Annotated in this window: 47 protein-coding genes, 1 tRNA gene and 4 pseudogenes (1 of these 52 running past the window's edge); 35 read left to right on the top strand and 17 right to left on the bottom strand. The window is 64.5% G+C overall.

The window, feature by feature from the left end:
* The 6 genes from NUV99_08515 to NUV99_08490 all read left to right on the top strand — a co-directional run.
* Positions 1-386, top strand: the 3' portion of a protein-coding gene (locus NUV99_08515) for an exoribonuclease R (GenBank protein MCR4420149.1). 58 nt of this gene lie to the left of the window's left edge; only the last 386 of its 444 coding nucleotides appear in the window; the start codon falls outside the window, past its left edge; its stop codon occupies positions 384-386.
* Positions 362-592 (top strand): type II toxin-antitoxin system HicA family toxin, encoded by a 231-nt coding sequence (locus NUV99_08510; protein MCR4420148.1) that lies wholly within the window; start codon positions 362-364, stop codon positions 590-592. The genes NUV99_08515 and NUV99_08510 overlap by 25 nt, the downstream gene beginning before the upstream one ends.
* Before the next feature lie 104 nt (positions 593-696).
* The gene (locus NUV99_08505) at positions 697-948 is read left to right on the top strand and encodes an AbrB/MazE/SpoVT family DNA-binding domain-containing protein (protein MCR4420147.1); all 252 of its coding nucleotides are present in this window, start codon (positions 697-699) and stop codon (positions 946-948) included.
* Entirely contained in the window at positions 938-1,078 is a 141-nt protein-coding gene (locus NUV99_08500) for a hypothetical protein (GenBank protein MCR4420146.1), read from the top strand. Before NUV99_08505 ends, NUV99_08500 begins: the two co-directional genes overlap by 11 nt.
* 78 nt (positions 1,079-1,156) lie before the next feature.
* Positions 1,157-4,744 carry a DEAD/DEAH box helicase gene (locus NUV99_08495; GenBank protein ID MCR4420145.1) on the top strand — a complete coding sequence of 1,196 codons (3,588 nt, stop codon included), beginning with the start codon at positions 1,157-1,159 and terminating at the stop codon, positions 4,742-4,744.
* A 259-nt stretch (positions 4,745-5,003) separates the two neighbouring features.
* Positions 5,004-5,210 (top strand): hypothetical protein, encoded by a 207-nt coding sequence (locus NUV99_08490; protein MCR4420144.1) that lies wholly within the window; start codon positions 5,004-5,006, stop codon positions 5,208-5,210.
* Between the two features lie 616 nt (positions 5,211-5,826).
* Here NUV99_08490 and fliD read toward each other — a convergent pair.
* Positions 5,827-7,227, bottom strand: a complete 1,401-nt coding sequence (gene fliD, locus NUV99_08485; GenBank protein ID MCR4420143.1) for a flagellar filament capping protein FliD — start codon at positions 7,225-7,227, stop codon at positions 5,827-5,829.
* A 317-nt stretch (positions 7,228-7,544) separates the two neighbouring features.
* Here fliD and NUV99_08480 point away from each other — a divergent pair, with 317 nt between their 5' ends.
* The 5 genes and pseudogenes from NUV99_08480 (at position 7,545) to NUV99_08460 (ending at position 12,355) form a co-directional block, all read left to right on the top strand.
* Positions 7,545-8,423 (top strand): methyl-accepting chemotaxis protein, encoded by an 879-nt coding sequence (locus NUV99_08480; protein ID MCR4420142.1) that lies wholly within the window; start codon positions 7,545-7,547, stop codon positions 8,421-8,423.
* Between the two features lie 101 nt (positions 8,424-8,524).
* A pseudogene (locus NUV99_08475) lies at positions 8,525-8,840 on the top strand (hypothetical protein).
* Between the two features lie 278 nt (positions 8,841-9,118).
* On the top strand, positions 9,119-10,444 hold the full coding sequence (locus NUV99_08470; protein ID MCR4420141.1) for an efflux RND transporter periplasmic adaptor subunit: 1,326 nt from the start codon (positions 9,119-9,121) through the stop codon (positions 10,442-10,444).
* Between the two features lie 19 nt (positions 10,445-10,463).
* Positions 10,464-11,144: an ABC transporter ATP-binding protein gene (locus NUV99_08465; GenBank protein ID MCR4420140.1), complete on the top strand. Its 681-nt coding sequence runs from the start codon at positions 10,464-10,466 to the stop codon at positions 11,142-11,144.
* Positions 11,141-12,355, top strand: coding sequence for an ABC transporter permease (locus NUV99_08460; GenBank protein ID MCR4420139.1), 1,215 nt, complete (start codon positions 11,141-11,143; stop codon positions 12,353-12,355). Before NUV99_08465 ends, NUV99_08460 begins: the two co-directional genes overlap by 4 nt.
* Here the strand turns inward: NUV99_08460 and NUV99_08455 are convergent.
* The 5 genes and pseudogenes from NUV99_08455 to NUV99_08435 all read right to left on the bottom strand — a co-directional run bounded on the left by NUV99_08455 (position 12,346) and on the right by NUV99_08435 (position 15,868).
* A complete protein-coding gene (locus tag NUV99_08455) occupies positions 12,346-12,762 on the bottom strand; it encodes a nucleotidyltransferase domain-containing protein (GenBank protein MCR4420138.1) in 417 nt (138 codons plus the stop codon). The two genes, NUV99_08460 and NUV99_08455, sit on opposite strands and share 10 nt — an antisense overlap.
* Positions 12,719-13,041, bottom strand: a pseudogene (locus tag NUV99_08450) (HEPN domain-containing protein). The gene NUV99_08455 and the pseudogene NUV99_08450 overlap by 44 nt, the downstream one beginning before the upstream one ends.
* Before the next feature lie 86 nt (positions 13,042-13,127).
* A complete protein-coding gene (locus NUV99_08445) occupies positions 13,128-13,916 on the bottom strand; it encodes an ABC transporter ATP-binding protein (GenBank protein ID MCR4420137.1) in 789 nt (262 codons plus the stop codon).
* A 5-nt stretch (positions 13,917-13,921) separates the two neighbouring features.
* Complete coding sequence (locus tag NUV99_08440) at positions 13,922-14,824, bottom strand: ABC transporter permease (protein ID MCR4420136.1); 903 nt, start codon at positions 14,822-14,824, stop codon at positions 13,922-13,924.
* Between the two features lie 15 nt (positions 14,825-14,839).
* Positions 14,840-15,868 (bottom strand): ABC transporter substrate-binding protein, encoded by a 1,029-nt coding sequence (locus NUV99_08435; protein ID MCR4420135.1) that lies wholly within the window; start codon positions 15,866-15,868, stop codon positions 14,840-14,842.
* A gap of 501 nt (positions 15,869-16,369) precedes the next feature.
* Here NUV99_08435 and NUV99_08430 point away from each other — a divergent pair.
* Positions 16,370-16,882: pseudogene (locus NUV99_08430) on the top strand (hypothetical protein).
* A 1,742-nt stretch (positions 16,883-18,624) separates the two neighbouring features.
* Here NUV99_08430 and NUV99_08425 read toward each other — a convergent pair.
* Positions 18,625-23,034 carry an Ig-like domain-containing protein gene (locus NUV99_08425; protein ID MCR4420134.1) on the bottom strand — a complete coding sequence of 1,470 codons (4,410 nt, stop codon included), beginning with the start codon at positions 23,032-23,034 and terminating at the stop codon, positions 18,625-18,627.
* A gap of 221 nt (positions 23,035-23,255) precedes the next feature.
* Here NUV99_08425 and NUV99_08420 point away from each other — a divergent pair, with 221 nt between their 5' ends.
* From NUV99_08420 to NUV99_08395, 6 genes are all read left to right on the top strand, one after another.
* A complete protein-coding gene (locus NUV99_08420; protein ID MCR4420133.1) occupies positions 23,256-25,577 on the top strand; it encodes a stalk domain-containing protein in 2,322 nt (773 codons plus the stop codon).
* Between the two features lie 173 nt (positions 25,578-25,750).
* Positions 25,751-26,953 (top strand): zinc-ribbon domain-containing protein, encoded by a 1,203-nt coding sequence (locus NUV99_08415; GenBank protein MCR4420132.1) that lies wholly within the window; start codon positions 25,751-25,753, stop codon positions 26,951-26,953.
* A gap of 242 nt (positions 26,954-27,195) precedes the next feature.
* Positions 27,196-27,552 carry a DUF4870 domain-containing protein gene (locus NUV99_08410; GenBank protein ID MCR4420131.1) on the top strand — a complete coding sequence of 119 codons (357 nt, stop codon included), beginning with the start codon at positions 27,196-27,198 and terminating at the stop codon, positions 27,550-27,552.
* A gap of 25 nt (positions 27,553-27,577) precedes the next feature.
* Positions 27,578-28,690 (top strand): hypothetical protein, encoded by a 1,113-nt coding sequence (locus NUV99_08405; GenBank protein ID MCR4420130.1) that lies wholly within the window; start codon positions 27,578-27,580, stop codon positions 28,688-28,690.
* A 156-nt stretch (positions 28,691-28,846) separates the two neighbouring features.
* Positions 28,847-29,641 (top strand): hypothetical protein, encoded by a 795-nt coding sequence (locus NUV99_08400; protein ID MCR4420129.1) that lies wholly within the window; start codon positions 28,847-28,849, stop codon positions 29,639-29,641.
* A 78-nt stretch (positions 29,642-29,719) separates the two neighbouring features.
* Positions 29,720-30,355 (top strand): hypothetical protein, encoded by a 636-nt coding sequence (locus NUV99_08395; protein ID MCR4420128.1) that lies wholly within the window; start codon positions 29,720-29,722, stop codon positions 30,353-30,355.
* Positions 30,356-30,544: 189 nt separating this feature from the next.
* Here NUV99_08395 and NUV99_08390 read toward each other — a convergent pair whose 3' ends face one another.
* Positions 30,545-31,048, bottom strand: coding sequence for a ferritin-like domain-containing protein (locus NUV99_08390; GenBank protein ID MCR4420127.1), 504 nt, complete (start codon positions 31,046-31,048; stop codon positions 30,545-30,547).
* Positions 31,049-31,087: 39 nt separating this feature from the next.
* On the bottom strand, positions 31,088-31,804 hold the full coding sequence (locus NUV99_08385; protein MCR4420126.1) for a LysM peptidoglycan-binding domain-containing protein: 717 nt from the start codon (positions 31,802-31,804) through the stop codon (positions 31,088-31,090).
* A gap of 215 nt (positions 31,805-32,019) precedes the next feature.
* On the opposite strand from NUV99_08385, the gene NUV99_08380 reads away from it, so the two are divergent.
* From NUV99_08380 to NUV99_08370, 3 genes and pseudogenes are all read left to right on the top strand, one after another.
* The gene (locus NUV99_08380; protein ID MCR4420125.1) at positions 32,020-32,151 is read left to right on the top strand and encodes a hypothetical protein; all 132 of its coding nucleotides are present in this window, start codon (positions 32,020-32,022) and stop codon (positions 32,149-32,151) included.
* Positions 32,148-33,680 carry a recombinase family protein gene (locus tag NUV99_08375; protein MCR4420124.1) on the top strand — a complete coding sequence of 511 codons (1,533 nt, stop codon included), beginning with the start codon at positions 32,148-32,150 and terminating at the stop codon, positions 33,678-33,680. The genes NUV99_08380 and NUV99_08375 overlap by 4 nt, the downstream gene beginning before the upstream one ends.
* Before the next feature lie 113 nt (positions 33,681-33,793).
* Positions 33,794-34,567 (top strand): annotated as a pseudogene (locus tag NUV99_08370) (nucleotidyltransferase).
* A 995-nt stretch (positions 34,568-35,562) separates the two neighbouring features.
* On the opposite strand, the gene NUV99_08365 reads toward NUV99_08370, so the two are convergent.
* The 5 genes from NUV99_08365 to NUV99_08345 all read right to left on the bottom strand — a co-directional run bounded on the left by NUV99_08365 (position 35,563) and on the right by NUV99_08345 (position 41,078).
* Entirely contained in the window at positions 35,563-37,182 is a 1,620-nt protein-coding gene (locus NUV99_08365) for a DUF1957 domain-containing protein (GenBank protein ID MCR4420123.1), read from the bottom strand.
* Positions 37,182-37,811, bottom strand: coding sequence for a DUF4912 domain-containing protein (locus NUV99_08360; GenBank protein MCR4420122.1), 630 nt, complete (start codon positions 37,809-37,811; stop codon positions 37,182-37,184). Before NUV99_08360 ends, NUV99_08365 begins: the two co-directional genes overlap by 1 nt.
* 127 nt (positions 37,812-37,938) lie before the next feature.
* Positions 37,939-39,867: an aconitate hydratase gene (locus tag NUV99_08355; GenBank protein ID MCR4420121.1), complete on the bottom strand. Its 1,929-nt coding sequence runs from the start codon at positions 39,865-39,867 to the stop codon at positions 37,939-37,941.
* Positions 39,868-39,920: 53 nt separating this feature from the next.
* Positions 39,921-40,880 carry a TIGR00269 family protein gene (locus tag NUV99_08350; protein MCR4420120.1) on the bottom strand — a complete coding sequence of 320 codons (960 nt, stop codon included), beginning with the start codon at positions 40,878-40,880 and terminating at the stop codon, positions 39,921-39,923.
* A gap of 3 nt (positions 40,881-40,883) precedes the next feature.
* A complete protein-coding gene (locus tag NUV99_08345; GenBank protein MCR4420119.1) occupies positions 40,884-41,078 on the bottom strand; it encodes a MoaD/ThiS family protein in 195 nt (64 codons plus the stop codon).
* A 186-nt stretch (positions 41,079-41,264) separates the two neighbouring features.
* Between NUV99_08345 and NUV99_08340 the strand changes: the two genes are divergently transcribed.
* The 3 genes from NUV99_08340 to NUV99_08330 all read left to right on the top strand — a co-directional run bounded on the left by NUV99_08340 (position 41,265) and on the right by NUV99_08330 (position 42,968).
* Positions 41,265-41,540: a DUF503 domain-containing protein gene (locus tag NUV99_08340; GenBank protein MCR4420118.1), complete on the top strand. Its 276-nt coding sequence runs from the start codon at positions 41,265-41,267 to the stop codon at positions 41,538-41,540.
* A gap of 164 nt (positions 41,541-41,704) precedes the next feature.
* Positions 41,705-42,391 (top strand): hypothetical protein, encoded by a 687-nt coding sequence (locus tag NUV99_08335; GenBank protein ID MCR4420117.1) that lies wholly within the window; start codon positions 41,705-41,707, stop codon positions 42,389-42,391.
* Positions 42,392-42,416: 25 nt separating this feature from the next.
* Positions 42,417-42,968: a DUF4416 family protein gene (locus NUV99_08330; protein MCR4420116.1), complete on the top strand. Its 552-nt coding sequence runs from the start codon at positions 42,417-42,419 to the stop codon at positions 42,966-42,968.
* 24 nt (positions 42,969-42,992) lie between these two features.
* Here the strand turns inward: NUV99_08330 and NUV99_08325 are convergent, their stop codons facing one another.
* Positions 42,993-44,411, bottom strand: a complete 1,419-nt coding sequence (locus NUV99_08325; GenBank protein MCR4420115.1) for a sigma 54-interacting transcriptional regulator — start codon at positions 44,409-44,411, stop codon at positions 42,993-42,995.
* Between the two features lie 505 nt (positions 44,412-44,916).
* Here NUV99_08325 and NUV99_08320 point away from each other — a divergent pair.
* The 11 genes from NUV99_08320 (at position 44,917) to NUV99_08270 (ending at position 56,898) form a co-directional block, all read left to right on the top strand.
* Positions 44,917-45,777: a 3-hydroxyacyl-CoA dehydrogenase family protein gene (locus NUV99_08320; GenBank protein MCR4420114.1), complete on the top strand. Its 861-nt coding sequence runs from the start codon at positions 44,917-44,919 to the stop codon at positions 45,775-45,777.
* Positions 45,778-45,893: 116 nt separating this feature from the next.
* Positions 45,894-47,069 (top strand): thiolase family protein, encoded by a 1,176-nt coding sequence (locus NUV99_08315; protein ID MCR4420113.1) that lies wholly within the window; start codon positions 45,894-45,896, stop codon positions 47,067-47,069.
* A complete protein-coding gene (locus NUV99_08310; GenBank protein MCR4420112.1) occupies positions 47,066-47,545 on the top strand; it encodes a Zn-ribbon domain-containing OB-fold protein in 480 nt (159 codons plus the stop codon). The genes NUV99_08315 and NUV99_08310 overlap by 4 nt, the downstream gene beginning before the upstream one ends.
* Before the next feature lie 19 nt (positions 47,546-47,564).
* A complete protein-coding gene (locus NUV99_08305; GenBank protein MCR4420111.1) occupies positions 47,565-48,716 on the top strand; it encodes an acyl-CoA dehydrogenase family protein in 1,152 nt (383 codons plus the stop codon).
* A 90-nt stretch (positions 48,717-48,806) separates the two neighbouring features.
* Positions 48,807-50,390, top strand: coding sequence for a long-chain-fatty-acid--CoA ligase (locus NUV99_08300; protein MCR4420110.1), 1,584 nt, complete (start codon positions 48,807-48,809; stop codon positions 50,388-50,390).
* A 254-nt stretch (positions 50,391-50,644) separates the two neighbouring features.
* Complete coding sequence (locus NUV99_08295) at positions 50,645-52,147, top strand: hypothetical protein (GenBank protein MCR4420109.1); 1,503 nt, start codon at positions 50,645-50,647, stop codon at positions 52,145-52,147.
* Positions 52,148-52,643: 496 nt separating this feature from the next.
* A complete protein-coding gene (nadA, locus tag NUV99_08290; GenBank protein MCR4420108.1) occupies positions 52,644-53,546 on the top strand; it encodes a quinolinate synthase NadA in 903 nt (300 codons plus the stop codon).
* Positions 53,547-55,178 (top strand): L-aspartate oxidase, encoded by a 1,632-nt coding sequence (locus NUV99_08285; protein MCR4420107.1) that lies wholly within the window; start codon positions 53,547-53,549, stop codon positions 55,176-55,178.
* A gap of 74 nt (positions 55,179-55,252) precedes the next feature.
* Positions 55,253-56,086 carry a carboxylating nicotinate-nucleotide diphosphorylase gene (gene nadC / locus NUV99_08280; GenBank protein ID MCR4420106.1) on the top strand — a complete coding sequence of 278 codons (834 nt, stop codon included), beginning with the start codon at positions 55,253-55,255 and terminating at the stop codon, positions 56,084-56,086.
* A gap of 147 nt (positions 56,087-56,233) precedes the next feature.
* A complete protein-coding gene (locus NUV99_08275) occupies positions 56,234-56,443 on the top strand; it encodes a hypothetical protein (protein ID MCR4420105.1) in 210 nt (69 codons plus the stop codon).
* Positions 56,444-56,445: 2 nt separating this feature from the next.
* Positions 56,446-56,898 carry a PIN domain-containing protein gene (locus NUV99_08270; GenBank protein ID MCR4420104.1) on the top strand — a complete coding sequence of 151 codons (453 nt, stop codon included), beginning with the start codon at positions 56,446-56,448 and terminating at the stop codon, positions 56,896-56,898.
* A 150-nt stretch (positions 56,899-57,048) separates the two neighbouring features.
* On the opposite strand, the gene NUV99_08265 is transcribed toward NUV99_08270, so the two are convergent.
* Both NUV99_08265 and NUV99_08260 read right to left on the bottom strand, forming a co-directional pair.
* A tRNA-Pro gene (locus tag NUV99_08265) sits at positions 57,049-57,127 on the bottom strand.
* Between the two features lie 123 nt (positions 57,128-57,250).
* Positions 57,251-57,559 (bottom strand): hypothetical protein, encoded by a 309-nt coding sequence (locus NUV99_08260; GenBank protein ID MCR4420103.1) that lies wholly within the window; start codon positions 57,557-57,559, stop codon positions 57,251-57,253.
* Between the last annotated feature and the right edge of the window lie 112 nt (positions 57,560-57,671).

The following is a 57,671-nucleotide window of genomic DNA, read 5'->3' as shown; positions in this document are numbered from 1 at the left end:
GCATCTATAACGCCCTCCGGCCCGCGGTGGTTCGGCGGGGGAGGGACGAGGAAGTGTTGCTCCTGCGTAAGGATCTGTTAAGGTCGGTCCTGGAGCGATTTCCCCTTAGGGTGGAGCTATTGAGGGAGGACGATGGCTCGGTTACTTTGGCCTTAGATCAATTGGAGCTAGTGGTCAATGCCGGGTCCCGGGATGAAGCAGTGAAGGAGCTGGTGAAGGAGCTTAGGACGTATGCCCAGGACTATCTGGAGCGGGCTCCGCTGTTCCTGAACGCGCCCAATCGGCGAGCCCACCTGCCTTACGTGCTGCGCATCGCCTTGTGCCGTAGTGAGGACGAGGTCAGAGCGCTACTGGAAATGCCGTGCCTCCAAGGTTCAGAGAGCTAAAGGCTTACTGTGAGAAGAACGGCTGGGTTTTAATCCGCCAGACCGATCACTACTACTATGATGAGAAGGTGCTGGCGGACGGTACGGTATTGCGTACCCGGGTGAGCATGGCCCTTCATAAGGAGATTCCCCGTCAACTGTGGAAACGGATCCTGTCGCGCCAGCTACGCGTAACCGAAGAGGAGTTTTGGCGTGGGCTACACTAGCTTCGTGGAGTTACCCCCTAGGTCGCCCTGGCACCTTTGGACTTGGACCTAGCGGCCACGGCACTCCCTAAGGCTACTTTAAGGTAAGAAGGAGGCGGGGTAGCGTGGAAGTAACCTCCCTTTCGGTTAAGGGACAAGTGGTAATCCCTAAAGCCTTACGCGAAGCGCTAGGGCTGCGGCCGGGAGATAAGTTCGTAGTCACTTCCGAAGGCGACGCCGTGGTTCTAAGACCGGTCAGGGAGAACCTGATTGACCGCCTTTTCGGAAAGTACGCCGACCTGGACCTGGACCTCTGGGGCGACCTCAGGGAATCCCGGCGCCGGGAGCGGGAGAAGGATTTGGGCCGTGGGGTCTGACCTGGTAGTGCTTGATACCTGGGCGGTGGTAGCCTGGCTCAGGGGCGAACCGTCAGGGATAGTGGTAAGGGATTTGCTACGTTGGGCTGGGGGAGATGAGCAGGCGGGTGAGCAGGTGAGGCAGCATTAACCCCGCAGTGAACGATACCGGCGCCTGCGGCGGTGAGGAGCGGTCCGACATCACACTAAGCTTCGGGTAGGCGAGGGTATGGCGGTTCGGAGGCTCTTCGGCAAGACCCGTTGGGGTAGGGCCTGGGTGGAGGCCCTGGAACGTATCGACTACTACACCAACCGGCTTCCCCGGGGCAGAAGGTACGCCCGTGAAGGCTTGGTTCGGCACATCGAGATCGTAGAGGGAAAGGTGCAGGCCAAGGTAAAGGGGTCGCGGCCGTCTCCTTACCGGGTAAGTATAGCCCTGCGGAAGTTTACTAAGCGGCAGAAGCAGGGCATTAAGGCCGTTGTTGCGGGGCACCCCGGCTTGGCGGCCGAACTCTCCCTGGGCAGGCTCCCGGAAGCCCTGCTGAACCTGCTGGCCGACCGGGGCCTTTCCCCGCTCCCTTCCTCCTGGGAGGAATTCGACGCCACCTGCTCCTGCCCGGACTGGGCTAACCCCTGCAAGCACCTGGCGGCGGTATACTACGTCTTGGCCAACGAGATCGACAAAGATCCGTTTGTTCTTTTTACCCTACGAGGGCTCGACCCGCCGGGACTGCTGGCGGCGGCCGGGTTATCCCCCGCTCCCACCGTTCGATCTGACCCCTTCCGGCCTCTGGAGGAGGTGACCCCTTCGGGTTGGGAGGCACCCTTCTCCGTGGAGCTCGACCTAACTTTGGAGGAGGACGCCAGCCGGGCCCTTTTTGCTCTCCTGCCCGAAAACCCCCTTTTCTATCCGACAGGGGACTTCAAGAAGCTGCTGGTGCAGGCCTACCAGAACGTTTCCCGCACCGCAAATGAACTCTTGCCTGTCGAGGAACGGCCCCGTCTGGCCGGGGTGGACTTCTGGCTGCTGTACCCGGCCAAGTCCCTGGACGTTCCCGCCGAGGCGCGCTTCTTTGTTTCCCCCTACGGCCGGTTTCCGGGCTACCGCACCGGCCGGACGGTGCGAAAGGAACTGCCCCGGCCGGCAGAGGGGGCCCTGGAGTTGAAGCCCCGCACCGGGGAGATCATACCGGTGGAGGTGGGGTTGGACTTCTTCCTCTTCCTGGCCCTTGATCCCACCCTGGAGAGAAGTTCCCCTTCCGTCCGGTTCCTGAATCTCGCCGCGGCTACCGCCCAGGCTTTGGCCCGCGCGGGCGCCTACCGTCCGGAGGTGGTGACCGGACCCAAAGGGGAGTTTCGCCTGCGCTACCGGCCCCTGGTAACGTCGGAGCGGGTAACCGAAGTAGTGAGGCGGCTGGCGGAAGCCGCGCCCCCGGGCCTGGTGTTCCGGGCCAAGGACCGTACGGTGCTGACCGAAGTCGAGGTCGCGCTGGAAGTGCTTTCCCTTTTCCTCACCCGGCTGGTGGCGCGCTACTCCGGGATCCCGGCCGCCGGCCCGGTGACGGCCGCCTTCTTCCGGGGGGAGCTTTACCGGCCTTCCCGCTTCCAAGAGCAGCGCACGGCCAAAGCGGTGGCCGACTGGCTGGCCCGGCTCACCATGCAAAGCAGCGAGGTGCGGCCGGTGCTCCGGATCGAGCTTCCCGCCGGGGAAGACACTTGTGGCGAGCTGGAGCTGCGGGTAGAGGTGGAAAGCCGTCGGGACCCCCTGGCCTCGCCGGTGCCTTTGGCCAAATTGTTCGGCCGGAACCGGTCCGTGTTTGCCCGGCCCGCAGAGGAGGTGCGCTCCGAGGTGGCCAGGCAGATCGCCCTGGCTGCCGAGCACCTGCCCGAACTCCTGGAGGCGCTAAACGGGCGGGGTAAGACGCACCTGACCCTTAGTGTCGAACGCCTGGCGGAGTTTCTGGAACGGGGCCACGACGTCCTGAACCTTTTGGGGGTAAGGGTGGTGGTTCCCAAAGAGCTGGGCCGGCTGGCTCAGGCTCGAGTGATCCTGAGGGCCACGGTGAAGGAATCCGGGGTATCCTTCTTGAACCTGGACCGGGTGCTGAGCTTCTCCTGGGAAGTGGCGGTGGGCGATACCACCCTAACCCGGGAGGAGTTCCTGCGTTTAGCCCGTTCGGCCTCGGGCCTAGTGCGTATCAAAGACGGCTACCTTCTCTTGCGCCCGGAGGACGTCGGGCGCCTGCTGCAGAAGTTGGAGCGCCCCGTGCCCCGGCCCTCCTCCTTGGAGGTGCTGCGCGCCTGCCTCACCGGCGAGCTGGGGGAAGTGCCTTTTCGTCCGCCCCAGGCGCTGGAGGAGCTGGCAGCCGAGCTATCCCGAAGCCAACGTCCCGCTCTTTCCAAAGGGCTGGCAGCCGAGCTGCGGCCCTACCAAGAACGGGGCTATCAGTGGCTATATACCAACCTGACCCGCGGGTTTGGTTGCTGCCTGGCGGACGACATGGGCCTGGGCAAAACCGTGCAGGCCATCGCCCTGATCCTCAAATGGAAGGAGGAGGGCCGGCTCTCTCCCCCGGCCCTGATCGTTTGCCCTACCACTTTGCTGGGAAACTGGGAGAAGGAGTGCCGCCGCTTTGCTCCTTCCTTGGCGGTGGCCGTGTACCACGGTGCGGTCCGGGAGCTTCCCGTCTCACAGGTGGACGTGCTCATCACCACCTACGGGATATTGCGCCGGGACTTAGATCGGTTCTGCGGTCGGGAGTGGTCTCTTTTGGTGGTGGACGAAGCCCAGAACCTTAAGAACCCGGAGAGCGAGCAGACGCGGGCGGTGAAGTCGCTTCCGGCTCGGGCCCGGGTGGCCCTTAGCGGCACCCCGGTGGAGAACCGGCTGAGTGAACTTTGGAGCCTGTTCGATTTTCTTAACCCCGGATACCTGGGGAGCCTGGCCGAGTTCGGGCGCCGGTTCATCGTGCCTATCGAGAAGTACCGCGACCGGGACCGGATTGAGAAGCTGCGGCAGGCCACCGCGCCCTTTATCCTGCGGCGGCTCAAGACGGACCGGGCGGTCATCAAGGACCTGCCGGACAAGGTTATCAACAATGAGTACTGCCACCTCGCTCCCGAACAGGCGGCGCTTTACCAAGAGGTGGTGGACGAAACCCTGCGCCAAATCGAGGCCAGCGCGGGTATAACCCGGCGGGGGTTGATCTTTAAGCTGCTCACCGCTCTGCGTCAGGTCTGCAACCATCCGGTGCACTTCACCCGTAAGGGCGAGCCCGCCAAAGAACTCTCCGGCAAGGCGGAAAGGGCGGTGGAACTCATCAACGGCGTAGTGCGCTCGGGAGAGAAGGCTCTGGTTTTCACCCAGTTCCGGGAAATGGGAGAACTGTTGGTGCGGCTCCTTTCCCGGGAGCTGGAGGAGGAGATCCTGTTCTTTCACGGCGGGCTTTCTCCGGCCGCGCGCACGGCGCTGGTGGAGCGGTTCCAGGAGAGTGCAGACTGTCCGGTAATGGTGGTATCGCTTAAGGCCGGCGGGACGGGGCTAAATCTTACCGCCGCCACCAACGTGCTGCATTACGACCTGTGGTGGAACCCGGCGGTGGAGGATCAGGCTACCGACCGCGCCTACCGCATCGGGCAGACGCGCACGGTGATGGTCTACCGGCTAATCACCCTGGGCACCTTCGAGGAGAAGATCGACGAGATGCTCTCGGCCAAGAGAGAGCTGGCCGAGCTGGCGGTTTCGGCCGGCGAGCGGTGGCTTACCGAACTCTCCGACCGGGAACTGCGGGAAATTTTCGCCCTCTCCAGGGTGTAGCCCACGGTCATCCAGGCCGCCGAGCTGGCGCCGCGTTTCCAGGTGCTCCTCGGCGAGCTTCTGCAGCGCCGCCTCGGTGCGCTTTTGCGCCTGGGCCAGTTCCTCCATCCGCCGCTCGGTGCGTTTTTGGGCTTGGGCCAGCTCCTGGACCGTCGCTTGGACCAAGCGGGGCAAAGGGCAAACGAAGACGCCCGGCCCAAGGTACAGGCGCTGGACCACGGGCAGCCTTTAGGGTACAATAGTCTCCGGGGTGATTGCTGTGATCGCCAGGGAGCACGTTAAGGCCCTTATCGATCGGCTGAGCGACGAACAGGTGCAAGCTCTATGGGTGGTTCTTAATTCGATGGCCTGGCCCGAAGTCAGGGTTAGTCCCGAGGACGAGGCGGATATCGAAGAGGGTATTGCAGATCTTGAAGCGGGCCGAAAGGTAAAGGCGGACGATGTCTGGCAAGGGCTCGGCATTTAGCGTCGTCTTCTCGGCAAAAGCGCTAAGACAGCTTAGGGTGCTGGATCCGCAGGACCAAAGACGGCTCAAGGAAGCTATCAAGAAGCTAGAGGCTTTTCCGCCGGTTGCTGACATAGGAAAGGTCAAAACTAGACCAGGCGAATATAGGTTGCGCGCAGGTAACTGGCGAGTCTTCTTCCGTTACAACTTTCCTGCCAGGGAAGTAGAGATTATCGCTATAAGGCCGAGAAACCACGCTTACGATTAGCTAGGCGTGGCTAGAGCCCCGTCTTCAGGATTTCGGTGCCGCCTGGCGGGGTTCGTTCATTGGCGTGCGGACGTTTGCCTCCAGGTAATCCCCATCCCCCACTGCCACGTGAGACCGCTTCAGCCGCCCTTGCACTACGGAGAACTTGATCGACCGCCTCTTCGAGAAGTATGCCGATTTGGTGCCATGATCTCTCGGGGGTCGGGACTGGGCCTGCCTAGTCCTTGTCTGGCAGGCACACGTGGCGGCTACGACTTGGGGCCGTGTTAGCCCGCAGGTGCCGGGCGCAGTGAATTGTGGCAAGAGAGGTCTCACGAGAAGCGATGAGCCGCTTAACGCCGGCGCCGCGACAAAACTCGATTCCGAGGCTTAGCTCTGGCCGGAGCCGGACGTGAGGCTCAGGCCGGAAAGCGAGGCGACCTGCAGGGCAAGCCAGGTGGCCTGGCTCTGGAGCGTGGCCAGCACGGATTCCATGGCCGTGAACTGCGCCCGCAGCTGCTCCTCTTTGAGCTCCAGGCGCAGCTCCCAGCGCTCGATCTGCTCCTCGATGTCCTCGATGCTGTTTTCCAGCCACTTCTCCTTCACGCTGATTATGCCGTCGCCGGGGCTGCCCGATGTCCCCAGGCTGGCCTTGGTGAGGGTATCGAGGTACTCGTCCAGCCGCACGGCGATTCCCTCGGCCTCAGAGGAGGCGAACAGGTCGTAGACACCGTCGGGGTCTTCCTCCAGGGCTTGGGTAAGCTTGTCGGTGTCCAGGGTGAGCTGACCGCTGCGGTCGAAGGTGAGGGCGGTGGACACACTGCCGGTGCTGAGACCAATGCTGGCCGCGGTGGTATACTCTGTCGCGCTGAGGCTCACCGGGTCGAACACCAGCCTTCTCAACTGCTGCTGGATCCGCGCCAGGGTAGGGTCGCCGAAAAGGTCCCCTTTCTCGCCGGCGCTGTTCTTGCCCAGGGTTTCGGCGATGAGCTGCATGGCAGAGTTATACTTCTCCACGAAATCCTGGACAGCCTCTACCGGGGTATCGGTGTCGCGGGCTACCTCCAGCGTTACCTCTTCGGAGCCCTCCGTCAGCCCGACCAGGTTGAGGGTAACCCCCTCGATCAGGTCGGTCACTGTGTTGCTCGAGCGCACTATCTGTAGCCCGTCCACGGTAAAGAGCGCGTTCTGGGCGTTGGCAAGGGTAAGTGGTGCCTCAAGGCCCAGTGCCTCCAGGATGCCTTCGGAACCCCCGAGGGTTATATCCCCTTGTTCCCCTGTGGTCTTGCTGGTAAGAACCAGCCGGCTATCTATTATGGTAGCGGTGACGATGTCCCCCGCCCCGGTGTTGATCTTGTCCCGGATCTCGGCCAGGGTGTCACCGACTTCGAGGGCGATGTCCCGGTCGTTTCCGTCTACGGTGATCGATAGGGTGCCCTCTATGCTGATCTGTTCGATTTGGTGGTTCGAAGCTATCTTGTGGGCCTGGGCGAGCTGCGTCACCGTAATTTTGTAGGTGCCTTCGGCGGCGCTTGCGGTGGCAGTGCCGTAAACCACGGTCTGGTCGGAAGAGGTTACGGTGCGGGCGTTGAAGGTGGATGAAAGCCTAAGGGTCAGGAGGCTGCCGGAAAGGCTTAGCAGAGCGGTGCGGATTTCCGTCCACGCGCTCTTCTGGGCTTCCAGCTCCGTCTTGCGCGTTTCCAGCCGGGTTACCGGCGCGCGCTCTATCTCCATGAGCTGGCTGATGATTTCCTCGGTGTCCAGGCCCGAAGCCAGGCCGCTGATGGTCATGGTGGCCACGCGAAAGGCACCCCCGTTTCTGGTTCTCTATCTGCCTACATCGGCCGGCGCGGCCAGAACTGAAGGGCGGACCACGGAAAAAAGTGGGGTGGGTATCGACCCCGGACCTTTTTGGATCGGCAGGTCGTCCGGCCAGGCGGGCGGCCGGGCCGGCAGGATGTTCCTGTGCCGGTGGCGAAGGATTCCAGGGCTGCGGTACAGGAAGAGGCGCCCGTTGAGACCGCAGCCGCCTCGATGTGACCGCAGGCGGCAATGTGAGCGGCCCGCAGGATGTGCGACCAGCACTATACACGACAGGGGGGATGGCGGTGACGGCTTACGAGGAACGAGCGGCCGTTTCGGAAGCATCGACGCAGGAACATACCGTGTTGGACTGTCTCATACGGGCGGTACCGTACATTCAGGAGCTTCAGGTCCAGGAGTGCATGATTGGAGTCTGCGATCGGGAAAAGTTTCTGTACCATTTGAGCGGCCAGAGGTTGAGGATGCGCGAGGACGACCGGGAGGTCGTGGGCAAGGCGATCTCCAAACAGGGGTCCCTTTACCGGGCCATACAGTCCGGGGAAAGGGTAATGGTCAGGGTTCCGAAGGAAGCGTACGGGGTGGAGATTCGGGCGGTGGCCGTGCCGGTGAAGGATGAGGCCGGAACGGTAGTCGGAGCCATTTCCCTGGGGGTGAGTGTGGAAACCCAGACGAAAGTCATGGACATGGCGAACCGCCTTTCGGGGCTGGCCCAGGAAAGCGCGGCGTCCACCCAGCAGGTGGCTGCCGCCTCCCAGGCCCTGGCGCGCCACCAGGCCGACCTGGTCGAACTCTTCTCCGGCATCGGCGGTCTCATTGAGCGGACGGGCAAGGTCCTGGAGTTCATCAACTCCGTAGCCTCCACCTCCAACCTCCTGGGTCTCAACGCCGCCATCGAAGCCGCCCATGCGGGTCAGTACGGGCGGGGGTTTTCGGTGGTGGCGGAGTCAATTCGCAAGCTGGCCAACGACAGCGCGGCGGCGGTGGAGGACATCCGGCAGGTGCTGAAAGAGGTTCGCCAGGCAGTGCAGGCGGCAAGCCAGAAGGTCAACGAAGTTGCGGCTTTGGGACAGGAGCTTTCAGCTTCAACGCAGGAAATGGCCGCCGGCTCCCAGGCCCTTTCCGGGCTGGCCGAGGACCTCAGGAGGCTGGCGGAAACCCTGTAGGGCGAAAGCCCGGGGTGGTCCTGGTCACGCACCTTCGGCCTGCGGCTTTGAAGCGGACCGGATAAGAAAAATAACTCTGCTTATCATATAAGGAGCATATTATGAGTACTTGGCTTAATTTTGCTAGCCTCGTGTTCGGTTTAATTGCTTGGATACTTCCTGTTGTTAATCTCATGCGAGATAAAAAGCATGGACCATAGCAATTGGGCCACTCTTTCCATTATAAGCATCAGTGCTTGTGCTATTTCGCTATGGCTTCAGATTATTTATGGCTATTTTCTGGTAAAGATTGAGGACTGGTCTGCACTTATGGACACAAGGGGTGCTGTGGCGTTTGTTTCAGCAGTTCTTCTTAGCGTTACCGTCATTTTAAATACAATTACTCTGTTTGTATATCGTAACAGAACAGCAAAATAGGATAGGACCGTTTAGAGGTTCAGGGAATTGTCCCGATAGAAGATATAGCGAATCCTAAATGCTGTTCAATACTAAGTTGGTATATACGACACCACTACCTTCTAAAGGGCGGGTTCCCGGGTTCCATTAAAGCGACGGTCCCACGGGTGAGAAAGTTTGTCTTACCGCCAGGTTCTCTTCTTGCTTTTTCAGGTACTTCTCAGATTCCCGCCGTATAATTCTGCCGACCGGAGGAAGCATCCGGAATCTGTCCGGAAAAACGGAAGTGAGGCGAGACAATGCGACGCTGGCACTGGGCCTTGATTGCCGCCGTCGGGGTGGCTGCCTTGGTGGGCGGGGTGTGGTGGTACTACCACGGCCGGGAGGCCAAGACCGCCGCTGCGCAGGTGCGCACGGCCACGGTGACCCGCGGAACGCTGGCGGTTACCGTGCCGGGCAGCGGCACCTTCAGCCCGGGAAGGGAGCAGGAAATGCTGGCGCCCTGGGAGGGCATCGTGAAGAAGGTGGTGGAGCCGGGCACGGTGGTGGCCGAGGGCGATCCCCTGGCCTGGATGGACGACTCCGACCTGCGGCAGCAGGTGGAGGAGGCGGAGCAGGCTCTCGAGACCGCCCGGCTGCAGCTGGAGGAGGCCAGGCTGAGCGCCGCCTCGCAGGAGCAGAAGGCCCGGGAGGAACTGGCCCAGGCGGAGTCTTCCCTGCGCACGGCCGAACTCAACCTCGCCGCCGCGCAGAAGGAGCTGGAGCGCTCCCGGACGCTTTATGCGGCCGAGGCAGTTTCTGCCGCCGAGCTGGAGGCCGACGAAGAGGCCGCCGAGAAAGCCGAGTTGGCCTACGCGGACGCCAAGCGGACCCTCGAAGCCCTGGCCGCGGACCAGGAGGTGGCCGAGGCCCAGGCCGGGCTTACGGTGAGGAAGGCCGAACTGGCGGTGCAGAAGGCGCAGTCCGACCTCAAGGAGTTGCAGGCGGACCTGGAGAAGTCGGTGATCAAGGCGCCCTTTGCCGGGGTGGTGACGAGTGTGGCCGTGGAGGCCGGCCAGGAGGTGCAGAAGAACGCCCAGCTGCTGGTGCTGGCCGATACCGGCACCATGCTGCTCACCCTGCAGGTGGATGAGACTGACGTGCCCAAGGTAAAGGCGGGCCAGGAAGTGGAGGTGTCTCTGGAGGCCTACCCGGACGAGAGCTTCAGGGGCAGCGTGCTGCGGGTTTCGCCGCAGGCCGAGCAGCAGAACAATATTTCCATCTTTAAGATCGAGGTAGAGGTGCCCAACTCCGAGGGCAAGATCCACTCCGGCATGACCGCCGACGGGGAGATAATCGTGAGCCGCGAGGAGAACGTGCTGCTGGTGCCCCTGGCGGCGGTGCAGCGCCGGGGCGAGGAGGCCGTGGTGATGGTCATGGAGAACGGTCAGCCCCGCCCGGCCCGGGTGAAGCTGGGAGCGGACGACGGGGTTAACGCGGTGGTGACGCAGGGCCTCCAGGAAGGCGCCACGGTAGTGCTCACTACGTCGGCGGGCACCGGTGCCGCCACGACTACCTCCCAAGCCGGCTCCTCGCGGCGGCAGGGCGTCTTCCTTATGGGACCGGGCGGACCACCGCCCCGGTGACGGGAGGGTGGCCGCGGATATGACCCAGATCGAGGTGAGAGAGCTGGTCCGCACCTACCGCATGGGGGAGACCGAGGTGCGGGCGGTAGACGGCGTGTCCTTTGAGGTAGAGGCGGGGGAGTTCCTGGCCATCATGGGGCCCTCGGGCTGCGGCAAGACCACCATGATGCACGTGCTGGGGTGCCTGGATCGGGCCGACGCCGGCACCTACCGCCTGAACGGCGTGGAGGTCACGGAGCTGGGCGACGGTGAGCTGGCGCGGCTGAGGGGGAGGTACGTGGGCTTTGTGTTCCAGGCCTTCAACCTCATTCCCCGCCTGACCGCGGTGGAGAACGTGGAGCTGCCCCTGGTCTACGCCGGAGTCGGCGCGCGCGAGCGCCGCCGCCGCGCCCGGGAAGTCCTGGAGCGGGTGGGTATGGCCCACCGGGCCGACCACAGCCCGGCCGAGCTTTCCGGAGGCCAGCAGCAGCTGGTGAGCATCGCCCGGGCCCTGGTGAACGACCCGGTGCTCATCCTGGCCGACGAGCCCACCGGGAACCTGGACAGCGCCACCAGCGCCCGGATCATGGAGATCTTCTCCGAACTCAACGCCGAGGGCAAGACCATTATCCTGGTCACGCACGAGGCGGACATCGCCGCCTACGCCCGGCGGGTCCTCAGGATGCGGGACGGGAAGATAGTGGGGGATGAACGCCGATGAGCTTCTGGGACGCCCTTCTGACCGCCGTGAAGAGCCTGAGCGTGAATCGGACACGGAGTCTGCTCACCGCCCTGGGGGTGGTGATCGGGGTGGCGGCCATTATCGCCCTGGTGGGCCTGGGAGAAGGGCTTTCCGCCCGGGTGACGCAGCAGTTCACGGAAATGGGGGCCAACCTGATAACCGTCATGCCCGGGTACATTCGGGCCAGCGGCAGCGTGGTGGTGGGCGGGCAGGGCCAGCTTACCCAGGACGACTTCGAGTTGCTGAGCCAGCGGCTGGACCCCGGCCTGGTGGCGGGGATAGCGCCCGAAGCCTCGCGGATGGGGCAGGTCAAGTACCAGAACGCCAACACCATGGCCCGGATTGTGGGTACCACGCCGGAGTACATGAGCGTACGCAACAGCTACCCCGACCAGGGCAGCTTCTTCGACCAGACCCACCTCGAGGGCCGGCGGCATGTGGCGGTGCTGGGCGCCCAGGTGGCCGGCGACCTCTTCGGCGAGGCCAGCCCGGTGGGGCAGAAGGTCAAGATCGAGGGCATGAGCTTCACCGTGATCGGCGTGATGGAGGCCAAGGGGCAGGAAGGGTTCGGCTCCACCGACAGCCAGGTTCTCGTGCCCCTCAACACCTTTCAGGCGCGGCTCGGTCGGGGCGGGCTGAGCAGCATTTACATCGCCGCCCGCAGCCGGGAGGTCATGGACGCCCTGCAGGCCCAGGTTACGGCGCTGATGCGCCAGTCTCACCGGCTGGCGGAAGGCGAGGAAGACGACTTTAACGTCATGAACCAGGCCACCGTGCTTTCCTCTCTTAACCAGACGATGGGCATGATCACCCTGTTCCTGGCCGGGATAGCCGCTATCTCCCTGGTAGTGGGGGGTATAGGCATAATGAACGTGATGCTGATCGGCGTGGCCGAGCGCACGAGGGAGATCGGCATCCGTCTGGCGGTGGGAGCGCGGAGGCGGGACGTGCTCCTGCAGTTTCTGCTGGAGTCGCTGGTGCTATCCCTGGTGGGAGGCGCCGCCGGGATAGCCTTGGGGATAGCGGGCGCCTACGGCCTGGGGCAGTTCGCGGGCACCTCGGCGCTGATCAAGCCCTCATCCGTTCTGCTGGGCCTGGCCTTCGCCCTGGCGGTAGGGATCTTCTTCGGTCTTTACCCGGCGCGGCGGGCGGCGGGCCTGCAGCCGGCGGTAGCCCTGCGCTACGAGTAGCAGCCGGGTACCGTGTCCGGGCCGGTGTCAGGTTTGCGGGTAGCGGGGCGGTGAAAGAGCCACACGATCTCCCGGCGGAGGGTCCTGGCAAAGTGCGGGCTGCGTTTCCTCAGTGCCTGCCACTCCTGTTGCGTATACACCAAGAGATCGGCAGGGACGGGGAGGTTGGTAGCGTCGATTTCTGCCGCCCGGCGCTCAAAAGGAAGGGGAGAGCTGGCTACTATGACCACCAGGTCAAGGTCGCTCCCCGGCCCCCAGTCGCCGCGGGCATAGGAACCAAAATAGCCGATTTCCAGTACCTCCGGCCGGGAGCGAGCAAGCGCCATCGCCCAGCGGCGAGCCGCCGCGTCTACCTCGCGGGCATTAGGCCATTTTCGAACGTACGAACTCGATGATCTCCCCGGCAAAGCTTATCGCCTCCCCGCTTTGCAGGGGGCCATAGTGCTCGAACGGTGGCCCTGTCGGGTGACTGTTGGGGTAGCGCGCCGGTATATAAAAAAGGCCTTTACCGCTTTTTCCGCCGCCTGCTGGGCGGCGAAGCAGGCCCACTCGTGCCGGCCCGCCTTCCGGGAGTCCTCGGCCTGGGCCAGATCCCTTAGAGCCTGCTCGAGCCAGTCGCGCGCTCGATTGGCCACGTTAAAACCCCTCGTTTCGGGCCTTCGCCGTGTCTTAGCCGGCGCCGGCATTGTCCGCGCCATATCCGAGTTTGGTCATCAGCGAGCCTAAACCCTGTCTTGATTATACCATGGAAACAAGAAGGAGCGTAGCGCGGCTAGTTGGCCAGGAGTACGCGGTCGGACAGGACGCCCCGGCGCTCGAAGAGGGCGAGCAGGTCGGAAACCGTGGTGCGCCGCTTCTGTTCCCCGTTGAGGTCCAGGACTATGCGGCCCTCGTCCATCATCAGGGTGCGGTTTCCGGCTTTAAGGGCCTGGGCCAGGTTGTGGGTAACCATGAGGGTGGTGAGCCGGTGCTCGGCCACCAGCTTGAGGGTGAGGTCCAGGATTACCTCCGCCGTCTTGGGGTCCAGGGCGGCGGTGTGTTCGTCCAGCAGGAGCAGTTGGGGCTTCTTCAGCGTGGCCATGAGCAGGGTGAGGGCCTGGCGCTGGCCGCCGGAGAGCAGCCGCACCTTGTCCTGGAGGCGGTTCTCCAGGCCGAGGCCCAGTTCGGCCAGGCGCTCGCGGAAGAGAGTCCGGTCGGCAGTGGTCACCCCGCGCACCAGCCGCTTCCTCTGCCCGCGCCGCAGGGCCAGGGCCAGGTTCTCCTCCACGGTCATGCTGCCGGCGGTGCCCAGGAGCGGGTCCTGGAAGACCCGGCCCACGTACTGGGCCCGGCGGTGCTCCGGCCAGGCGGTGATGTCCTGGCCGTCCAGGCGTATGTTCCCGCTGTCGGGGGGATAGACGCCGGCAATCACGTTTAAGAGGGTGGACTTGCCCGCCCCGTTGCTGCCGATGATGGTGATGAAGTCCCCGGACGGCACCTCCAGATCGATGTCCAGCAGGGCCGGACGTTCGTTGACCGTGCCGGGGTTGAAGATCTTGTTTACCCGCCTGATTTCCAGCAACGGTTTCACCTCGCCGTGGAACTGCCGCCCTGCCGGGCCCTCAGGTACTGCCGGATCTGCGGGGAGGCCAGGGCCAGGGCCACCAGCACGGCGGTCATGAGCTTGAGGTCGGTAGGCTGCAGGCCCAGCCAGAGCACCACCGCGATGACCAGCCGGTAGAAGAAGGAGCCGCCCACCACCGCGATCAGCGCGCGCCAGATGCTGGGGGTGCCGAACAGCACCTCGCCGATTATCACCGAGGCCAGGCCGGCGATTATGGTGCCTATGCCCATTTGAATGTCGGCGAAGTGCTGGTACTGGGCCACGCAGGCTCCCGAAAGGGCCACCAGGGCGTTGGAGAGGGCCAGGCCCAGGATCTTTACCGTATCGGTGTTAACGCCCTGGCTGCGGATCATCTGCTCGTTGTCGCCGGTGGCCCGCAGGGCCATGCCCATTTCGGTCTCCAGGAACCAGTAGAGCAGGGCCACCAGCGCCGCCACCAGCACCAGCGAGACCACAAAGGGCGCCGTCTGACCCAAGCCCAGACCGGCGGCGTTATCGAAGATGGTTTCCACCCGCAGGAGGGGAATGTTGGCCCGGCCCATGATGCGGAGGTTCACGGAGTAAAGGGCGGTCATGGTGAGGATGCCGGCCAGCAGCCCCGAAATGCGCAGGTAGGTGTTCAGTATGCCGGTTGCGGCTCCGGCCAGGGCGCCCACCAGCGGCGCCAGAACCGTGCCCAGCCAGGGCGCGTGGCCCGCGGCCACCAGGCTGGCGGCGACGGCAGCCCCCAGGGTGAGGCTGCCGTCTACCGTTAGGTCGGGGAAGTTAAGTGAGCGAAAGGTAATATAAACCCCTAACGCCATGATCCCGTAGAGCAGACCTAGCTCCAGAGGGCTGACCAGGAAGTTGAACAGCTCCAGGACCATGGTCTCTTGACACCTTTACTCGTAAACCTCGGCCGCCCGGCTCAGGAGGCTCTCGGAGAGGGTAACCCCCATGTTGGCCGCCGCCTTCTTGTTCAGGATCAGCTGGTATTCCTTCTGCGCCTCTATGGGCATGTCTTGAGGCTTGGCGCCCTGCTCCAGGATGCGGATGGCCATTTCCCCGGTCTGGCGCCCCAGCTGGTAGTAGTCGATCCCCACCGTGGCCAGGCCGCCCCGCTTCACGCTGTCCCCTTCGCCCACTACCAGGGGCAGGTCCTTCTCCTCGGCTACACTGATGACCGATTCCAGGGCCGAGACCACGGTGTTGTCCGTGGGCACGTATATGCCGTCAACCTTGTCCGCCAGGGTGCGGGCCGCCTGCAGGACATCGCTGGAGTTGGTCACCACCGCCTCGACCAGCTCGTAGCCCAGCTCCGGGGCGGCCTCTTTGGCCATATCCAGCTGTACCCGGGAATTGACCTCGCTGGAGTTGTAGATGAAACCGATCTTCTTGGCTTGCGGGTCCAGGTCCTTAAACAGGGCGAGCTGCTCCTTTACCGGGTTCATGTCGGTGGTCCCGGTCACGTTGGTGTTGGGCTTTTCCAGGCTCTGGACCAGACCCGCAGCCACGGGGTCGGTCACCGCGGTAATCAGGATGGGGATTTCCTTGGTGGCGTTCGCCATGGCCTGGGCCACGGGCGTGGCTATGGCCAGGACGAGGTCCTTTTGGTCGGAAACGAACTTCTTGGCGATGGTATTGGCAGTGGTCATGTCGCCCTGAGCGTTCTGGTAGTCTACCGCCAGCTTCTCTCCGTCTTTATACCCGCGCTCCGCCAGCACGTCCAGGAAACCCTTACGCGCCTGGTCCAGCGACGGGTGCTCCACGATTTGGATGATCCCCAGCTTGACGGGTTCCTGCGGCTGGGCCGGCTCCTGCGCCGGTGGTGTTTGGCTCTGCTGTTGCGCCGGCTGAGAACCGCAGCCCCCGGCCGCGGCTATTAGCAGGACTACCAGTGCCAGAACGGCTGCCGCCTTGATTTTCCTCATCTGCCGTTCTACCTCCCCTTCTGAGCTCAAAGTTAGCCCGGTTTCTTCCGGTGGCCTCAAGAGTTCCGCCCTACCGATTCGGCCAAAACGTCAACGCGGGCCGGCGAACGTCGGGCGTCGCGCGTCGTCCCCCGGTCCCCGGCTCACCTCCCTTGATCTTCTGTTGACCATCGTTTTCACCCATTATATTACGCCGGGCCGGCGGATACAAGGTGTTTTGGTGGCACCAGAATGCACCTGAGCGGGGAGCCGCCGGAGCGCGAGGCGCACATCCTCTTGCCAGGAACTCGCTGCGGTGGGATAATGGCACCAGATCACGCATACAGAGTTTCATAATCCTCCGAAGAAGTGGGAAGCATGGTGCAGGTTACCCTGCTGGGCCGTTTTGTAATCACCGCTCCTGCCGGGGAGGTCAATCTGCCCACCGCCAAGGTGCGTCTTCTGGCCGCCTACCTTTTCTGGCAGCAGGGCCGCTGGGTGCGGCGGGAGTTGCTGCGCGGGATGCTCTGGGGCGAGCTCGACGACGAGCGGGCGGCCGGGAACCTGCGCACGGCGCTGTACTCCCTGCGCCGGGGGTTGGTCGGGGCCGGGGCGCCTCCGGACCTTCTGGAGGTCCGCCGGGATGCCCTTCGGGCTCCGGTCAGGCCGGACTGCGTGGTTGACGTGCGCCTTTTTGAGGAAAAGGCCTGGGCCGGCCTGCGCAAGGAGGTCCGGGAGGTGGAGCCGCTGGTGGGGGCGGCCTCGCTTTACCGGGGGGACTTTCTGGAGGACCTGGACGCGGACTGGTGCCAGGCCGAGCGCCGCCGCCTTAACGACCTGCACCTGGCGGTGCTGCGGGCTCTCGTGGAACGGCTCTCCGCCTCCGGCCTCTTTGAGGCCGCGCTCTCTTACGCCTCCCGCTGGCTGGAAGTAGACCCTCTGGAGGAAGCGGCCCATCAGGCCCTGATGAGGCTGTATGCTGCCCTGGGTAAGCCAGCCAAGGTGGTAGAGCAGTTCGAACAGTGTCGCCAGGTGCTCGAGAAGGAGTTGGGAGTGGGCCCGGGCGAGGCCACCTTGCGCCTTCTACGGGAACTGGTGCCTTCCTCCGGTGGGCCCGCCGCAACCTCGCAAGGCCGTACTTCCGGCCGGGGGCGGAAGGGATCGCGCCGGGCCGCCGCGGCCCGGAGTTCTCCCTCCGTCGGAGAAAGAATGTCGTCCGACCCCCTGCGAAACGCCCGCCTGCTCCTGGCCGCGGGCGAGGCCCTGGCCCTGGACGGCTCGGCGGTCGAAGGAGTTCAATCCCTGGAGAAGGCCATCACATTGTACGACCGTTTCGGCGGCCCGGCGGCCCGGGCCCGGCTGCTGCTGGGCGAGGCCCTGCTCTGGCTCTCTGTTCCCCTTTCCCCCAAGATGGACGGGGTTCTGGGGGAGAGGGGCCTGCGCTACATCGGGCAGGCCCTCGAGTACTACCGGACCAACGGGCCGCCGGCGGACCGGCAGCGGGCTCTACAGTTGGGGGCCCAGGCCCTGTGGCTGATGGGCCGCAACCAGGAAGCGGCCGTCCTGGCCAAGGAAGGACTGGACCTGGCCGTGGCCTTGGGCGAGCGCGAAGCCGAGGCTCGTATGGCAGCCGTGCTGGGCTTTGCCCTGCGGGAGCAGCACCGCCTGGGCGAGGCGCAAGCCGCTCTCGACCGGGCGGTGGAAGGCATACCGTTCATGACCGTTCCCTGGGAAGTGCTCTGGGTCCTTTTTCAGCGGGGAATCCTCTCCTACATCATCGGCGATCTTAAAGAGGCGGAACGCTTTCTCCGGGAGGCCCTGGCGCTGGTGCGGGCCATCCCTTTCCCTTCGCTGATGGTCAAGGTCGGAGAATGCATGACCCGTTCCATGATGGTGGTGGTGCTCCATTACCAGGACCGGTTCCCGGAAATAGAGGGGTTCCTCAAGCCGGAAATGGGCCGTTACAATCCGGAACCTTTCATATATTTGAACCCTCTTTTTGCCGCGGGCGAAGAGCGCCGGTCGATCCTCCCCGGAGTGCAGGGCTGGTTGCGCGCCCGCCTTACGCGGCTGCCGAGGCCCATGGCGGCCTGCACCGTCCGTTCCGTGGTGGAGGAAATGTTGGCCGCCGGTCTCCTCCCCGAGGCGAGCCGCTGGGCCGGAGTAGGGGTGCGCTTGGCCCGAGCTTACGGCTGGGGAGCCTTTCAGGCCCTTTTCTACTGCCACCGGGCGGTGGCGCTCCTGAAAATGGGCCGGCCGGCCGCGGCCGCCCGCTGCCGGAGCCGGGCGGCGCAGACCGCCGACCCGGCGGACCGATGGGTCCCCGCCTGGCTGGCCCGGGTGGACGGCCTTTTGACCCTGGCGCAAGGCGACAGGGCTGCCGCCGAAGGCTTCCTCGAGGAAAGCCGGCGGCGCTTTCTTAAGATCGGCAGCCGCTACGACGCCCGCCAGGTCGGCGGCGACCTCATCCACCGGGTGCCCGCCTGACCGCAGCCCGCTCTATTCCCGGAGTGTCCGCAGTTTCCTTTAGGCGGTACCGGTGCCCCCCTTCGTCCTGTCACCGCGCCGACCGAACTAGGGCTCGGGCCTCGCCCTCCAAGGGGCTCCCGGCGCAGGCGCCGTCCGTCTCCCATCTCGACCCGCTACCGGTTTTCCTGGTACCCGGAGCGTGCCGGCTCTACCCTTCGTTTGAAGCCCCGGCGGAACCGGAGCCAGTCTTCCCCGCCTCCCAGCTTGAGCGAATATCCGCCTGCTGCCGCCCCGCACCCCGCCGCCTCCTACCGGTAATAGTCCGGCAGGTTCATGGGTAGCGTTGCGGTGCGGAAGGAGAACCGGTATTCCCGGGCCAGAGGGGCTCCCGTCAGATCCCGCACCGCCCCGGCGGGAATGACCACGGTGTAAGTGCGCCCCGGCTGCATCCCCTTGACCGGCACCAGGGCGAGGGCCTGCCCGCTGACTATGGCTCTGAGCGATAGCCCAGAGCCGTCGGCTGCGGTTACGCTGATCCCGGCGAAGGCCTTTCCCGCCTGAATGTCGCGGTCAAACGTGACTACAATGGGCCCGGTGAGGGCAACGTTCCTCTGCCGGTCGGCAGGGGTGGTGCCCACCACCTGCGGCCCGAGGGACGCCGGCGCCGGCTCGGTAGTGAAGCTAAAGGTGACGGCCGACTCCAGCATCCGGTTCATCTGGTCCCGCACCGCGAAGTAGGGAATGCGCACGGTATAGGCGGTGCCGTAGGCCAGGGGCGCCAGGGGAGTGATCTCCAGTATGGCTCCGCTGATCTGCTTGGATATGCCCACTGCCCGGCCGTCGGGGCCTTTAAGCTCGATTCCGCCGGAGTGGGAGCCGTCGGCACCGGTAATCTCGTAGTCGAAATAGGGGCCCGGGAGCACGTTTTCGCTGAACGTAACCGAGATGGGCTTATCTACCGGCACTCCGGTGGCTCCGTCCGCGGGGGAGGTGGCCACCACCGTGGGGGCGGCCGGTGCCGCCATGGTGGTAAACTTAATGGCGGACGTTGCGGCGAGGAGGTTCCCGGCCGTATCTGCCACTGCCCCCGCGGGGATGGTGACTACGTAGGCGGTCCCCCATTCTAGGGAAGGGGCCGGCGTGATCTTAATGGTATCGCCCAGCAGCTCCACCGTTGCCGAAACCTGGGTGCCGGTTGCCTTCTTCAGAGCGATGGAGGAAAAAGCCGGGCCGTGCCGGCACATCTCGCTCAGGTTGACCCAGATCTGCTGAACCAGGTTGGGATTTACCCCGCCGGTGTTGTCGGCGGGCGTGCTTCCCACCACCGCCGGTCCCCCGTAGTCGATGACGTAGGTCGCGGTCTGGACGGCCGATTGGTTGCCCGCGGCGTCCACTGCGAGGTACTTGATGGTGGTGGTGGCGCCGATGACCAGCGGCGCCGTGTACCGGCTGCTGCTGGTCGTGGGGTTGGTCCCGTCCAGGGTGTAGTAGATGGTGGCTGGCTCGTCGGCGCCCAGACTGACGGTCTGGGGAGTGCTGTAGGTGTAGGGAGTGGGGCTGATCCACACGTGCGGGGGCGTGGTGTCCGGGGTGGCTTCGGTCTGGAAACTAAACTGGTAGCTGACCGGGGGGCTAAAGGGCGTGCCGTCGGCGGCGGCCACCACCGCCTGGGCCGGTATGGTCACCCGGTAGACGCGGCTATAGCCCAGGGGACTGGCCGGGGTCAGGCGCAAAGTGTTTCCGGAGAGATTGGTTTGGACCGGTACCGGGTTGCCAAGAGGGTCTTGGAGGACGATCTGGCCCAAGGCCGGTCCCGGAGACAAATCCTGATTGAAGGTCACGGTGATGGGGTGGTTCACCTTGGCTCCGGTGGAATTGTGGGCCGGGTGGGTGGAGACCACCTGGAGCGGATCGGCTTTGGTCCGGAAGGTAAAACTGGCGTGACCCTGGTTGGCAACGCCGCCTTGGTCCGCGACCGCTCCCATGGGGACGGACACCGTGTACCAGGTGTTTCTGGCCAACGGCGCGGCCGGGTCGATGGTTAAGGTGCTGCCGGCCAGGCTAACAGTCGCCGGCAGCGGGTGGACGGGGTCTAAGTAGTTGTCGTCCGCCAAGATCAGGGAGATTGCCCCGTAGGTACTCCCCGGCTGCACGGGCTCGCTGAAAATCACGGTGATGGTCTTATTCGGGTCTACACCGGTGGCCCCGTGGGTCGGATCGGTAGAGACTATGCGGGGAGGCTCGTTGAGGGCGGCGGTGGTAAAGGAGAAAGTGTAGGCGTTCGCGGCCTGGCCCGCGGCGCTCCTAACGGTCAAGGAGTGGCCGTCGGCGTCCCTGACGGCCTCTTGCGGTACGGTAACGGTGTAAGTGGCGTTAGGGCTAAGGTCGGCCGTGGGGTCCAGCACCAGGGTGTAAAAGCCCGGGGTTACGCTCAGCGCCGGCTTCCGGCCGCCCGAATCCGTGACGCTTATCTGGTTATAGGCAGAACCGGGCTGGATTATCTTGCTGAAGCCGATCACCAAGCTCTTGCCTGCGGGAACCTCTGTAGCTCCCCCGGCGGGGTCGGTGTACCTCACCACCAGGGCGTCCTGTGGCCCTCTTTGCGTGAGCCAGTCTACCAGCCGCGCGTACGCCTGCCGCGGGTGGGTTAGATCCCCTGCCAATTGTTCCTCTCCGCCGGGAAGGTACTGGCTAACCAGGCGATCCAGGCCCTCCCGCCAGGGCCGTCCGGTGGCGTAATTCGAGCGGCACTGGGCGATCAGTTTCTCGAGCGCCCAGAGCTGCCCGGTGGTAAGTTGGTTTTGGGCGGGTGCCCTGTAGTCCTCGGGGATGGCGGCGGCAAGCCTCTGGGCGGCCAGGTCGGCACTGCTCGCACCGTGCCAGGCTTCGCGCGCCGACGATCCCGGCAGAAAGCCGTAGTACTCCAGCAGGGCGTCCACATCACTGGTCCAGTCTGCCGTCGTGCCGTCGGAGGAGAAACCGCAGGCCTCGGTCTGGAGGCGGAACTCCCAGAGGAGGCGCTCCTTCCAGCTCAGCGCCGAAGGCGGACGCAGGGCCGCCAGAAAGCGCCACACCGCGTCGGCCAGGTTGGGGGCGCCGACCCAGTCAGTATCGGTAACTCCGGCGGCAAAGGCCACCCCGTTCAGGCCCGTCTGCCAGTGTGAGCCGGCCTCGCAGGCCCTCTCAGAGGTGCGCAGGAAATCGTCTACTGCCCTCAGCTGCGCTGCGGAAGCGGGGTAAACCCTTAACGCGCCGGGCCAGGAGGCGGGCCAGGTGTCGCGCACCCGGTTGACGGCCTCCTCTACAGAAGTTGCCTGCCACCATTGGCTTTGGGCGATGTTTGCCTCGCTCCACCCGTAGTTCCGCAGTACCCTATCACCCGCCTCTCGCAGGTTGGAACCCGCGCTCTCTACCATGCCTCGGTCTAACCGCAGGTATTGAGCCGCTTCCAGGCAGAGCCGGAACTCCCAGATGATGGCCTCCCTGGTGCTCAAGGAAAGGGGAACGCGCCCGTTCTCTCCCACCTGGAGGTAGTGCTGGCGCATGATGTAGTACGCGCCGGCCTGGTTGCGGCCGACCTTCCACCGGCCGTAGAAATCCTTGATCGAGGAGGGGTTCGAGCCCAGGATGCGCCAGATCTCGGCAAAGTCGCTAACCGCGTCCACCTCTGCCGGCCTGGTGGTGACCTGGGTGAGGTCCCAGGTGGCCACGTCGTCGTAAAGGTCCCAGAGGGTGGCCGTGACGGCGGGGATGTGGCGGGCGCTGCTAATTCCTTCTCGGAAAGTAAAGCCTTCCAGGTCCTCCCTCAGCCATTCGGGATCATAAAAGAATTTTCCCCTAAGGTTGGAGTCGTTTTCGTGGATGCGCTGCAGCAGAACCTGGGCCAGGAAGTCTGCCCACCCTTCGGTCAGGGCCACATCGTCGCGGGGGGCGGCCCCGGAGACGCCGGCCTGTTCGTCGGAGGGCGAATAGGAAGGCAGGGTACCTGCTGCGGCGTGATGCAGGGCGTGGCCGTACTCGTGCAGCACGTTTTCGGCGGTCCGGGCGGAGGGCACGATGTAGATGCGCTTAAACAGGGGCTTGTAGGCGCACTGGTCGCCCGAAGCCAGCCAGTCCACGGAAACCTGGCCGAGGGGCAGCTCCCCAACCATCTTCTTGAGCTCCCGCTGCCCGGCCAGCAGGACGTCGGCCAGGTAGAAGGCAAACCCGTGGTCGCCGGTGGCCGTGGCGGTCAGAGAAAGCGTGGGGCCGCTGACGTTATTCGCTACCCGGGTTTCGAGGGGCCAGCGGTGCCAGGACAAGGCCCCGGCGGGCCCGAAATCCTCCACCTTGGCCGCCGGGTTATCGGGGTAAACGACGATCTTCACATCGATGACGTCGTCGTAGGCGGCGAATAGACTGCCACGGTGCTTGATCCGGTCCACGGTGAAGGTTACCCGGCCGTTCTCGTCGGTCTCCCCGGTGGCCAACACCTCCTCCGTGATCTGATACAATCCCTCATCGCCTGCTCGGACCTCCACCAGCTCGGCCCGGCACTTGCGAACGGGGAGGGTGATGTCTTCATCCAGGCCGTTGACGCGGCAGGTAGCCGCGAACTGGCCGGTAACGGTTACCCTGTCGCCGTCCTGGGCCCGGGCCTCGGGGCTGAAGCCCGGCAAGATGGTAGAAGCGGCCATCAGGCCGAAAATGACCGCCAGTATGCCCGCGAGAAGCCCCACGTTGCTGTTCCCTCCCGGTGAGAAGACTCAGACTCCTTACCCTTATACCCTAGCGGTCCGCCGTCAAAAGAACGTGAAAAAGTAGACCAACCTCGGCGGCTGAAGCTTGGGCGACCACATGGAGGGCCGGAGGTTTTGACGATTTTTTAACGGTAATTTGATAACTGAGAAGGTGTATCGAAGGTTTTCTTAAACGAGGCGGAGAGGAGGAGCATGACCCCGTGTCGCTGAGGTTACGGAAAAGCGCGTATCTCTTGTTGTTGGCCCTGGTAACGGCGGTGGCCCTGGCCGTCCCGCCGGTCGGGCGGGCCCCGGCCGCGCGGGCCGAGGTATCCGGCGAGGCCTCCATTACCGTGGTTTCGCCGGCAGGGGGAGAAGTGTGGACGGCGGGCTCGACCCACACTATCCGGTGGCGGTACACGGGCGACGTAAACGACCTGGGCCCTACCGTAATCATCGAGCTTTACCAGGCCGGCAAGTCCAAGGGCCGGATCGCCGCCTCCGCGGTTCCCATCGGCGCCAACGGAGAAGGCTCCTACACCTGGCAGATTAGGCCCAGCCTGGCGGTGGGGGGAGGCTACGTAAAGCCGGGCAGCGACTACCAGGTCAAGGTGACCAGCGTACGCAACCGAAACTGCTGGGGGATGAGCGACTACTTTGGCCTGGGCGTGGAATCCATCACCGTCACCTCCCCTGCGGGCGGAGAGGTGTGGACCGCGGGTTCGACCCAGACCATCCGGTGGCTGTACACCGGCAATCCCGGCAGTTTGGTAAGAATCGAGCTTTATCAAGGTGGGTCTTCCAAAGGGCTGATTGCCGCCTCGGTGCCCATCGGGGCGGACGGCACCGGTTCTTACACCTGGGCGATCAGGAGTAGCCTGGCGGTGGGGGGCGGTTATGTAACACCGGGCAGCGGTTACCGGATCAAGGTGACGAGTACGGCTAACAGCGCCTGTTGGGGGATGAGCGACCATTTCAGCCTCGCCAGCGCAGCTCAGCAGGAGCCCGCCCCGCCTACGGCCGAGCCACCACCCCCGGGCGAGACTCAGCCCCCGCAGGCCGGCGGGCTGATTCTGATCGACGACCCATCCTTCGTCACGCTCACCGCCTATCCGCATCCGGACAGCGAAGCCTCCATCGCCTACAACCTGCAGGTGAAGGCCAACGATCCGGCCCATCCGGTGGAGGTTTCCTACCTGCTGCTCAACCCCAACGGCACGCCGCAAAGCCCGTCGACGGGTATGGAAGTGCATCCCGCCGGAGAGTTCGAGAGCACCTGGAGCAGTTCGGCGCAGTATTTCTACCACACCGAGGTCGGCGGCTGGGCGCAGCCCCAGTATAGGACCAACCCGCAGGTCTTCGGCCTGCCCCACTACCGCACCGCAGTGATGCTTTTGGCCCGCTACGAGAAGATCTACCTGGTCTTCCTGCGGGAGAACGACCGCCGGCTGACCTACCGGGTGTTCAAGGGCGGGCCCTTCAACGGCCTGACCGTGCCCGGCCTGGGGGAGGTCAAGCGGGTAGGCGGCCAGTTCCAGATCCACTCGTACGGTGAACCGGTAGAAGTGGGCATCTGGGATAAGGGAACCTACCGGCACGACGAGGTATCCGGCTGGGCGCAGGAGAGTTACGCCGCCAACGACAAGCTCTACGACATCCCCCAGTACGGGATGTTCATGCTGATGGTCGCCCGCTACGACCAACTGGGCCTTATTATCGGCAACTACAACGACGGCCGGCTGGGAGCAATCTGCGCCACCGGATCCCGGAGTTTGGGCATAGTGACCGTCCCCGGCCTCTGTGAGATCAGCGACGGCGGCATTGTGGCCGGGCCGGGGGACACCGGAGCCATTCCGCAGATCATGGTGGAGGCCACGGCGGCCCGGCCGGTGGAGGTTTCCCACTTTGCTTTTGACAATACCTGCTGGCAGTGGGAAGTGGGCGGCTGGGCGCAGGAAGAGTACCGGGCCAACCCGCAGATCCTGCCGCTTAACCACTACACGCCCGGATTTTTCATGTGCAGCCGCTACGAGCAGGCGGAGATCCTCTTCTACAACGAGAATGATCTCGAGGTGGGTATTCTGCCGCTTTCGGCGGATACGCTAACTGCCGGCTCCGTGGCCCTACCTTCCTCCGGGCAGCCGCCGACGGCGCCTTCTCTTCCAACGGTCCAACCCGCGGGCACACCCCTCTCGGAGGGCATCCGGGTGCTGCTTAATGACCAACCGCTTGCCTTTGACCAGCCGCCGGTCATCCTGAACGGCCGGACCCTGGTGCCCCTGCGGGTTATTTTCCAGGCCCTGGGGGCGGCGGTGAGCTGGGACCAGGCCACCCAAACCATAACCGCCACCCGGGACGACACAGTAATCGTCCTGGTGATCGGCCTGCCCGTGGCTAACAGGAACGGGCAGCCGGTAACCCTATCCCAGCCGGCGCTGATCCTGAACGGGCGCACCCTGGTGCCGCTGCGCTTCGTGAGCGAAGCTCTGGGCGCGGAAGTGAACTGGGACCAGAGCACGCAGACCGTCACCATTATGCATTAGACCGGCGGGTTGGGCGCGGCTTCAGATAGTGCGGGGGCCGGGGGCCGGGTTATCCCCGGCTTCCCCCGGCGCTTATGTGGCGAGTTCTTAGAGGGAGGGTACTTCGGCAGGGCTTTGGGCCCCGATCCGGAGCCGGGTGAGATTTAGACTGACAGGTCAGGAGCTGATCGGCCATGTTTTGCCCTCAGTGCGGCAAAAAGGCGCCTCCGGGCGCACGGTTCTGCCCGCAATGCGGAACCTTCGTGCCGGCAGAGGCGCCTCCGGAGGTAACCACTCCGGCCGGGGCGGGTACTCCCGTTCCCGTGGCTGCGGCCCCGGAGGGCCCTTCCCCGGCGGAAGCCGCCTGTAGGCCCCCGGAGCCCTCGGGTGCCGGGCAGGCGGAAATTGCCGGAGAAGAGGCGGCCGCGGCGGAAAGCCGGACCCCGGGCGCGGCGGTGCCGGGACCGTCGCCGGCTGCCCCGGCAGGAAAGGGGACGGCGCCGGCGGGCGGGGTTTCGGCCGGGAGCCTGTTTTTCCGGACCCTGCCTTACGTGTTCTTACGGATAGGGGTTTACCTCCTGTTCGGCGTGATCCTCATCGCGTTCCTCGGCGTCATGGGCGGGATCGGATATTTGATTGCCCGCCACTTCCAGGGAGCGGGGTTGCCCCTGGCGGTGGTAGGGCTGGTCGCCGTTATGGGCGCCTGGGCGCTGACCGTTCTGGCCCAGCGTTACTTCCTCTATCTGGTGAAGATCGGCCACGTGGCCGTGATCACCGAAATCGTCACCAAAGGGGATCTGCCGCCGGGCACCAGCCAGGTGGGCTACGGGAAAGAGAAGGTGCTCAAGCACTTCGGCACGGCCAGCGCCCTGTTCGTCGTGGATGCGCTGGTGGCCGGCGCGGTGCGTCAAGTGCTGAACTGGCTTACCCGCCTGGCGGGCTGTTTGGGCGGCATTCCGGGTTTGAATTTGATTATCGGACTTTTGCGCCGCATCCTGGGCCTGGCCGGCAACTATATCGACGAGGCGGTGATGGGCTACGTCCTAACCCACGAAGAACAAAATATTTACCAGGCGGCCTGCGACGGTGTGGTGCTGTACGCCCAGAGCTGGCGGCAACTCTTGGGCACCGCTACCTGGTGCGTCCTGGTGGTGGCCGCGGTCTGGGTAGTGTCCTTTCTGGCTCTGCTTTTTCCCCTCTTGGGAGTGGCGCGTTCGCTCACTCCCGTGCCGGGGCTGCAGGCCCTCTACGGGTTTGTGGCCCTGCTGGCGGCCTTCATTTTCGCCGGCATGATCAAGTGGATCGTGGCCGATCCCCTGGCTACCGTAGCCATGGTGGCCAGCTACCACCGTCCATTGCCGGGCAGGTGCCCGCGCACGACCTGCGGGCCGCCCTGAGCAGCATATCCGGCAAGTTCCGGCGTCTGGCGCAGAAGGCCGTGGCTCCCGCGCCGGAAGGCGGAGCAAGGCAGTAACCGGCTTGGCCCGGTCAAGTATAGGGGGTGTAGACGGTGTTTTGCCCGCAGTGCGGACAGGAGAGCGCGCCCGGCGCCCGCCTTTGCACCCGGTGCGGGGCGCAGTTGGAAGGGGCCGGGGGTTCGGGCAACGCTTGGGTCGGTGACCGCGGGGGGGCCGAAAAGGTGTCTTCCGCCGGCACCCAGACCGGGCTGGCGCCGAACCTGGCCGGCGTCTTGTGTTACGTCCTGGGCTGGATAACGGGTATCGTGTTCTACCTGGTGGAGAAGGACCCGTTCGTGCGCTTTCACGCCCTGCAGTCGATCCTTACTTTTGGCGGAATTACCGTGCTCTACCTCGTAGTTACGGTTCTTTTGCCTGCAGGACTGTGGCCGCTGTGGCTCCTTTTCCGGACGCTAGGGGTGCTCATCTGGCTGGGGTCCCTCGTTCTCTGGGTGCTCTTGATGATCAAGGCTTATCGGGGAGAGCGCTATAAGCTTCCCCTCGTCGGGGACCTGGCCGAGCGGTACGCGACGCGGTAGCAAGGGAGGCGAATTAGGGATAGGGTTGAGGCGATTGTTCAACGGCATTCTCGTCCTTGTCCTGGCGGTCTCAAGCTTTGCCCTGGGCGGCTGCGGTACCGGCGGGAAGCCGCCGGTGGAGGCTTCACCGGCGCCGCTGCAACAGGCGTCGGAGCAGGTGGCGGGAGCGGACGGTGGCCTGGCGGAGCCCAGGCCGGGAACCCTGCAAGCGGCAGTGCGGGGGACTACTAGGGAAAAGCCCGACGTCGAAACCTTCGTCCACCGGTTCATGCGTTACCGGCTGCTGGAGCCTTTCGGAGAGCGGGTCTACGCCATGCTTACCGAGCGGGGTAAGCAGGCCTTTGTCAACGGGTCCGATCCCACCCTGGGTGGCGCGCCGGTCAGGCAGCGCTTGAGCGGTTACAGGCTGGAGGAGATCGTCGAGGGCCAGGGCTCGTGGACGGCGACCTTGACCATCTGGCTGACCGGACCGGCGGAACAGGCGGAGAGTATGTTTTACCGGGAGAAACTGACCATCGTCCGCCAGGGCGAGGGGTTGGCGGTGGACGGTTGGGAGCCCGGGAGCCCAACTCAGGCCTACGCCGCCCGGGGATGGACCGCGCTTGACATTAGAGATGCGGCTGGCCGGGAAAAGACCGTGATCACCAGCGGGCAAATTCCCGTGCCCTTCACGCCCCAGGGAGACAACCCGGAGCAAAAAGTTACCAGCGCCGGGGAGTTCAAGTGCGTCGCCCTGTTCCCCGACGGCCGGGCGGCTTTTGCTGTGCTCGGCCTTTTCGGATTCACGGTCGGTGTGGCTGCCGAGGGGGAAAAGGTGCGGGTCCTGGACCGGTTCGAGCATTGGGTCGGCGAACTGGTTTGGGCGCCCGGCGGTCGCCTCCTGGCGGTGGAAGCGCAGGTGCCTTCCGGACGGACAGACATCCTGATCTACGATGTGACCGCCGGCCGGCGGGTTTGCTCCCTGAGCGAGGCGCTCAAGGAAAAGGAGGTGAACCTGACCCGCGGCTGCTGGCTGGCCGACGACCGTTACTTTTACTTTTTCTCCACTTCCGGAAACGGCCCGCCAAAGCTGTGGGAATTAGATATGGAGAGCGGCAAGGCCGGGCCCGCGCAGCTCGACCGGGAGCAGGCCGGATAGCCTCAAGCCGAATACCCGGAGCCCCTCCGCCGCAATTTGGCGTGTTCGCACCCTGGCCCGGGTGGCGGCCGCCCTGGCCTCTTAGAGATAACCTTAAGGTGCGGAGCCGCGCCAGCCGGCAAAGCCGGGCAAACAAAAGACGGGAGGTGCAGTAGTTTGAAACGGCGTAAGTTCGTGTGCAGCAGTATGGCCCTCATCTTGGTTTTGGCGCTACTTGCCCTGGCCGGGTGCGGCCGGCCCTCGAGCGCGCCGTCGGGCGGGCAGGAGGCGCCTGCCCAGAGCGAAAGTCAGTCCGCGCCGGGAGGCGCGTCCGGTGGCGGGGTACCTTCTACGGAACAGCCCTCCGGCGGCGCCGGGTCGGGTTCCGGCGAGGGGCTGGTGGCCGGAACCGACCGGGTTAAAGAGTTGATGCAAAAGGGCGTCGCCTACGACCTGATCACCACCACGCCCCAGGGGACGACGAGCATGAAGATATGGATTCAGGGGTACAAGCTCAAGACCGAGGGTAACTTCGGCGGCCAGAAGATGGTCAGCATCCTGGACACGCAAACCCACACGTTGATCACCTACTATCCCGACCGGAACGAGGCGGTGAAGCTTGCGGGCGAGAGACCGCAGGTTGACGCCAAATCCCCCGGCGACTACCTCAAGGATCGGGATTTCACTAAGGCCCGGGTGATTGGCAGTGAAGTGTACGACGGGGCGCCCTGCAAGGTGATCCTGGTGGCGGAGGCAGACGGAGCCCAGAGCAAAATGTGGGTCCGCGAGGACTGCGGGCTCCCGGTGAAGGTGGAGACCGAGGTCCCGGGACAGGGAAAGACCGTGGTGGAGTACAAGAACCTCCGGTTTGGCCCCTTGCCGCCGGAGACCTTCGAGCTTCCGGCGGGAGTAAAGGTCACGGACCTGGGCGAGATGCTGCAGCAACTTCAGAAGGCAGCGGGCAAACCTTAAGGACCGTGGGTACGGCTGCGCAAGCGCCCGCCGCGCCGGTGGCTGTGACTACGGCATAACGATAAGGAGGTATGGTAAATGGGTCGATACCTGGGAGTATCGTTGGCCTTGCTGATGGTTTTCTGCCTGGTTGCCGGTTTGGCGGGGTGCGGGGGATCGTCTCCGGCCACCCCTTCGGGGCAGGCCGCGCAGCCCGCCCAAGAGCAGAAGCAGGAGCCGCAAGCACAGTCTTCCCAGCAGGGCGGGACCTGGCCGGAATGGTCGGGGCCCAAGAGTCTCGGACCGGGCAAGGCTCTGCCGGAGCTTTGGTACGTGAAGTTCGTTCACTTTCCCGAGGGGGGTTCGCTGCACTGCTACCGGTTAAGTATCACTTCCGAGGGTGACTACGGCGACGCGGTTGACAACAAGGGTAAGCTTGCGGCCGAAGAACTGGCCGCCGTCAAGGCGGTTTTGGAGAAGGTGGATTGGGAGCAGGTGCCCCAAGAGGCGGACAAGGATTACGTAGCCTATACCGCCTTCCCCAAGTCCTGGCCGCCGCTGCCAGACGGCGCCTACTACGAGTTGAAAGTATGGCTCGGCCAGACCCACAGCTCGCCCCCTTACGAAGGCCGGACCATCGTTGCCGACCTCAAGGCTCCCTGTGCCCCGGAAGTCAAGGAGGCCATTGACGTGCTCAAACCGCTGCAGGAGAAGTACCAGCCGGAGCTGCACTAGGTTCAAAGCGGACGAGAGGTTCAAACGGAAGAAGCATTCCGCCGAAGCCGGCGTCTTCCCGGACCTGGTGGACGGGGTGGCGGGGCGGGTCGCGGCGGCGGAGCACTGGCGCCGGGACCCGCCCTTTCCAGGACTGCGATGCAGGAGGTGGGCCGGTCGGGTCGGACGGGTGTTTCACCGGGCGGCTTCTCAGTTGTCCCGGCAGGTGTTCAGGGTGTAAAGGAAGTTCCACTTGCAGGCATGCTTGAGCTCGTCGGTCCAGATCTCGGTTACCATGTTCCGGTAGGCCAGGTCTTTCAGCCCGAAAAGGATGCGGCGGTACATCTCTACCGCCCTGAGCTCGCCGAAGAGGGCGCGCTCGATCCCCTCGAGGTAGGTCCTGGGGGGCTCGAAGCGTTCCGGCTCCCCCGGCGGCACGGCCTTGCCGGTCAGTTCGCAGTAGAGCTGGCGGAACATGCGCTGGTGCTTTCTTTCGTCGTCCCTGATGGCCGCGATTACGGCCCTCTGCTCCTCAGACGGGGCCTTGCTTAGGAGATAGTCGTAAAAGAGTTCGTCTCCTCTTTCATCCTGTACGGCTTCCGCTATGAGGCGCAGTGCCTCGGCGTAGGCCTTCTTCGGGTAGTACCCCTCGGTGGGGTAGTACCGGCACTTGGCGCGGCCGAGCGGGCTTTCCGGTTGGATGTCTTCCTGCATTGCCCCATTCCCTCCCAAAGGCTTTTCCGTCCCTGGGAATCAGGCTTCCCGGGGTATGCAGATGACCTGCCCGACCTGCAGGCGGTTCGGATCTACCCCGGGGTTGAGGGCCTGGATGCTCTCTACCGTGGTGTTGAAGCGCCGGGCCAGGGAATAGAAGGTGTCGCCGGCCCGGATGACGTAAGCGAAGCTGCCCGCGGGGCAGCGCCGTGGCCTGGGAGGCCTTATTACCGTGGGGATGCAGATGAGCTGGTTGATCTGGAGATTCAGCGGATTGATGCCGGGATTGGCCTCCTGTATGGCCTCCACGGTGGTGCCGAAGCGCCGGGCCAGGGAGTAAAGCGTGTCGCCGGAACGGATCCGGTAAGCCCTGGTCCCGGGAGGGCAAACGCCCGGCCGGGGACGGGCCGGGATGCAGATTTGCTGGCCGACGAGCAGGGCCTCGGGGTTGACCCCGGGGTTGGCGTTTATGATGGCCTGCACGGAGATGCCGAAGCGCCGGGCCAGGGAATAGAAGGTGTCGCCGGCCCGAATGGTATAGACGGTGGAGCCGGGGGGGCACTGCACCGGGGGCACGGCCAGCGGGATGCAGATAACCTGGCCTATCTGCAGGTTGTCCGGGTCTACGCGGCCCAGGTTGGCTTCCAGGAGGTCGTCTACCGATACTCTGAACCTCCGGGCGATGCTATAGAGCGTATCGCCGGGCTGGATGGTGTAGTAGTTGCCTTCCGGACAGGGTGGAAGCTGACGGCTCATGTGCCGATCACCTTTCTTTCCTTTAGTTGGTATTAGATTATGCGGCCGCGTTCGGTAACGCGATTCTTGAGGCCTTCTCCGCCGGGGACTATGCCTCGGTTCGGGCGGCCCCGAATGGACGCGGCCGGTGACCCCTTGCTATACTCAGGAGGGCGTCTCTGCCGTGGCTGGCGGGGCTCCGGATGGGGAAGAATACCATCCGGAGGTCGGGAGGAGTGCGTGCCAGGGTAGAAGTAGTTTATCACGGCAAGGACGAAGGCGCGTTGCGCGAAGCCTACCGGCTGCTGGCCCGCTTTTTCTCCGAGGCCGGCGGGCCGGAAGGAGAGGGGAGCGAGAGGGGGAAATGAGAGCCGGCATCTACGCGCGGGTTTCCACCGAGGAGCAGGCGCGGAAGGGGTACTCCCTGGCCGACCAGCGGGCGGCCTGCCGCGACCGGGCCCTGGCCCTGGGAGCGGCGGAGGTGGCGGAGTTCGTCGATGAGGGCGTGAGCGGGGAACTCCTGGACGGCCGGCCGGGCCTGGGCGCCCTGCGGGAGGCGGTGCGCGGGGGACAGGTGGACCTGGTGGTGTGTTACGACCCGGACCGCCTGGCGCGGAACCTGGCCCACCAGCTGCTGCTTACCGAAGAGATCGAAAGGGCGGGCGTGCGGCTGGAGTTCGTGAACTTCGAGTGGCAGAACACCCCTGACGGCAGGCTTTTCTACGCCCTGCGGGGCGCCATTGCCGAGTACGAGAAGGAGAAAATCCGGGAACGCACCTTGCGGGGAAAGCTGCAGAAGGCCCGCCAGGGAAAGCTGCCGGTGGGCGCCTGCCCCTACGGCTACCTCTACCGGGAGGGCGCGCTGGAACCCCATCCGGTGGAGGCCGAGGTGGTGCGGGCCGTCTACCGCTGGTTCGTGGGGGAGGACTTGGGCATCAACGGCGTGGCCGCCCGGCTCAGCGCCCGGGGAGTGCCTACCCGCAAGGGCCGGCCCCGGTGGCAGCGGTGCGTGGTGCGCCGGATACTGACCGACCCGGTGTACGTCGGCACCTGGTACTACAACCGGCGCGACTGCCGGGGCGTGGGCTACAACCGCTTCCTGCCCCCGGAGGCCCGGGCGCGCGTGACCTACCGGGAAGAAAACGGGTGGATCGCCGTGCCGGTGCCGGCGCTGATAGAGAGGGAACTCTGGGAGCGGGCCCAGGAGAAGCTCCGCGCCGCCCGCCGGCTGTGGTCCGGCTGGGCCAGGGAAGAGTACCTCCTTTCCGGACTGATCTCCTGCGGCGACTGCGGGAACCCCATGCACGGCATGACCAAGAGCCGTCGCCGCGGGACCCGGGTGCGGGGCTATACCTGTCTGAAGAGCCAGGCCGGCTCCTACCGGCCGGGCTGCCGCCCGGTGAAGTGGGTGCGGGCGGAGATGGTGGAGACGGCAGTGTGGGAGCAGATCAAGGGCTGGCTCAAGGATCCGGAGGCCCTCGCCCGGGAAATGGAGCAGGGGTCGGGTAGGGAGGAACTGGGCCGGGAACTGAAGCGGGTCAACGCCCACCTGGCCGAGGTGGAGAAAGGTCAGGCCAACCTCCGGGCGGCCCTGGCCGCGGGGCTCCTGGATCTGGATGCGGCCACCTCCCGGACCCTGGCCGAGCTGAAGCACCGCAAGAAGCGGTTGCTGGCGCGCAAGCGCGAGGTGGAGGCGCTTCTGGAAGGCCTGGCCCGGTCGCAGGCCCGGCTCCGGGAACTCAGGGAGCGGGCGGCAGAGTTTCTTTCCCGGCTGGACGAACTCTCCTTTGAGCAGAAGAAGGCACTGGTGCGCACCCTGGTGCGGCAGGTAGTGGTGGCGGGCCGGGGCGAGGCCATGCGGGTGGTGGTTCACGCCGCCCTGGCCGGAGAGCCGTAACCTCTGTATCCAATACGGGCAACTTGAACGAGTACCGCCGTGCCAACCAGGAAGTCCTGGCCGGACGGGTGGGTTTTGCCCTGACCGGCGAGGATCGGGGGGAGGGGATACGGGTGGGTGCCAACACCTGCATCGACCCGCGCACCAGCCTGCGGGGGCCGGTACTGATCGGCTCCAACTGTCGCCTGGAGGCGGGCGTGACCGTAGAGCCCTATACGGTAATCGGAGATAACGTGGTGGTGGAGGAAGGGGCCTCGCTCAAGCAGACGGTGGTGTGGAAGGGGGCGGTCATCGGCCGGCGGGCGGCGGCGCGGCGGGCGGTGATCGGGGAGGGCGTGGTACTGGAAGAGAACAGCGCGGTCTACGAGGGCGCCGCGGTGGGCGACGGCAGCCGGGTAGGGGCCTTCAGCCTGGTAAAGCCGGAGGTCAAGATCTGGCCGTCGAAAGAGGTAGAGCCCTATACCACCGTGAGGGAGAACCTGGTGTGGGGCAGCCGCGCCTCGCCGGGCCTGTTTGCCTCTTGCGGCGTAGGAGGGTACCTGCACCGGGACCTGACCCCGGCCCGGGTGAGCGAGGTGGCCCAGGCCTGGGCCGGCGTGCTTGAGCCCGGCAGCCGGGTGGGGTTGAGCCGGGCCCCCGGAGCCGGTGCGGAACTGCTGGCGCTGGCGGTCCTGGCCGGGCTGATGGCCGGGGGCCTGCAGGTGCTGGACCTCGGCGAGGTCCTGCTGCCGGCCCACCGCTACCTGGTGCGGGAGGAAAGGCTGGCCGGAGGCGTGCACGTGCGGCGCGACCCGCGCGAGCAGGGCCGCTTCTGGCTGGTCTTCATGGACGGCCGGGGCCTGCCCCCTTCCACCGGCCAGCGCCGCAAGGTGGAGGCCGGCTACCAGCAGGGAGATTTCCGGCGCCTGGGGGAGGACCAGATCCGTCGGCCCGAGACCCGGGCCGATGCCGAGGCCCGATACCTGGCCTATCTCCGGGAGGTGCTGGGGGCCCGCGGCCGGCGCGGGTACCCCGCCGGCCGGGAGCACCTGGTGGTGCAGAGCCCTTCGCCGCGGGTGCGGGCCCTGGTGGAAGGGCTGGCCGACCTGCTGCCCTGGGACCTGGCACTCACCGCCGATCGTGGACTCCTCCGGCAGGAGGTGCGGTCCCGGCGTGCCGTGGGGGTAAGCATATGCGACGAGGGGGAGAGACTGTGGCTCTGGGAGCCGGGGGGCATGCCCCTGGCCCGGGCCAGGCTGGAGCTTTTGCTGGCGCAGGTGGCCCTGGCGGACCCGGAGCTGGAGGTGCTGGCCCTGCCGGTGACCGGCCCGGAGGCGGCCCGCGAGCTGGCCCGGGCCCGGGGAGTGGAGGTGCGGTTGGTGGGGAGCGACTGGCGGGTCCAGGCCGAGGCCGCCTGGCGGGAGCCGGGCGGCGGCCGGCAGGTAAGGATGCTGGGCGACGCGCTCTATACCCTGAGCAGCCTGGCGGCCTGCTTGGCGGCGGAGGGCCGGACCCTGGCCCGGGCCATAGCCGACCTCCCCCCGGTGTGGCGGGCGGGTCGGGACGTTCCCTGCCCCTGGTGGGCCAAAGGAAAGGTGCTGCGCCGGCTGGCCGAGGCGGAGGATCCGGGCCGGGTAGAGCTGGTGGAGGGTCTCAAGGTCTATCGGCCGGAAGGCTGGGCCCTGCTGCTGCCGGATGCGGACGAGCCCCTGTACCACGTTTACGGCGAGGCGGGCTCGCTTGCGGCGGCAGAAACGCTCTGCCGGCAGTACGGAGAGATGATCGACCGCCTAGCCCGCCCGCCCGGCGCGGCGGAGGAAGTCTAGCCCCAGAGTATCCCCAGCTTGTCCTGCCGGCAGTCCTGGTTCCCCCCTCGCACCGATCGCTTAGCCGGCCGGCAGGATTACCGGAGGCCGCAGCTTGCCCCCTCGTGGATGGGCGCGGAACGGAAGTAGGTGTAGGAGAGTTCCGGGAAGATGTTGTCCGCCCGCTCCACTTGCGCCAGCCATCCCGGATCGAGGTCGTCCTCCACCAGGGCCCGGCAGAGCCGCCGGAAGCGCAGCAGGTGCTCCTTGGTGCGCCTCACCGCGTAATCCACCATGGTCCCGGTTCTCATGATGAACGCCCAGTCGCTGCTCTGCGCCAGCAGCAGTTCCCGTGCCGCCTGGTTGAGGGCCCGTTCCTGAAGCGGGGTGGGAGAGGTGAAGCGGTTGGCCAGCCCGATCATGTCCTCGGCGGCGTGATGGAGGTGGCGGTAGATCCAGTCGTTGGCGCCGGACAGCCACACCTCGTGGTAGCCCTCGTTGCCCCAGCTGGAGCCGCAGGGCTGCACCGTCTGGTTCACCGGGTACTCGCCGAGGTAGCGGCCGGGGGTGGTGGGGGCGAGCACCTGCTGGTCGTAGGCGATTTTGCGGAAGAGAAACTCCAGCCACTGCGGCCCCTCGTACCACCAGTGCCCGAAGAGTTCGGCGTCGTAGGGAGCGACCACTATGGGCCGTCGGTCCATGCGGCCGGCCAGCCATTCGATCTGGCGTTCGCGGTTGAACATGAAGTTGCCGGCGTGCAGCGCCGCCTTCTCCCGCGCCCGCTCGGGCACGTAGGGCTCCTTGTGGTTTCCCCTGCCGGTAATGCGGTAGTACTTGAAGCCGGTGTCCACCCTCAGCCCGGAGGGATGCACGTAGGGTCCTATGTACTCCCAATCCAGGTCGTAGCCGATGTCCCGGTAAAACTCGCGGTAGTCGTAGTCGCCGGGGTAGCCTTCCTGGGCGCTCCACACCTGTTTGGAGGATTCCGGGTCGCGGCCGAAGGCGGCCACCCCGCTGGGGCAGTATACCGGAGCGAACACGCCGTAGCGCGGGCGGGGCCGGGCGAAAAGCACCCCGTGGGTGTCGAGGAAGAAGTAGCCCAGGCCGGCCGTGGCCAGTTCCCGGTCGTCGCCGGGATTGTAGGCGCATTCGGGAAGCCACATGCCCGCCGGCCGGCGGCCGAAGAGCCTGGCGTGGTAATCGGCCGCGATCCTTACCTGGGCCCGCACCACCTCGCGCTGCAGCCCTATCAGGGGCAGGTAGGCGTGGGTGGCGGCGCAGGTAACCAGCTCCAGATATCCCCGGTCGGCCAGCTCCCGGAAGCCGGTGATGAGGTTATCCCGGTAGACCTCGTGGTAGAGGTGGCAGACCCGCCGGAGCCGGTCGCGGTACATGCGGGCCAGAGGAGCGAAGGCCGGCTGGTGACGGGTGCGGAATACTTCCTTGTCGGCCAGTTCCATCATCCGCGCCAGGTGATTGAGGTAGCGCGTTTGGAGCAGGGGATCCAGGAGCATGTTCAACAGCGGCGGACTGAGGGAAACGGTAAGGCAGAAAGGCACGCGATCGTCGGCCAGGCGCAGGAAGGTGTCCAGCAGGGGCACGTAGCTTTCGGTGAGGGCCTCGTAAAGCCAGCGCTCCTCCAGGCAGTCGTCCCGGTCCACGTGCCGCACGTAGGGCAGGTGGGCGTGGAGGACCAGGGCCAGGTAACCCAGGGGCATCAGCGCGTCCCCCGGCCGGCCAGCAGGGCCGAGCTGACTCCCCAGCCTGCCGGAGAGGTTCCCACGGTACGGCCCCAGGCCAGAGACCGGCCCGCCTGCAGCTCTTCCAGCGGCGGCCACAGGGGATCGATAATGGCCGAAGCCGCGTTACTCGGCAGGGTGACCAGGTTGGAGCGGGCCAGGGCCACGAAACGGCCGTCGGGCAGGCGGCGGCCCAGCTCCAGATAGAAGCTGTGTTCCGGCCGGCCCAGGTAGAGATACCAGTTCTCGGCCTGGTCGTTGATCTCCACATCCGTATAGGGAGCAGGCCGGCCCTCGGGCTCCCGGGCCCCGGTGACGTCGTAGACCCGGATAACCGGTTGGGAGTGCTCCCAGGCCTCCGGGCCGAAGAGTTGGCCGATCTCCTGCTGCTTGGCGGCGGTGACCTCCCAGTAGGCGTGCAGCCAATAGGGGTCCTTCACCAGGGCCACGATTTCGTCCCTGCCGTAGCCGGCGGGCAGTTCCTCCCTTCTGGGGGGAGAAAGCTCCTCTACCGGCACGGGCGGGCGGCTCTTCCGCGCCCGCGGCAAATAAAGAAAAGCTATGAGTAATAGCAGTAAGATGCCGCCCAGAAGCAAAATCCAGATCATGGCTTCTGCTCCTTCGAGTCGATTTCGAGCCGGGACGGTAATAGTATGTCCAAAGCCACCCCCTTTATAGAAAAAGGGGCCTGGAAACCTCCGGCCCCCGAGCCTTTGCTTGTGCTGTACTGGTAATTTAAGGATTCATATCCCGCACGTAGTTGAGAAGCCCTCCGGCCAGTACCACGGCCGTTTCCCGGGGAGACAGATCGTGGCGGACGAGGATCTCCCGCCCCTGGGTGAGGTTCTGCAGCCGGAGCACCCGGCCCCCGGCGAGCTGCTGCCTCAGGTCTTCGAAGACGAGGCGATCGCCCGGCCGGATGGCCTCGTAGTCCTCCTCCCGCACCAGCAGCAGGGGCAGAAGCCCGAAGTTGATGAGGTTGGCCCGGTGGATGCGGGCGAACGACCTGGCCAGGACCGCCTTTATGCCCAGGTACATGGGCGCCAGGGCGGCGTGCTCGCGGCTGGATCCCTGGCCGTAGTTCTGACCGGCCACCACGATCCCGCCTCCGGCGGCCCGGGCCCGTTCGGCAAAGCCTGGGTCCAGGCCGGCGAACACGTAGGCGGAAATGGCGGGTATGTTGGAGCGCAGGGGAAGGATCTTGCTGCCTGCGGGGAGGATGTCGTCGGTGCTGATGTTGTCCCCCAGCTTGAGCAGCACCTCGGCTTCCAGCCGTTCGGGCAGGGGCCTGGCCAGGGGCAGGGGGGCAATGTTGGGCCCGCGCCGGATCTCGACCGCCTCCGGGTCGGGCGCAGGGGGAAGAACGAGATTGTCTTCCTCGGGGATTTCCGGTGGCGCCTCCACCTCCGGGTACGGCCCCAGCTCCCGGGGGTCGGTCAGCACGCCGGTGAGGGCGCTGGCCGCGGCCACTTCCGGGCTGACCAGGTAAACCTGGGCGTCGGCGGTGCCGCTGCGGCCCCGGAAGTTGCGGTTGAAGGTGCGCAGCGACACCCCGCCGGAAGCCGGGGCCTGCCCCATGCCTATGCAGGGCCCGCAGGCCGGCTCCAGAATCCTGGCCCCTGCGGCCAGCAGGGTCTCCAGGCCGCCGTTGGCCGCCAGCAGGCGCAGAACCTGACGGGAACCGGGCGCGATGACCAGGCTGACCCGGGGATGTACGGTCTTGCCCTTCAGTACGGCGGCCACCCGCATGAGGTCCGGGTAGGAAGAATTGGTGCAGCTTCCGATGGCCACCTGGTCCACCGGTACCGGGCCTACTTCCCGCACCGGGGCCACCGCGTCCGGGCTGTGGGGCCTGGCCGCCATGGGCTCGAGCTCGGCCAGGTTCAGTCTCACCACTTCGCCGTAGCGGGCGTCGGGGTCGGCGGCCAGGGGCCGGTAGGCTTCGGCCCGGCGCTGGGCGGAGAGGAAGGCCAGGGTCTGGTCGTCGCTGGGAAAGAGGGAGCTGGTAGCTCCCAGCTCCGCCCCCATGTTGCAGATGGTGGCGCGCTGGGGAACGGTGAGGGTGGCGGCACCGGGCCCGCCGTATTCCAGGATCTTGCCCACCCCGCCCTTGACGCTGAGCCGGCCCAGGAGGGTGAGGATAACGTCCTTGGCGGTTACCCAGGGAGGCAGTTGGCCCTCCAGGTGCACCAGCACGATGCGGGGCATGGAAAGGTAAAAGGGTCCCCCGGCCATGGCCACGGCCACGTCCAGCCCCCCGGCGCCGATGGCCAGCATGCCCAGTCCCCCGGCGGTGGGGGTATGGCTGTCCGAGCCCAGGAGCGTCTTTCCCGGAACCCCGAAGCGCTCCAGGTGCACCTGGTGGCAGATGCCGTTTCCGGGGCGGGAAAAGCAGATGCCGTACTTGGCGGCCACGGTCTGCAGGAACAGGTGGTCGTCGGCGTTCTCAAACCCGGTCTGCAGGGTGTTGTGGTCCACATAGCTGACCGCCAGGTCCACCCGCACCCGGGGCAGGCCCAAGGCCTCGAATTGGAGGTAGGCCATGGTGCCGGTGGCGTCCTGGGTGAGGGTCTGGTCGATGCGGATGCCTATCTCTTCGCCGGGTTCGGGTTTTCCCGCCACCAGGTGTTCGGTAATGATCTTCTCCGCCAGGGTTAGCCCCAATGTAAGCTCCTCCTCTCGGCAGTCTTCCGTATCCGCTTGCTTGCGAACCCATGCTATCCTTCCTTTTCTAAGGCGGCAGCCCCGGTTTCTCCTCGGTCGCCGAAAGATTGCGCGCACGCCGCGTGCGCCCTCTCCACCAGGCGGCAGACCGCGCAGACCTCCTCGGTGGTTACCTGGCCGCAGCGGCTGCATGCCCTGAGCTCCAGTCCCGCCTCTTCCTCGGCGAAAAGCTCTTTGTGCCGCAGGAAGCCCTTGAAGAAGGCCAGCTTGGTTCCGGGGGCGGCGGCCTCGATATGGTTAAGGGCCTCCTTGTAGGTGATGCTGGTGGCGCCTTCCGCGTAGGGGCATTCCTCGGCCAGGTAGGAAATCCGGCGGATGAGGGCGTAGGCCAGAGACTCCCTCTCCGTAAGCGTGTAAAGCGGCTTGACCTTGCGCACGAGCCCCGGGTGGGTGGCCGGGAGGTGCGGCTGCTGCCGGGCCAGGTAGCCGGTCTGCCAGTGCAGGAGATTGCCCAGCAGGGCGGCCGCCTCGTCGTCCAGATTGTGGCCTGTGGCCACGGCGGCAAAGCCGCCCTCCAGTGCCAGCCGGTTGAAGAGATAGCGCTTGATCCGGCCGCAGACCGCGCAGGCCACGCGGCGGGTCCGGCGGGCAAGTTCGGGCACGCCGAACCCGAACTCCTCCTCCACCGAGACCGCCCGGAACTCGGCGTTCCTTTCCCAGGCGAAGGCCCGGCACTTTTCCAGGGAGCGTCTGGAATACTCCCCTATGCCCAGGTCGATGTAAAGGGCGCTCACCTGGTAGCCGAGGCTGAGCAACGCGTCCCAGAGGCTGAGGCTGTCCTTGCCCCCGGATACCACCACCAGGACGCGCTCTCCCGGGTGAAACATCTTCCGGGAGTGAATGTTGCGCCGGACCTGCTTCAGGAAATACTCCACGTAGCAGGCATTGCAGTAGGCTGCCCGGTGCTGGCGGAGCTCTACCGTGGCCTTGGCGCGACAGTTCTTGCAGAGCATGGTCTAACCTCCCGAAATGACCGGGTAAACCTCCACCGTGTCGGTGTCCTTTATCCACTCGTCGCGGGTGAGGATGGTATCGCCGCGCACGAAGAGGTAGGCTTCCGGATTCAGGTTCAGTTCCCTGGCCAGGTCGGCGAGCTTCTTGTTCCCGGCCAGCTCCATTTCCTTGCGAGGTAAATGAAAGATGACCTTCACGGGCTTCCCTCCCCAGCCTGATCGGTGGTTGCGCCGCCGGTGAAGTCCGGCATTTAGACGGCAGCCCGTGCCTCGCTCGGCGGCACAACCGGCTTCTTTGATTATAATTTACCGGCGCAAAAAGGAAAACGCTTCGGGCGGGGAGAAGGTAAAGAAAAACCGGTGAGGAGGCGCGGCGGCTTGCTGGTGGGAGTATGCGTCCTGGAGCTGCGGCTCCCGCACGCGGACAGCCTTAAGGATAAGCGCCGCGTGATCAAGAGCCTGCGCGACCGGGTGCGCAACCGGTACAACGTTTCCGTGGCCGAGGTGGACCACCAGGACCACCACAAGCTGGCCACCTTGGGCCTGGCCATGGTGTGCGGCGAGGCCGAGCCCATCCAGCGGGTCTTCGACGAGATCGTCCGCACCCTGGACGGCCAGGTAGAAGTAGAGCTGCTTTCCCACCGGGTGGAGTTTTACTAGCAGCTCGGATGGCCTGGGGCCGTACGTCCCGGGGCCGGCGCTCCGGCTTCCCTTGGCGCCGACCGTGCTGCCGTTGGTCGGACGGCGGTCCCGATCCGGCGGCCGCCGGGCCGCAGCATCCCGGGAGGCGGTAGCGGGCCCAGGCGAGGAGGGAGTCGTAAGCTATGGCCGGAACCGCTGCCGAGCTGCGGGCCGAGGTTGAGGAGTGGGCGCGCGGAGAAGGGGTCGATCTTCTCGGCGTTGCCGACCTGGAAGGGCAGAGCCTGCCTTCCTGCCAGTTGCCGCCGGAACTGCTGGCCTCCTTTCCCCGCGCGGTCAGCCTGGCGGTGCGGGTTTCGCCCACGGTGCTGGCCACTCTGGCCGGCGGTCCCAATCTGCTCTATTACCATCATTACCGGCAGCTGAACTTCTGGCTGGACCGCCTGGCGCTGGAACTGGCCCGCCGGCTGGAATCCCGCGGGGGCCGGGCCCTGGCCGTACCGGCCTCCCAGGTGGTGGACTGGGAGGAACAGCGGGGCCACCTCTGCCACCGGCGGGTGGCCTACCTGGCCGGCCTGGGCTGGAGGGGCCGCAACAACCTGCTGGTCACCCCGCAGTACGGTTCGCAGGTACGTTTGGTTTCCGTGCTCACCGATCTGCCCCTGCCCCCCGACCGGCCCCTGGAGCGCGATTGCGGCCGCTGCCGGCGATGCGCCGCGGTCTGCCCGGCGGGGGCCATAAAGGGAGACGCAGCTGCCTTCGATCACCGGGCCTGCTTCGAGCAGCTCAAGACCTTCGGCCGGGAAAGGCGTATAGGGCAGTACATCTGCGGCCTGTGCGTGCGGGCCTGCGCCGGGAAAGGTAAGGGCTGAGGTTTCCGGGAGGGGGTGAAGCCGGGTGGGCCGGGTGACGGAGCCCCAACCGGTGAAGCTCTTCGTGGGCGTGCTGGCGGCAGCGGCGGAGCTCCTGCCCGCCGTGCGGGGCCGCCTGGAGGCGGAGTTCGGGCCGGTGGACCTGCCCTCGCCCCTTTGGGATTTTGCCTTTACCCGCTACTACGAGGCGGAAATGGGGCCCACCCTGAAGCGGCAGTTTTGGGGATTCGAGTTCCTGGTGGAGCCGGGCCGGCTTCCGGAGATCAAGCATTTCACCAACGCGGTGGAGGACGAATTTGCGCTCGAGGGCCGGCGGCGGGTCAACCTGGACCCGGGTTACCTGACTTCGGCCAGGCTGGTACTGGCTACCACCAAGGACTTTTCCCACCGGGTGTACCTCGGCAGGGGCATTTACGGCGAAGTCACCCTGATGTACCGGCGGGGGCAGTTCGTGAGTCTTCCCTGGACCTACCCGGATTACCGCACCCCGGAATACCACCGCTTCTTTGCCGAGCTGCGGGCCCTGTACCGCAGCCAGCTTGAGGCCTGCGGGGCCAAGGGAACCCGTAAGCGGTAAAGGCATCGCCCACAGGCCGGGGCCTTAGCCGAGTTGATATTTGCGCAGTTTTTCGTAAAAAGACCGGCGGCTTATTCCTAGCAATTGAATAGCTTTGGACCGGTTGTTTCCGGTCCTTTTGAGCGCCGCACTTATGGCTTCCTTTTCGAGGTTTTCAATCAGTGCCTTTAGGTTGTCAATGGAGGAGGAGACTTGCGGAGCCGGGTTTCTGGCCGAGCAGTAGCCCCTAAGGTATTCGGGAAGGTGTTCAGGAAGAATTACCGAACCCCGGCACATTACCACCGAATGCTCTATTACGTTGGCCAGCTCTCTGACGTTCCCCGGCCAGCTGTGTCTTTCAAGGGCTTGGAAGATAGCAGGAGAGAAACTAATCTGTTTTCCGTAGGCACGACAAAACCGATTGAGGAAGTGGGTTGCCAGAAGGGGTATATCCCCTTGTCTTTCCCGCAGAGCGGGCACAAAGATCGGTACCACGTTTAGCCGGTAGTAGAGATCCGCCCGGAACTGTCGCTGCTGGACCATTATTTCAAGGTGCTTGTTGGTGGCGGCGATTAGCCTGATGTTCACCTTTCTTGACCTGGTTCCTCCTATTCTCTCAATTCGCCTCGATTCGATGGCTTGCAGCAACTTGGCCTGCATGTTCAGGGAGATGTCTCCTATTTCGTCCAGAAACAAGGTTCCGCCATCGGCCTTTTCAAACTTGCCCGGTTTTCCCTTTGGATTGGCCCCGGTAAACGCACCGCGTTCGTAGCCGAACAGCTCCGATTCCAACAGGGACTCCGGAATGGCTGCGCAATTCAGCTCGACAAAGGGGCCCGGCTTCCTGAAACTCGATTCGTGGATGGCTTCGGCCATTAGGGTCTTGCCTGTCCCGGTCTCCCCCCGTAATAGGATGTTGCAGTCCACCAGGGCGGCTAACGCTGCCATCTGCAGAGCCCGCACAAAAGCGGGGTCATTGCCAATGATCTTGGCAAAGGGAGAGGGTAGGGCCTCACGGGTTGGAGGAATGTTTTGTTTCTTTGCCTTGGTGGCGTTGACATAAGAAGCCAGTCGCTGAGACAAATGATAGATGGGGGAAGAAGTGCCGATGCCGACTGCACCAATTATTTTGCCACCCGGATCTTTTATGGGTAGGCAGTTTGCCAGGATGCGATAGCCGAAGGTTTCATCGTAGTCATCGCTCTCAAGAATGGGTATTCCTGTTTGAAGTACTTGCACCAATTTATCATTGGGAAACTGCATGGCCACGTTGCGTCCCAGCACCCGGGCGGCCTTGACCCCTACAATGCGTTCGTATGCCTTGTTAACATAAATTATCTTGCCTTGGGCATCCACCACGATAACGGCATCATCGATCGCCTCCAGAAGCCCCAAAATGTTATTCGCGTTGCTTTGAAGCAGTGCTACCGCACGTGTGGCCTCACCGTTCGACCTGGATTCCACCGTTCACCCCTCCCGGTAGTCTCTTGTGGCCGTAGACAAGGCCAACCCCCCATATCGCTGCTGAAGCAACTACCGTGCCAGGCCGGGCCGCTTGCCGTGCGGGCTTCCCGGTGATCGCACGGTGCCGCCCCCATGGAGGAAAATTGTATACTATATAGACCTGTAGCCTCGAGCCGTCTGGTTCGCGAGATCGTACTAGTTGCCGGTCTATAGAAAAGATACAATACCGGCAATAAAGGTTCAAGTGAATTAGTTCTGATCCACTCGAAACGGCTCACATAACATGACCTCCTTGGGAAGGCTCCACGAGCCGTCCGTCCTCAGAACCGGTAGGTGCTCCGCCGGGACCCACCTGGCCTCTCTCAACAGGGAAGCGGCCGCTCCCCGTTCTGGCACGGTAGTTGCAATATTTTTCAAGGTAAGTGAACGCGAAGAAAAAGGCGAGGACCCGATTATCGAGCCCGGTAAGTGGCGGTCAAAAACACAGGCCGTGGAGGAGATGGGGATGGAAATCGGAGTTATCGGCATAGTAGGCGCGGGGGCGATGGGCAGGGGTATCGCCCAACTGGCGAGCCAATCGGGGCTGGAGGTGATCCTGAGTGATGTCAATCTGGATATTGCGGACCGGGCCGTGGAGGAGATAGGCCGCCAGCTGTCGCGACTGGTCGAGAAGGGGAAGATTCCCGGCACCGACCGGGAAGCCATTTTGGGCCGCATCCGGACGGCGGCAGGAGTGGCTGGCGTGGGTCCGGCAGACTTTGTCATTGAGGCCGTCTTTGAGGATGAGAGCCTGAAGCAAGAAGTATTTCGCGAATTGGATGCAACCTGCAGGACGGGCGTAATTCTGGCCTCCAACACTTCCGGAGTGTCTATTACCTCCCTGGCCGCGGCCACCAGGCGCCCGCAACAGGTGGTCGGCATGCACTTCTTCAACCCGGCGCCGGTAATGCGTCTGGTAGAGGTAATCAGGGGTTACCATACTGGCGACGAAACGGTGCAAAGCGTTATGGAGCTGGCGCGGCGCCTGGGCAAGACACCCATACTGGTGAATAAAGATTCACCCGGCTTTGTCGTGAACCGTCTCATGCTGGCGCAGTATGTTGAGGCCATCCGGCTGGTAGAGGAAGGCGTGGCCTCCTTCGAGGATGTCGACCGGGCGGCGAAGCTCGGGCTCAACCATCCTATGGGTCCGTTTGAACTGCATGACTTTACGGGCCTGGATATAGGCTATCACAATCTCCGGTACCTGGCCCAGGAGTTTCAAGAGTCCCGATGGAACCCGCCTCTGAGTCTGAGGCTGCTAATAAAGGCGGGTCGGCTGGGGCGGAAAACCGGAGCCGGGTGGTACGATTACGAATCGAGCTGATACGCTGGCGGGTAGGGGGCGCCGGGCCGACGGCCGGGCAGCGGGGAAGGCGCGGTAGCCCGCCGGCCCGGCGCTAATTGAGGATATTCGGGGATTCAGAGGAGGGACACTCACCGATGGAACGGAACGTCTGCCTGATCGCAGGAGGCATGTCCCAGTGGGGGGTGCGTGAAGCTTCCCAGAGAGACCTTTTCCAGGAAGCGGCCAAAGCCTGCTTCGAGGATAACCCGGCGGTGAGGCCCACCGATGTCGACGGGCTGATCGTGGCCAGTGCCTTCACCGAGCGCTGCTCCTTTCAGACGCACCTTGCTCCTCTAGTAGCGGAGCAGCTGGGCATTAGACCCAGGAGCGTATGCGCGCGGGTGGAGCTACTGTGCGCCAGCGGCAGCTCGGCACTAATCATGGCCTACGGGCTGATCAAGAGCGGGGCAGCGGACGTGGTCATGGTGGCCGGGGGAGAGAAGCTCTACATGCCCCAGCGGTGGGAGGTATTCTACAGCGAGCTGGGCACTGCCGACCGGGAGTGGGACGGTGCCCAGGGGCTGGGCTTGCCGCCGCCGATCTTTGCCATGGTGGCCAAACAGCATATGAAGCTTTACGGCACTACGGAGGAGCAAATGGCTCTGGTAGCGGTCAAGAACCGGCGAAACGGCGTGAACAATCCCAGGGGGCAGTTCCGGCAACCGATTGACCTTGAAACGGCCCTCAACGCCCGTCCTATAGTGTCTCCTCTCAAGCTGTACGATTGCTGTCCGGTTACCGATGGAGCGGCAGCGGTAATTCTGGCTTGTGAGGAGAAGGCGAGGGACTTAACCGACCGACCTCTGGTGTACGTCCGGGGTACCGGGCAGGCCACCCTGCATAACATGTCCGCCAACCAGCCCAATTGGACTACGTGGGAAGCGCTAAGGATTGCCGCCCAAATGGCGTACAAGCGAGCCGGAGTAAAGCCTGCCGATATAGACGTGGCTCAAACCCACGACTGCTTTACCATTTCGGAAATAATCGAGTACGAGGATCTGGGCTTTTGCGAGAAGGGCGAGGGTGGGTGGTTCGTTCAGGAAGGCAAATCGGACTTTGGTGGGCAAGTGGCAGTCAACACTGACGGGGGCCTGCTCAGCTGTGGGCACCCGTTCGGCGGCACGGGTTTGCGTCAAGCTATTGAGATCATGAAGCAATTGCAGGGAAGAGCGGCGCGTCAGGTAGAGGGGGCGCGGTTCGGACTCACGCATAACCTGAGCGGCCCGGCGGCTGCTCATACGGTCATTATCTACGGGAGGGATAAGAGTTGACCGCCTTACCGATACTGGAGGGTAGGTATGCCGCCAGCATGGACTTCTATCCCCAGCAGTCCAAGGAGTTTACCCGCATCTGGCCGTTCTACGAGCACCTGAAACAGGGCCGGTTCACCACCACCAGGTGCCGAGCTTGCGGCCGCCGCAGTTTTCCGCCCCGGGCGATTTGCTCGAATTGTTACTCTGAAGACATGGAATGGGTAGACCTTCCCACGCGGGGAAAAGTTCTGGTCTTGACCGAGGAAGTCCAGGGCGTGCCCCTGGGGTTTGAAGCGCCGCTGATACACGCGCTGGTGGATTTGCAGGGAGAGATGACCATGTTCGTGCGGCTGGTTAACTGCCAACCCGGTGAGGTTAGGGAGGGCGATGAGGTGAGGTTGGTAGTGTTTCCGATCCCGGAAGTTCCTCAGGAAACGCGCAGTGGCGTAATAAAGCAGGAGCGGGTCTATTACGCTTTTGAGCCCGTGCGTTAGCCCATAGGAGGCGGTGGTTGTGGACTTCCGTCTGGACGAGGATCAGGAGAGTATCCGCCGCACCGTGAGAAGAATAATGGCCGAAAAGGTGGCCCCCCGGGCCCAAGCGATTGACGAGGCAGAGGAGTTCCCCTGGGACGTAAAGCAGATAATGGCCGAAAACGGTATCCTGGCTTTGGCAGTACCCGAGGAGTACGGGGGCATTGACGGCCGCCTTACCACCTATTGCGCGGCAATGGAAGAAGTAGCACGGGTCTGCGGATCGAGCTCAATGATTTTCGGGTGCTTCTCGCTGGGCTCCATTCCAATCATAGTAGCCGGCAACGAGGACCAGAAGCGGAAATACTTGCCGCCCATAGCCGAAGGCAAGGTATTCCCGACCTTTGCCCTCACCGAGCCGAATGCGGGTTCTGACGTTGGGGCGATACAGACCAGGGCCGTACCCCACGGCGATGAGTATGTGATCACGGGGACCAAGACCTTTATCACCAACGCTCCGGTAGCCGATCTGTTTACGATATTTGCAAAGGTTCCCACCAGCGCCGGCGACAGGATCTCGGCCTTTCTGGTGGAGAAGGGCGCTCCCGGGCTTGGCACCGGAAAGGTTGAAAAGAAGATGGGACTGCGCGGGTCTCCTACAGGCGAGGTCATACTGGATGGCGTCCGGGTGGGCAAGGAGATGTTGCTCGGAGAAGTGGGTGACGGGTTTAGGATAGCCATGAAATGCCTGGACAAGGGGAGAATCACGGTAGCCTTCCAGGCTATTGGGCTGGCCCAGGGAGCGCTGGAGGCGGCCACCGACTATGCTTGCACCAGAGTTCAGTTCGGTGTGCCCATTATCAGGCACCAGGGAATCCAGTTCATGCTGGCGGACATGGAAACCAAGGTGCAGACCGCCCGCTGGCTGGGGTATTTGGCGGCATGGAAGTACGATTGCCGGGACCCTGACACAAGCAAGTTCTCTGCTATGGCCAAACTGTGGGCTACGGACATGGTCATGGACGTTACGCGGGATGCGGTGCAGGTGTTCGGCGGGTACGGGTACTGCCGCGAATACCCGGTGGAGCGTATGATGCGCGATGCCAAAGTATTTGCGATCTTTGAGGGAACCAATCAAATACAGCGCATCGTGGTTGCTCGGGCTCTGGAGGCCGGCAGATCGGCCGTCTGAGGGGTGGCTTCCGGCCGTCACGCCCGGCCTCCCCCGCCGGGAGGGAGACTTGCTACCGTGCTCATGATAGGTCGGGAAGGGGGGCGAAGAATGCAAAGCTGGTGTCCGGAATTGTGGAGGAGAAACGCGGAATTCTATGGGAGTAAGGTCGCGGTCATAGACGGAGATAAGCGTCTAACGTGGGCCGAGATTAATGAGCGGGTTAACAGGTTGTACTGGGTGCTTCGAAATCGAGGGGTGGCGAAAGGAGACAGGGTAGCTGTCCTGGCTCCGAATTGCGCGGAGTTCCTTGAGTGCAGGGGAGCATGCGAAAAGGGCGGATACGTGGGTGTACCGATAAGCTGGAGAGCTCCTGCCGAAACCATCAAGTACATTGTCAACCATAGCGAAGCCGGCGTACTGGTAGTGCACCAGAAGTTCTGCGACTTGGTGACAGGTATCAGGAGTGAATTGCCCAGCGTCAAACACGTTTTGACCTTAGGTGAGCCCCAAGACGTATCCGTGGGGGAACCGTATGAGGAGGCCTTGTCAGAGGCCAGCCCCGAGGAACCGGATGCTTTGCCTGAAGATGACGACCTTGTTTACCTGATCTACTCCAGCGGAACTACGGGGCTGCCCAAGGGAATCATGTATCACCATCGCATGCAGCTGGAGTCTTCGAAGCTTCACATAATGGACCTGGGCCTAAGAAGTACGGACGTCACTTATAGCGTTCTGCCGTGGTTCCATTCCGGCGGCCATGCCATTTCTTCGGCCACATGCTATGTGGGGGCCACGCAGATCGCGGTAGAGCGGTTTGAGGTGGAGCAGTTCCTGCGGGTGGCAGCCCGAGAGCGGGTCACCCTCGCCCACGTGGTGCCAACCATGATTGCCATGATCCTGGAGCATCCGGCGCTCGATCGTTTCGACCTAAGCAGCCTGCGAACCTTCAGCTACGTGGGAGCTTCCATGCCTCTGGGATTACTGCAAAAGGCGATGCAAAAATTTGGCAGGGATCGATTCATCCAAATGTACGGCCTGACCGAGAACGGCCCCATCGTCTCCTGCCTTTCTCGGGAGGACCACATACGCGCCGTAACGGATGGGGCAACCGAGGCAGAAAGGAGACGGCTTGGTTCGATCGGAGTTCCGGACTGTACCGTACGTGTAAGGATTGTTGATGAGTACGGCAACCTTCTGCCCCCAGGGGAGGCAGGAGAGATTGCCGTCCGGTCGGAGAACACGATGAAGGGTTACTGGAAGCAGCCGGAATTGACCCAACAGAAGCTGAGGGACGGATGGCTGCTCACCGGAGACGTTGGCAAGTTGGACGAGGATGGGTATTTATACTTGCTTGATCGGAAGGACGACATGATCGTAACCGGGGGCGAGAACGTTTACCCCTCGCACGTTGAACAAGTCCTGTGCCTGCATCCGGCAGTAAAGGAAGCGGCCGTGGTTGGCGTTCCCGACGAGAAATGGGGAGAAAGGGTGGTAGCAGCCGTTGCCCTCTGGCCCGGGGGTACGGCCACCGAGGAGGAACTCATTGAGTTTTGCAAGGGTAAACTCGCGGGCTACGAAAGGCCGAAGTCCATCGTGATCCTGCCTGAATTGCCGAAGTCGGGGAGTGGAAAGATCATGCGCAAGGATGTAAGGAACCACCTGCGGCAGGTGCTTGCAGGCAGTGTGGGGTAGGGCCGGGCTGAGGCCCGGACAGCCGGCTACTCGAGGAGGCGCGGTCTCCGGTTGAGGGTGACGGTTTGGCAAAACTAGGCCGCGTTCGGAAAGGGCTTATCCTTAGAAAGGGGGGGTACTTTTGCCGCCGACGGCTCTCTATTGGACCGTTTATGCCGGCGCCTGGATATTCATAATACTCTTTACGGCCCTAAAGAAAGACTTGTAAGGCATAAGATGTTGGCCTTTGAGGAGGAACAAAGGAGGAACCGGAAATGGATCTGTCTGGTTGGCTGCTGCTTACGGCGGCCGTATATGTGGTGATCTTTGTCTGCCTTACCGTCTACGGCAGAAGGCGTATAGCGGGGCGGCTGGTAGGCTTCTCTCTGGCGGGTCGGGAGATGGGCCCGGTTACCACGGCACTGGCCATGTGTGCCGTCTACACCAGTGCCTCTACTTTCATGGGAATGGGCGGATGGGCCTATGCCGGAGGCCTGGCGGGCGTCTGGCCGGCCATGAGCCAGCTGTGGGCGATGGTGATAGTGCTCGCGCTGTTCATGACGGTAATGAAGCGGTCCGGTGACCGCCTGGGCTCCATGAGTCTGCCCGACTACCTTGGAGATAGGTATAACAGCGATTTGTTGAGGTTGGTCATGGCCGCGCTGACATTGCTGAACGTGTACTACCTGGCGGGGCAGTTTGTCGGGGGAGCCACTTTGCTCAAGACCTACTTTGGCTTGCCTTACGTTACCGGTGTATGCGTCATGGCAGTAGCAACGCTGGTCTATGTACTGATCGGCGGTGCCTATACGGAGGTCATGACCAATGCCTTTAACGGCTTTGTTATGTTCGTAGTGGCCGTACTGCTCTTCTTTGGCGGGCTGTGGCTGGTGGGCGGCTTCGAGGGCTTGGTGTCCCGCCTGGCGTCTGTGGACCCTGCCTTGTTGCAGGAGCCGGTTAATCCTCGTTCGGTGGTGCCAACCTGGGGGGCCTGGATGGGGCTATTCGTGATTCACTGGACGCTGTTTATCAGCCCGCATATTGCCAACAAGTTTTGGGCAGTAAGGAGCGGGGGCTCGCTAAAGCCCTTCATCATCGTCGCCACGCTCGTGCTAGGTGCTTACGTGCTGGTATCCTGGGTAGGGCTCTTCGCCCGGGCAATGATTCCCGAGCCTGTCACCCCGGATGCAGCCGTGCCAACCTTCGTAAATAGGTTCCTGCCGGTTTGGGCGGCGGCCCTAGTCGGCATAGGCATCTTGGCGGCCATTATATCGACCGCGGCCGGACTTTATATCGTTATTGGTACAGCCGTGGGAAACGAATTCTTTAGAAAGACCTTTGTTAGGAGGAACTGGTTCGGCCTCGCGGGGTTGGAGAATGCTGCCGTGGAAGCGCGTTCGATACTGATAGCCCGGATCACTATGGCCGCAGCCGCACTGGTCGCAGTTGCCATTTCGTGGCATCCACCCCAGTTTCTATCAAGTCTGATGCTGATCGGGTTAAGCACCATCGGAGTAGGCGTGGTGGGACCGGTGGGCATCGGCGCCTGGTGGCGGCGGGCCACCCCGTCGGGAGCCATCGCGTCCCTGGTGGCGGGAGCGGGGACGCAGCTTTTGCTTTGGCCGATACTTAAGTTCTACACCAGTCCCTTCGCCCCGGGGGTGATTGCCGCCGCTGTTGGTGCCCTGACCATGATAGTGGTAAGTCTGGCGACGCAGCCCTTGTCGGAAGAGCATTTGGAGAAGGTGCTGGGCTCGGGAAGGACTGTGGAAGCCTAAGCTCTTCTTTGGGCACAGCGGAGCTGATGCCCATTGGCACGATTGAGTAGGTGACGGGGCGGGTGAAGCGCCATCCCGGGCGCCATCCTTTTTGTGCTTGGGCGGCGGGCCTGGGTTATCCCCACTTTCGGGTTGGCTGGCGGTACCGGGTGCTCTCCTGAGTACATTGGCACCTCGCCGGGCGCCGAACCTGGCGAGGGCGAGCGTGAAGGCGGGCCGAAGGCCACGGACGGCCGAAGCGGCGGGGCGCCACGGACGGCGCCTCCGCCGGCAGCCTGCCGGAGCGCGAAGCCCGAGCCCCAGTTCGGTCGGCGAGGTGACAGTACGAACGGGGAGAACCCGGTACCGCCTAAGGGAAACCGGGGATAACTCAGGCGGCGAGCGGGTTGACCGCCGGGCCGGGCAGTTTTATAATGGGTCTACCTGACAAGACAGCTGACAAGACAGTAAGCCAACCGGGCGGTCGGTTGAGACCTTGAGGCGGGAGGGGGGAGAAGTGAAAGACCTGTCGGGGGAAATACGGGCGCTGAAGCAGGAGCGCGGGGCGGTAATACTGGCCCACAACTACCAGCAGCCCGCAGTCCAGGAGCTGGCCGACTACGTCGGCGATTCCCTGGCCTTGGCCCGTTACGCCGCCCGTGCGGGGGCGCCGGTGATCGTGCTGGCGGGAGTGCGCTTCATGGCCGAGTCCGCCGCCATTCTGGCCCCGGAGAAGACCGTGCTCCTCCCCGACCCGGAAGCGGGTTGCCCCCTGGCCGACGCCGTGGATGCGGTTTCCCTGCGCCGGGCCCGCGACGCGCATCCCGGGGCGGCGGTGGTGTGCTACGTCAACTCTTCGGCAGAGGTCAAGGCCGAAAGCGACGTTTGCTGCACCTCCGGCAACGCGGTGCGGGTGGTGGGCTCCCTTCCCGAACGGCGGGTCCTGTTCGTGCCCGACCGCAACCTGGCCGGGTATGTGGCCCGGTTCACGGACAAGGAAATCGTGGCCTGGGAGGGCAGCTGCCCCGTGCACGCCCGCGTCCGCCGGGAAGAGGTGGAGCAGGCGCGGCGCCGGTACCCGGGAGCCCTGGTCATGGTCCACCCCGAGTGTCCCCCGGAGGTGACCGCAGCCGCCGATTTCGTCGGCAGTACCGAAGCCATGCTCCGGTTTGCCCGTAAGGCGGAGGCGGCCGACTTCGTGGTGGGTACGGAGGCGGGCCTCCTGCACCGCCTGGAGCGGGAAAACCCCGGCAAAACCTTTCATCTCCTTTCCCCCACTCTGGTCTGCCCGGATATGAAGCGCACCACCCCGGAGAAGATTGCCCGCTGCCTCCGTCAACTGGCTCCCCGGGTGCGGGTCCCCGAGGCGGTGGGGCGGCGGGCCCGGCAGGCCCTGGAGCGGATGCTGGAGCTGGGCTGAATGCAAGAGGTGCCCCGTTACCTGGTCAACTTTCATCTGCGCGACCTGCCCTGCTACCGGACCGAAGTGTTGATCCTGGGCAGCGGCATCGCCGGCCTCTACCTGGCGCTTAAGCTTTCCCGCCGGTACCGGGTGATGCTCGTCACCAAGGACGAGCCGGGCGAGGGGGCTACCTTCCTGGCCCAGGGGGGCATTGCCGCGGCCCTGGGGGAAGGGGATTCGCCGGAGCTGCACCTGGCAGACACCCTGGCCGCCGGCGCGGGGCTGAGCGATCCGGAGGCGGCCCGGGTGCTGGTGCGGGAGGCTCCGGCGCGGGTAGGAGAACTGTTGGCCTGGGGCGTCCCCTTCGACCGCGAGGGGAGCGGTCTGGCCCTGGGCCGGGAAGGCGCCCACAGCCGGAGGCGGATCCTGCACGCCGGGGGCGACGCCACCGGTGCGGCCGTCTGGCGCACCCTGATGGCCAGAGCCGGGGAGGAGCCGCGGATAAGCATGTGGCCGCGGGCCACGGCGTTAGACCTTCTGACCGACGGGGACCGCTGCGGCGGAGCCCTGGTGCTCCCCGAAGGCGGCCCGCCGACGGCGGTGCTGGCCGGGGCCACGGTACTGGCCACCGGCGGGGCCGGCAGGATATATCCCCTCACCACCAACCCGCCGGTAGCCACCGGCGACGGGGTGGCCATGGCCTACCGGGCCGGAGCGGAATTGACGGACTTGGAGTTTTACCAGTTCCACCCCACGGTGCTGGTGCATCCCGGGGCGCGGGGCTTTCTGGTCTCGGAGGCGGTGCGGGGAGAGGGGGCGGTCCTGCGTAACCCATCCGGGGAGAGGTTCATGTGCGGTTACCATCCTCTGGCGGAACTCGCGCCCCGCGACGTGGTAACCCGCGCCGCCATCCGAGAGATGCAACGCCGGGGGAGCGATCGCGTATATCTGGACCTGACCGGGCTGGCGCCGGAACTGGTGGAGCGGCGTTTTCCCACCGCAGCCGCTACCTGCCGCCGCCTGGGCCTGGACCCCCGGCGGGACTGGCTGCCGGTGGCCCCGGCGGCGCACTATTTCATGGGCGGGGTGCGCACCGATCTGGCGGGGCGGACCAGCCTGGAGGGACTTTATGCCTGCGGAGAGGCGGCCTGTACCGGAGTGCACGGCGCCAACCGGCTGGCGAGCAATTCTCTCCTGGAGGCTCTGGTGTTCGGCGGGCGGCTGGCGGACGAGCTGCTGAACCGGTTCGCCTTGATTTCGCCCCAGTTCGACCTTGCCTGCGATGAACTGGATGCTTCCGGGGAGGCTGCGCAAGGGCCGGCACCGATAAGAGAAATCGTCGGCGGGTGCCTGGGACCGGTGCGGAGCGAGGAGGGACTGGCCCAGGGGCGCGAGGCCCTGGATAGGCTCTGGCCGTGTCTTTACCGGGCGGCGCATGACCGGGCGCAGGTGGAGACGCGCAATTTGCTGCTCTTGGCCGGCCTGATGCTGGAGGCGGCCTCCTGGCGGCGGGAAAGCCGCGGCGCCCACTACCGGACCGATTACCCGCAAGCGGACCCCGCCTACCGCAAACGGCTGGTATTGCGCTGCCGGCAGGGCATACCTGAGGTCGGGGAAGCACGGGCAGAAAACGGCTCCGAGCCCGTCTGAGTTATTCCTGCTGCCGGCTCCAGACCAAGAACGCGCCGTCCGCAAGTGCCCCGAGGCGTTTGGGAGGTGGGCCGATGCTGAACCTGCTGGCAGTGAGGGAGACGGTCCGGAGGGCGCTGGAAGAGGATCTGGGTAGCGGCGATCTCACCACCTCGCTGCTGTTTACCCCCGCGGATAGAGGTGAGGGGGAGATCCTGGCCCGCGAGGAGGGAGTGGTGGCCGGTCTGCCGGTGGCCGAGTCGGCCTTCCGGCTGCTTTCGCCGGACTGCAGGCTTGAGCCGCGGGTGGAAGAGGGGGAGCGGGTGTTGGCCGGTGCGGTAGTGGCCCGGGTGGAGGGCCCCCTGCCGGCCGTGTTGGGCGCGGAGCGGGTGGCCCTGAACTTCCTGGGGCGCCTGTCGGGCATCGCCACCCTTACCTCGCGCTACGTGGAGCGGGTACGGGGCTATAAGGCCAGGATCTGCGACACCCGCAAGACCCTGCCCGGGATGCGGCTGCTGGACAAGTACGCCGTGGCCGTGGGCGGGGGAACCAATCACCGCTTCACCCTGGGAGAGGCGGTACTGCTCAAGGACAACCACCTCAAGGCGGCGGGGGGGATCGCCCAAGCGGTGGCCCGGGTGAGGCGGTCGCTTCCGGTCACGGCGAAAATAGAGGTAGAGGTGGAGAACCTAGCCGAGGTTGAGGAGGCCCTGGCCGCCGGCGTGGACCTTATCATGCTGGACAACTTTGCCCTGCCCGACTTGCGGCGGGCGGTGCACCGGATAGCCGGCCGGGCCCTGATCGAGGCCTCGGGAGGCATCAATCTGGAAACGGTGGCCGAGGTGGCGGCCGCCGGCGTGGACTACATCTCCGTCGGAGCCCTGACCCACAGCGTCCGCTCCCTGGACCTCAGCCTGGAACTGCTCTGACGACTTGCCCGACCACCGAAAGCGACGGATGGAACCCCTGACCCGTCTCGGTACTCCCCCGCCAATAGGGAAGAGCCATTTTCACTATTGACTATATCTAGCTTATAGCTATAATTACCTCAGGAGGAGAAGGAGGGGGCAATCCGGGTGCAGCTAAACCTGTATATTCCCAAGGAGAAAGCACAGCTCCTTCGGGCGCTCGAGGCGGCGGCGCGCGCCTGGGGAAGGCCGAAGAACGAGATCGTGCTCGAAGCCCTGGAAAGGTATCTTGCCGGAACGGCGCCCGAGCCGGGGATTTACAGCCTGGGCGAGGTGAAGCCTTTCCGCCGGTACCAACTGTACCGGGAGAGGCTCTAGCCTTGATACTTCTGGATACCAATATCCTGGTGTACGCCGTTAACCGCGACGCCCCCCGGCACGGGCTCTGCCGCGCCTTGATAGCGGCCGCCCGGCGCAAGGAGTTGGAAGCGGCGGTGGTGCCCCAGGTGCTTCTGGAGTTTTTCGCTGTCGTGACCGACCGCCGGCGCGTCCGGAGGCCCCTGGATCCGATCACCGCCTGGCAGGAGGTAGAAGTGCTGCGGGCCGGTCTCCGGGTGGTGGACCCCGGCCCGGCCGCGCTTGACCGTTTGGCGGCGCTTCTGACTCAAGGGAAAGTCGCCGGAGCGGAAGTGTTTGACGCCTGGCTGGCCGCCCAGGCTCTGGCCGCCGGGATAAGCACCATATGCACGTGCAACGCGGCCGACTTTGCCGGCATTCCCGGTTTGGTGGTGCGCGAGCCCGAGGAACTGGCGATAGACCCGGGCGCGGACTGAGCCCCCTTATGTCTCAACGGTCTGCGGGTTCAACTGCCGTGGTCTTGCTGCCCGTTGCAGGTACCGCGGCCGTGTGGAGCCCGCTGGAGCCCAGAATACAAATGGTCCCCCGCGACTCTGCCCGGGGGACCCTGGCTTTCCTTCTTTTCCTGGTCGGGGCGGGGGGACTTGAACCCCCGGACCTCACGGTCCCGAACCGTGCGCTCTAGCCATCCTGAGCTACGCCCCGAACTTCGTATGCTTATTATAAACCCCGTCCGGCAGGGCGTCAATAACCGCGTCGGCCGACGCGGCCCCAGTTGACTCTGTCGGCAGCCCTAGTTCCCCCGGGTAACGATCGGGTTCTCCGTCATCACTTGAGCAACTGCGCCAGGGCCAGGGCCACACTGGCGACCGCTATCACGGTGCCGATGATCCAGCGGGCGGTAGAGTGAAGCTCGTGGTGCAGGGCGTTTACTTTTTCTTCAATCTTGGCCTCAAGTCTGGCTTCCACATTGCTTACTCTTGTGTCCAATTTGTCTATCTTCGCTTCCAGCTTGGTTTCTATCGCGTCCAGACGGTGAAGCAGGTACTGGATAAGTGGGTCGAAACCGCGGTAGGATACCGGGCTTTCTTGCCCGGCGGCAATCTGGCGTTTTAATTCCTCTTCCGGCACGGCCACGGGGCTTCCCTCCAAAGACCATCGTACCACAGGAGGAGACGGCGGGCAACGGCTTACCGGCCTGACGTATCCCCACTTTCGAGTTAACTTGAGTTGACTGGCGGTACCGGGT

The organism is Clostridia bacterium (assembly GCA_024653205.1).
GTDB lineage: Bacteria > Bacillota > DSM-521 > Neomoorellales > SLTJ01 > JANLFO01.
This window is presented reverse-complemented; position numbering and strand designations above follow the sequence as displayed.

Coding starts and splice junctions, on each gene's coding strand:
- NUV99_08495 (MCR4420145.1), top strand. CDS start 1,157: ATGGCGGTTCGGAGGCTCTTCGGCAAGACCCGTTGGGGTAGGGCCTGG.
- fliD (MCR4420143.1), bottom strand. CDS start 7,227: ATGACCATCAGCGGCCTGGCTTCGGGCCTGGACACCGAGGAAATCATC.
- NUV99_08470 (MCR4420141.1), top strand. CDS start 9,119: ATGCGACGCTGGCACTGGGCCTTGATTGCCGCCGTCGGGGTGGCTGCC.
- NUV99_08465 (MCR4420140.1), top strand. CDS start 10,464: ATGACCCAGATCGAGGTGAGAGAGCTGGTCCGCACCTACCGCATGGGG.
- NUV99_08460 (MCR4420139.1), top strand. CDS start 11,141: ATGAGCTTCTGGGACGCCCTTCTGACCGCCGTGAAGAGCCTGAGCGTG.
- NUV99_08440 (MCR4420136.1), bottom strand. CDS start 14,824: ATGGTCCTGGAGCTGTTCAACTTCCTGGTCAGCCCTCTGGAGCTAGGT.
- NUV99_08435 (MCR4420135.1), bottom strand. CDS start 15,868: ATGAGGAAAATCAAGGCGGCAGCCGTTCTGGCACTGGTAGTCCTGCTA.
- NUV99_08415 (MCR4420132.1), top strand. CDS start 25,751: ATGTTTTGCCCTCAGTGCGGCAAAAAGGCGCCTCCGGGCGCACGGTTC.
- NUV99_08395 (MCR4420128.1), top strand. CDS start 29,720: ATGGGTCGATACCTGGGAGTATCGTTGGCCTTGCTGATGGTTTTCTGC.
- NUV99_08390 (MCR4420127.1), bottom strand. CDS start 31,048: ATGCAGGAAGACATCCAACCGGAAAGCCCGCTCGGCCGCGCCAAGTGC.
- NUV99_08385 (MCR4420126.1), bottom strand. CDS start 31,804: ATGAGCCGTCAGCTTCCACCCTGTCCGGAAGGCAACTACTACACCATC.
- NUV99_08375 (MCR4420124.1), top strand. CDS start 32,148: ATGAGAGCCGGCATCTACGCGCGGGTTTCCACCGAGGAGCAGGCGCGG.
- NUV99_08365 (MCR4420123.1), bottom strand. CDS start 37,182: ATGCCCCTGGGTTACCTGGCCCTGGTCCTCCACGCCCACCTGCCCTAC.
- NUV99_08360 (MCR4420122.1), bottom strand. CDS start 37,811: ATGATCTGGATTTTGCTTCTGGGCGGCATCTTACTGCTATTACTCATA.
- NUV99_08350 (MCR4420120.1), bottom strand. CDS start 40,880: ATGCTCTGCAAGAACTGTCGCGCCAAGGCCACGGTAGAGCTCCGCCAG.
- NUV99_08335 (MCR4420117.1), top strand. CDS start 41,705: ATGGCCGGAACCGCTGCCGAGCTGCGGGCCGAGGTTGAGGAGTGGGCG.
- NUV99_08320 (MCR4420114.1), top strand. CDS start 44,917: ATGGAAATCGGAGTTATCGGCATAGTAGGCGCGGGGGCGATGGGCAGG.
- NUV99_08315 (MCR4420113.1), top strand. CDS start 45,894: ATGGAACGGAACGTCTGCCTGATCGCAGGAGGCATGTCCCAGTGGGGG.
- NUV99_08300 (MCR4420110.1), top strand. CDS start 48,807: ATGCAAAGCTGGTGTCCGGAATTGTGGAGGAGAAACGCGGAATTCTAT.
- NUV99_08295 (MCR4420109.1), top strand. CDS start 50,645: ATGGATCTGTCTGGTTGGCTGCTGCTTACGGCGGCCGTATATGTGGTG.
- NUV99_08285 (MCR4420107.1), top strand. CDS start 53,547: ATGCAAGAGGTGCCCCGTTACCTGGTCAACTTTCATCTGCGCGACCTG.
- nadC (MCR4420106.1), top strand. CDS start 55,253: ATGCTGAACCTGCTGGCAGTGAGGGAGACGGTCCGGAGGGCGCTGGAA.